We start from the raw sequence: 57671 nt of genomic DNA, 5'->3' as shown, positions 1-57671 counted from the left end.
AGGGCGGCGAAGACGAGGAGCATGCGCCGCCAGCCGAGGGCGTCGGTGAGGGCGCCGCCGACAAGTCGGCTGAGCAGGATGCCGGCCGACAGGCCGGCGGCGACGAGGGCGACGCCGGTTCCGGCGCGGCCCGGCCGGGCGTGCCGGCCGGCGATGTTGCCGGCCTGGGCGGCCACGCTCGCGGCGGCGCCGACGAGCAGGTAGGCGACCAGGAGCACGAACGCGTCGCGCGCGGTGGCGGCGAGTGCAAGGGCGGCGGCCAGGGCCGTGAGCTGTGCGGCGACCAGGCGGTTGGGGGCGAGGTGGTCGGTGAGCGGGAGCAGCAGGGCGAAGCCGGTCGTGCAGCCGGCGAGCGCGGCGGTCGGCACCAGCCCGATCACGGAGAGCGGCACGTCCAGATCGGTGGCGACCGCGGTGAGCGCGGGCTGCACGGCGTAGTTGTTCGCGATCGCCGTCCCGGCCATGGCCGCCAGCAGGAACGTGCCGCCGCGGGGCAGCGGCCGGCTCACGGCCGGGTGTCGCGGGTGAGGACGACGGCGTAGCGGCACTCGGCGTCGGTGGTGTTGGCGAAGATCCGCTCGACGGGTGCGCCGAGTTCGACGGTGTCGCCGGCGTCGAGCTCGTGGACCGTGTCGCCGTCGTGGAAGGTCAGCCGGCCGTCGAGGACCCAGACGAGCTGCCGTACGAAGGCGAAGGCCGCGGCCGGGTAGGGCACCCGGGCTCCGGCGGGCAGCCGGATCTCGGCGATCTCCGCCGGGAAGCGCGGGCCGGTGATCTGGCGGCGCCGGTAACCGGTGCCGGGGTCGCGCCACTCGGCGGCGTCGGCGCCGCGCCGCACGCCCGGGGTGTCGGCCTCGGGCTCCTGTGCGCCTTGCGCGCCTTCGGCGAGGGCCAGCAGCGAGGCGACGCTGAGCTGGAAGGCGGCGGACAGCTTGCCGAGCACGACCGCGGTGGGGCTGCTTTCGCCGCGTTCGATCCGGCTGATCATCGCCGCGGAGACACCGGACGCGTCCGCGAGCTGCGCCAGCGTCCAGCGGCGGCGCTCCCGCTCGGTGCGGACCCGGGCGGCGATCTGCCGCACCAACGGGTCCGCCGAAGGTTCTACTATGTTGGACATGAATCCAATATACGAGAGAAGCGTGGTGACGGTGCGCCCGGCCCGTCCCGGCGACGCGGAGGCCGTCCGCGCGATCCGCAATCACGCGATCGAGCACTCGACGGCCCTGTGGACCGAGACCCCGCAGTCCCCCGCCGAGGGCGCGGCCTGGTTCGCCGCCCACCTGGAACGCGGATCGGCGCTCGTGGCCGAGGCGGCCGACGCGCCGGGCGAGGTGGCCGGGTTCGCGGTCTACGGCCCGTGGCGCGCCCTGGACGGCTACCGGCACACGGTGGAGAACTCCGTCTACGTCCGCGAGGGCAGCCACGGGCTCGGCATCGGCTCCGCGCTCCTTGGCCCGCTCATCGCCTCGGCTCGCGATGCCGGCCACCATGTGATGATCGCCGGCATCGAGGCCCGGAATGCCGCGTCGGTCCGGCTGCACGACCGGTTCGGCTTCGAGCACGTCGGCACGGTCCGGGAGGTGGGCACCAAGTTCGGCCGCTGGCTGGATCTGACGATCATGCGGCTGCCGCTGGCCTGAGACGGCAACGCGGGCGGCGGGACGACCGATTAGGGTGACCGCGTGGCGAGAGTGCGGTTGAGTGTGGCCGAGCGGCGGGAGGAACTGCTGCGGGCCGCCATCGAGCAGATCGAGGCGCGGGGCGTGGCGGCGGTGCGGATCGCCGATGTGGCCTCGGCCCTCGGGGTGAGCAACGCGCTGGTGCTGTACCACTTCTCGACGAAGGAGAAGCTGGTCGCCGCCGCCTTCACCTATGCCGCCGAGGACGACCTGGCGCATCTGCGCAAGCTGCTGGGCCGCCGCACGTCGGCATTGCGCCGGCTGCGGGCGGCGGTGCGCTGGTACGCGCCGACCGGGCAGGCCAAGGGCTGGCGGCTGTGGATCGAGGGCTGGGCGGTGGCGTTGCGCGAACCCGCGCTGCGGGACGTCACCAAGGGCCTGGACCAGCAGTGGAAGGCGGCGATCGCCGAGGTCGTCGCCGAAGGGGTGGCCGCGGGCGAGTTCCGGTGCCCCGACCCCACGGCCGCGGCGCTGCGGCTGACCGCGCTGCTCGACGGGCTCGCCGTCCAGCTGACGTCGTACCCCGGATCCGTACCCCGGGCCCGGGCGCAGGAGTGGGTCGACGAGGCGCTGGCACGCGAACTGGGGCTGTCCGAGCAGCAGTAAGGGGCGGCCCGCAAGAAGGCCACCCCTTACCCGCCGGTGCCGCCTCAGGCCACGGAAGCGATCCGCATCTTGATGTCGTCCGGGGAGAGCGCCCCCTTGGCCGTCACGTGGTCGCCGGAGGACTCGCCGCGCAGCCGCCGCCCGATCCACGGGACGAGGTACTCGCGGGCCCAGTGCACGTCGTCGCGTCGGACCTCCAGGGTGCCGCGGGGCGGCAGCGGGGGCCACGGCTGGTCCGGGTCGGCCGGTACCTCGATGCCGAGCACCTGACCGGCGCGCAGCGCCACGCGCGTGTGTCCCTCGGGGGACAGGTGCAGGCGGTCACCGTCCCAGGCCCGCCGGTCCTGCACGGTCTTGAGGGACCACAGGTCCAGGACCGGGCAGCCGTACCGGTCGGCGATGGCCCGGACATGTCCGTTGTACGTGGCGATCTTGCCGCGCAGATGCTTGAGGACGGGCACGCCCCGGGTGTCGAACCCGGTGGTCACCAGCACCGTGCCGACGGCCTCGGTCAGCTGGGCCACGGCCCGCTCGAACCGCTCGGCCACCTCGTCGGGGTCGGTGCCGGGGCGGATGATGTCGTTGCCGCCCGCGCTGAAGGAGACCAGGTCCGGGGCGAGTTCCAGGGCCTGCGGCACCTGGTCCGCCACGATCTGGTCGAGCAGTTTCCCGCGCACGGCGAGGTTGGTGTAACTGAAGTCGCCCTCGGGCCGCCGGTCGGACAGCAGTACCGCGAACCGGTCGGCCCAGCCGACGAACGCCCCGTCGGGGCCGGGGTCTCCCACGCCCTCGGTGAAGCTGTCCCCCACCGCCGCGTACGACCCGATCACTGATGCATTGTCACTCTTCGCGTCGTCTCCCACATCGGACCATGATTCACCTTCGGCTGTGACCTACGCGACCGTAATAAGGGGTTGACTCTCGGTGAGATAAGACACTTTTAAATACTTTGCCAAACCTGGAATAAGGCTCTGATCAGCGACGTTGACGGGTTGATCGTGGATGTGCGCTCGCGCGGGGCGGCCCCGGAAACATCGAACGCGAAACACCGAAGGCCGGACCCGGGGATCGGGGTCCGGCCTTCGGAGTGCGTGTCAGACCAGTGTCAGACCAGTGGGGGCGCCGGGTCAGCCGACGGCGACGCCCTTGGAGCGGAGGTAGGCGACCGGGTCCACGTCCGAGCCGTAGTCGGGGGTGGTGCGGATCTCGAAGTGGAGGTGCGGGCCGGTCACGTTGCCGGTCGCGCCGGAGAGGCCGACCTGCTGGCCCACGGTCACGGTCTGGCCGACCGAGACCGAGAGGGCGGAGAGGTGGCCGTACTGCGCGTAGTAGCCGTCGGCGAGCCGGATGACGACCTGGTTGCCGTAGGCGCCGCCCCAGCCGGCCGTGACGACCGTACCGGCGCCGACGGCCTTGACCGGGGTGCCGGTCGGGACGACGAAGTCGACGCCCGTGTGGTAGCCGCTGGACCACATGCTGCCGGCCACGTGGTAGCCGGTGCCGACGGCGCCACCGGTGACCGGGAGGGCGAAGCCGGAGGCGGTCGTGACCGAACCGTCGGAGCCGTCCGAGGAGGCCGAGGACGAGGTGGACGACTGCGGGTTCGACTGCGGGTTCGACTGCGGGTTCGACTGCGCCTGCGAACGGGAGCCGGAGTCCGAGGAGTCCGCCGTCGCGGTGTGCCGGCCGCCGAGGGTGAGCTTGAGGCCGGGGTGGATCAGCGAGGGGTTGTCGCCGACGGCCTGCCGGTTGTCGGCGTAGAGCCGGTGCCAGCCGCCGCGGACGTTGTGGTCGCGGGCGATCTTCGAGAGATAGTCGCCGGGCACCACCGTGTAGACGCGGTGTGCGGAATGCGCGGCGCCGGAATTCTGCGCGACCGTCTCCTTTACCGCGGTCTTCTCGACCGCCGGAAGCGACTGCGTGGCCTTTTCGGAAACGGACTGCGTAGCGGCCGCGTGGGCGCCGGTGGCCCCCATCAGCGGCAGAGCCAGCGCGGCGCCACCGGTTCCGGCGACGGCCATCGAGCGGGTGAAACGCTGGGACTTGGGGCGGCGGTGCTTACCCTTCGCGGGCATGGCGCATTCCTCTCCTGCGCCTGCGAGGTGAGCTGTCGGGTTCGGGCTGGAGCTGCCCGGCCACGCGGGAAGACGTGGCTACACCCCTAGCCGTCCCGGGAACCGGAACAGGCGGTCATACCTGGCGGGTCCCCCGCTCCTGCCGGGCACGGGTGAGTGTGTGTGGGGACTCCGGGCGGCGGCAGGATTCGGCGTTCCGCCCGGATGTGTGGCGAACGTAAGCGAGTAGGACGGACGTGGACAAGCAGCCGGTTCCGGCCGTCCGGGTTTCACTTGATCCGTTGCCGGAAATAACGGTCACCCTCCGTAAATTCCGACCTATTCGATTTTCCAATCTTCTTGGAATGCGCCGGAATTACGTGAACATGACGCGCGACGGACGGTCACGAATATGACGCTCCTCACGCACGTCACACCACGTCCCCTTATTACGCAGCGAGTTGTAATGAAGGTGCTAATTCGGACAGATACGTCAGATCCGACGAAGCCGGATGACTGCCGCATCCAGGTCGCCCTTCAGGCCGGTGTGCAGCCCGTGATGCAACAGAACGGCACCCCCATACACTTCGCCCGTTTCGCGGCATTCGTACGACGCTGTCGGGTCGAGCCCCTGGAGCCGCAGCGCCGGCGCCGGCTCGCCGTAGCTCTGCGCCTGCAGCCAGGCGAGCACGACGGTCTCGTCGCCGAGCGTGTACTGCACGGCGCTGAGCCCGCCGGTCGGCGGCCGCAGCCGGAACTGGTCGCCGCGCTGCACCTGGGGCCGGATCTCCTTGTAGAGCTCCACCCAGCGGCCGGCCTCGGCGAGCTCCTCCTCGGTCCACTGCGAGAGGTCACCGCCGACACCGAGCGCCCCGGCCATGGAGCTGACGAACCGGAAACGCAGGCTGCTGACCCGGCCGTTGAGCTGGTGGTTCGGGCTGTCGGTGACCCAGGCCGACATCACCCGGGCGGGGTGGATCTGGCTGAAGCCGTGCTGGATGGCGAGCCGGTCCAGCGGGTCGGTGTTGTCGGATGTCCACACCTCGTCGGTGCGGCTCATGATCCCGAGGTCGATCCGCCCGCCACCGCCGGAGCAGGACTCGATGGCGACGTTCGGGTGGGCCGCCCGGATCCGGTCGAGCAGGGCGTACAGCCCGCGCACGTGGTCGACCCACAGGCGCTGCGGGTAGGGCTCGCCGGGCCAGCCCGCGTCCGTGAAGCAGCGGTTGAAGTCCCACTTGACGTAGTCGATCGGGGCGCTGGACAGCAGGGTGTCGAGCTGCTCCCAGAGGTACTCCTGAACGTCCTCGCGAGCGAGGTTGAGGACCAGCTGATTGCGGAGTTCTGTCCGCTTTCGTCCCTGCTGGTACTGCACCCAGTCGGGGTGCGCGCGGTACAGGTCGCTGTCCGCGTTGACCATCTCGGGCTCGACCCAGATGCCGAACTGCATGCCGAGGGCGTGCACGTATTCGGCGAGGGGCTTGAGGCCCTTGGGGAAGCGGTCGGGGTTGGGCGTCCAGTCGCCGAGGCCGGCGCGGTCGCTGGTGCGGGCGCCGAACCAGCCGTCGTCCACCACGAACAGCTCGACGCCGATCGCGGCGGCCCGGCGGGCGAGGGTGGCCTGCTGCTCCTCGGAGATGTCGAAGGTGGTGGCCTCCCAGGAGTTGAACAGCACCGGCCGGTCCTGGTCGGCGTCCGGGATGATGTACGCCCGCTGGTAGGCGTGCCAGGCGCGGCTGGCCCCGCCGAAGCCGCCGTCGGTCCACAGGCCCGCGAAGACGGGGCTGGTGTACGACTCGCCTTCGGCCAGCATCAGCAGGCCCGAGTCGTCGTAGCCGGCGCCACCGGTGATCTGCACGCGCGCGTCGGGGAGTTGGGCGACCGCGATCCGCCAGGAGCCGGACCAGCCGAGGGCGCAGCCCCAGACCTCGCCGCGCTCCTCGGTGGCGTCGGTGTCGAGGGCGACCCAGGGCAGGTGCTGGTGGCTGGTGTGGCCGCGGCGGCTGCCGATGACCTTCTCGCCGTAGGTGAGCGGGGCGCTGGTGAGCCGGGACTCGGCGGCCCAGCGGCCGTGCAGCTGGGAGAGCCGCCACCCCTCGCGGTCGGGGAGCGTCCAGGTGGCGGGGTCGGCGCGGAGCAGCTCCACGCGCGCGCGTGTCTCGTTGCCGACGGTCACCCAGCGCTCGACGACATCGCCGCGCATCCGGTAGTGCAGGGTGATGACGATGCCGTCGTCCGTGAAGCGCAGCCGGAGCTCGTCCTCCTCGACCGCGTAGGAGTCGAAGGTCCACTCGGTGCCCCGGCGCTCGTCGGTCCGCACGGACAGCGCGGGGCGGACGAAGCGGGGGCCGCCCTCGACGGGGTACTCCTCGCGGCCGTCCAGCGGGGACTCGAAGGCCCAGTAGCCGGGCAGTGCCCGGGTGCTGAGTTCTTCGGCGTCGGCGAGCCGGATCCTCGGCCCCCAGTGCAGGTGGAGCAGTTCGTCGGCCTCCGTCAGATGCAGCGCGTAGCTGCTGCCGGGGCCCGACAGGAGCCAGGTACGACCGTTTTCGGCGATGTCCAGCATCGAGAAACCTCACACAGGGGCCAACAGATCCGCTCAAGCACCAACATCATCAAGGGCCACGGGCTCCGGAGGCAAGGGTCACGGCCCTCGGAGGCGATGCCTGTGGACAACTCATTGCCTGTGGAAACCGATGTCGTATGGTCGGTCCAGTGCCCGTCGACGAGCAGCGCCGACGGGGCCCGACCTGGAGGAGCCCCCGTGACGCAGCAGGTCCCGTCGACCGAGCCCGAGCTGGCCGGTGTGCGCAACTTCCGTGACGTGGGCGGCCTGCCGACCGTGGACGGGCGCCGGGTGCGGCCGGGCGTGCTGTTCCGCAGCGGCCATCTGGCGCACGCGACGGAACCGGACGCGGAGTTCCTCGCCTCGCTCGGCCTGCACACGATCTTCGACTTCCGCAACGCGGCCGACCAGAAGCTGGAGGGCCCGGACGTCGAGCTGTCCGGCGTACGGAACGTGAATCTGCCGCTGACCGACCCGGCGCACGGCGCCGAGTTCTGGACGATGGTCCGCGACGGTGACATCGAGCAGTTGCGCGGGCTCCTGGGCGACGGCAGGGCCGCGGCGCGGATGGTCAACTCCTACCGCACGATCGTCAAGGACCGCACCGACGAGCACTCGCGCGTGCTGCACGCGCTCGCCGAGGACAGCGTCCCGGCGCTGATGCACTGCGCGGCCGGCAAGGACCGGGCAGGCATCTCCATAGCCGTCACCCTGCTCGCGGTGGGTGTGGAGCGGGACGCCATCCTCGCCGACTACCTGGAGTCCAACGCCAAGCACCGCCGCTACAAGGTGAAGCGCAACGGCAGCGGGGACAGTGTGTACAGCCCCGAGGTGATGGAGCTGCTGAGCCCGCTCTTCGATGCCCGCGCGGAGTACCTGACGGCGGCCTTCGAGAGCATCGAGGAGACGTGGGGCGACGTCGACACGTACCTGGAGCAGGGCCTGAAGCTGGCCCCGGAGACCCGGGGGCGGCTGCGCGAGCGCCTGCTCGACTGAGGCCGGACGGAGGGCGGTGGCTCAGCCCTTGCCGCCGAGGGCGAACAGCAGGTAGAGGAAGCCGGCCAGGACGTGCCCGACGGCGAGGTAGATGACCAGCCGGATCCACAGGGACCGGGGGAACTTCTCCTCGATATTGCTCACAGCAGCTCTCCAGTGATGCCGGTGCCGGGTCCCAGGCACAGCGCGGCCGTGGGACTCTGCAGCAGGGTGTGGACGAAAAGGAGCTCGACCCCGTCCTGATCCTCGGCGGCGAGCCGGTGCGGGGTCAGCGAGTCGAAGTGCGCGCTGTCGCCGGGCGCGAGCACATGGGTGGTGTCACCGAGGCGCAGCCGGAGCCGGCCCTGCAGGACGTACAGCCACTCCTCGCCGGGGTGCACCCGCACGATGTCGCCCTGGGTGCCGTACGGCACCCGGACGCGCAGCGCCTGCATGCCCCGGCCGGAGGCCCCGGCCTGCCAGTACGTCCAGCCGCCGGCGCGGGTCGGTTCCATGTCACCGGCGCGCACGATCGCGTCCCGGTCGGCGACGGTCTCCCCCAGCAGATCCGATACCGTCGTACCGTAGACACGCGCGAGCGCGAGCAGCATCGGCAACGAGGGCTGCCGCTGCCCGGTCTCCAGCCGGGACAGATGCGCGGGCGACAGCCCGGCGTCGCGGGCGGCGGACTCCAGGGTGAGGCCGGCGCGGCGGCGCAGGGAGCGCAGCTGCGGGGCGACGGCGGGCAGGTCGTCGACCGGCCCGCCCGCCCGCTCGTTGTCGGAGGGGCTCATGCCTCCATTCAGCCGCAGCTTTGTCTCCGAGGCAATTTTCTTGCCTCAGAGACAAAAAGCTAGCGGTTGGCCACCGCCTGCTTGATCAGTGTCTTGCCGAAGTCCCACATCAGGCCGCCGCCGCTGTGGGCGTCGTCCATGACGTCCGTGAAGGCGTCCACGAAGCGGTCCACGTCCGACTCGTCGACGACCAGCGGCGGGATGAGCTTGATGACCTCCAGGTGGTCGCCTGACACCTGGGTGAGGATCCGGTGCCGTTGCAGCAGCGGTACGACGACCATCTGGGCGAACAGGCCCTTGCGGGCGGCCTGCAGCATGGTCCAGCGGCTGCGCAGCTTCAGCGAGCTGGGCCGGCCGAACTCGATGCCGATCATCAGGCCCCGGCCGCGTACCTCGGCGAGCAGCTCGTACTTGTCGGTCAGCGCGGCCAGCCGGGACTTGAGCTGCTCACCCACGGCCCGGGAATGGGCGACGATCTGCTCGTTCTCCATGACGGAGAGGACGGCGAGCCCGGCCGCCATGGCCTGGGCGTTGGCGCCGAAGCTGGCCGAGTGGACCAGGACGCGGTCCATGGAGGAGTAGACCTTCTTGAAGATCCAGTCCTTGCCGAGGGTGGCGCCGACCGGGACGTACCCGCCGGACAGCGCCTTGGCCACGCACACCAGGTCGGGCTCGACGCCCTCCTCGTGCTGGTAGGCGTAGAAGTCGCCGGTGCGGCCGAGGCCGGTCTGCACCTCGTCGGCGATCAGCAGCGCCTTGTGCCGGTGCAGCAGCTCCTGTGCGGCGCGCAGGTAGCCGGGCGGTGCCTCGTGCACGCCCTTGCCCTGGATCGGCTCGACGATCAGGGCGGCCACGTCGCCCTTCTTCAGCTCGCGGGCGAGGGCGTCGAGATCGCCGAGGGGTACGGCGGTGTCGGGCAGCAGCGGGGCGAAGCCGTTCCGGAAGCCGTCCTCGCCGTTGACCGACAGCGAGCCGGTGGTCAGGCCGTGGAAGGCGTGGTCGCAGTAGAGGACGCGGGGCCTGCCGGTGGCGAAGCGGGCGAACTTCAGGGCCGTCTCCACCGCCTCGGTGCCGCTGTTGCCGAAGAACACCCGGTCCAGGTGCGGGCTGTGCGCGAGGAGGCGCTCGGCGAGCAGTCCGGGCAGCGGCTGGCAGTCGAAGCGGGTGAGGTCGGCCAGCTGCGCGTCCAGGACGTCGTGCAGGGCCTTGCGGACGACGGGGTGGTGACGGCCCAGGCCCATCACCCCGAACCCGGCGAGCATGTCCAGGTAGTCGTTGCCGTCCGCGTCCCAGAAGTGGGCGCCCTCGGCCCGCTCGTAGACCTTGTCGAAGCCGATGGTGTGCAGCATGCGGGGGAGCTGGTGGTTCAGGTACTTGGCGTGCAGCTCATACCGCTCGGCTCCACGCTCGGCCAGCAACGCGCCGAGGTCGAACTCCGTGCTCATTCCTTCTCCTTGTAAGCGCCATCCATGACAGCGCCCTCGGCTGAGGCGCCCCGAAGGGGCGCGGGGCGCATCGATTTGCGGCTACCGCCGCGGGGCGCGACCAGCCCGGACGGCGCCGCACTCGCCGAACGCCCCCCTGCGGCACCCCCCTTGGCGTCGGCCCCCCGCCCCGCGAGGCTCGCTCCGATCCGCCCCGCGATCTCCACCGGCGTCAGCCCGATGTCGGCCAGCACCTCCCCCCGCTTCGCATGCGCCAGGAACTGCTCCGGAATCCCGAACCTCCGCACCGGCACGTCCACGTCCGCGTCGCCCAGCGCCAGCGCGACCGCCGCGCCCACCCCGGCCGCCCTGCTGTTGTCCTCGACGACGGCCACCAGCTCGTGCTGGGCCGCCAGCACCGGCAGCGCGGGATCCACGGGCTTGACCCAACGGGGGTCGACGACCGTGCAGTCGATGCCTCGCGCGGCCAGCAGCTCCGCGGCCTGGAGGCACACCGGCGCCATCACGCCGACCGCCACCAGCAGCACCCGCGCGTCCTCCCCGCGGTGCAGGACGTCGATCCCGCCGACCCGGTCGACCGCCGGGATCTCCGGGCCCACCGACTCCTTCGGGAACCGCACCAGGGTGGGCGCGTCGTCCACGGCGACCGCCTCGCGCAGCTGGAGCCGCAGCTGTTCGGCGTCGCGCGGGGCGGCGATCCGCAGGCCCGGCACCACCTGGAGGACGGACATGTCCCACATGCCGTTGTGCGAGGCGCCGTCGACCCCGGTCACGCCCGCCCGGTCCAGCACGAACGTCACCCCGCAGCGGTGCAGCGCCACGTCCATCAGCAACTGGTCGAAGGCACGGTTCAGGAACGTGGCGTAGACGGCGACCACCGGGTGCAGTCCGCCGGTCGCGAGGCCGGCCGCCGAGACCGCCGCGTGCTGCTCGGCGATGCCGACGTCCCAGACCCGGCCGGGGAAGCGCTCGGCGAACTTGCCGAGGCCGACCGGGTGCAGCATGGCCGCGGTGATGGCCACGACGTCGTCCCGTTCCTCGCCGATCCGGACGATCTCCTCGCCGAACACCGAGGTCCAGGAAGGGCCGTTGGACGGCGCGAGCGGCTCGCAGGTGAGCGGGTCCATCACGCCGACGGTGTGGAAGTGGTCCTCCTCGTGGGCGAGCGCGGGCTCGTAGCCGCGCCCCTTCTCCGTGAGGCAGTGCACGAGCACCGGCCCGTGGAAACGTTTCGCGCGCCGGAGCGCCGACTCGACGGCCTTGATGTCGTGGCCGTCGATCGGACCCACGTACTTGAGGCCCAGGTCCTCGAACATGCCCTGCGGGGCGAAGGCGTCCTTGAAGCCCTTCTTGGCGCCGTGCAGGGACTCGTAGATGGTGTTGCCCACGACCGGGGTGCGCAGGAGTACGTCCTTGCCCCAGGCCAGCACCCTCTCGTAGCTGTCGGTCGTCCGCAGCGTGGCGAGGTGGTTGGCGAGGCCGCCGATGGTGGGGGCGTACGACCGCTCGTTGTCGTTGACGACGATGATCAGCGGCCGGTCCTTGGCGGCCGCGATGTTGTTCAGCGCCTCCCAGGCCATCCCGCCGGTCAGCGCGCCGTCGCCGATGACCGCGACGACATGGCCCTTCTCCCCCTGCACCTGGCGGGCCTTGGCGAGGCCGTCGGCCCAGCCGAGCGCGGTGGAGGCGTGGCTGTTCTCGATGACGTCGTGCTCGGACTCCTCGCGCGAGGGATATCCGGACAGGCCGCCCTTGCCGCGCAGCTTGGAGAAGTCCTGACGGCCGGTCAGCAGCTTGTGGACGTAACTCTGGTGGCCGGTGTCCCAGAGGATGCGGTCGGCCGGGGACTCGAAGACCCGGTGCAGCGCGACGGTCAGCTCCACGACGCCCAGGTTGGGCCCGAGGTGGCCGCCGGTCCTGGCGACCGCGTGCACCAGGAACTCGCGTATTTCTTCGGACAGTTCGCCGAGTTCCGCCTCGGACAGCGCCTTCAGGTCGCGTGGTCCCCGGATGGTCTCCAGAATCGTCACGCTCGGCCCCCTCTCGGTCCGTGCTGTTCAGCTCACCGTGACGGCGGGTGCTCCGGACCCGGCGCCGTCCTGCTCCATCTGCTCGGCGATCTTCATCGCTTCCTCGATCAGGGTCTCCACGATCTTCGACTCGGGCACGGTCTTGACGACCTCGCCCTTGACGAAGATCTGCCCCTTGCCATTGCCGGAGGCGACCCCCAGATCGGCCTCCCGTGCCTCGCCGGGGCCGTTGACCACGCATCCCATGACGGCGACGCGCAGCGGCACCTCCATGCCCTCCAGGCCTGCCGTCACCTCGTCCGCCAGCTTGTAGACGTCGACCTGGGCGCGTCCGCAGGACGGGCAGGAGACGATCTCCAGGCGCCGCTGCCGCAGGTTCAGCGACTCCAGGATCTGGATGCCGACCTTGACCTCCTCCGCGGGCGGGGCGGACAGCGAGACGCGGATCGTGTCACCGATGCCCTGCGAGAGCAACGCCCCGAAGGCGACCGCGGACTTGATGGTGCCCTGGAACGCCGGGCCCGCCTCCGTGACCCCGAGGTGCAGCGGGTAGTCGCACTGGGCGGCGAGCTGCCGGTACGCCTCGATCATCACGACCGGGTCGTTGTGCTTGACCGAGATCTTGATGTCCCGGAAGTCGTGCTCCTCGAAGAGCGAGGCCTCCCAGAGAGCGCTCTCCACGAGCGCCTCGGGGGTCGCCCTGCCGTACTTCTCAAGGAGCCGGCGGTCGAGCGAGCCCGCGTTGACCCCGATGCGGATCGGGGTGCCGTGGTCCTTGGCGGTCCGCGCGATCTCCCGCACCTGGTCGTCGAACTTCTTGATGTTGCCGGGGTTCACGCGGACCGCCGCGCAGCCGGCCTCGATGGCCGCGAAGACGTACTTCGGCTGGAAGTGGATGTCCGCGATCACCGGGATCTGGGACTTCTTCGCGATCGTCGCCAGGGCGTCCGCGTCGTCCTGCGTGGGGCAGGCGACGCGGACGATCTGGCAGCCGGACGCGGTGAGTTCGGCGATCTGCTGAAGGGTGGCGCCGATGTCCGAGGTGCGGGTCGTGGTCATCGACTGCACGGACACCGGGGCGCCGCCGCCGACCGCCACCGGCCCGACATGGATCTGCCGGGACACGCGGCGCTCGGCGACGGGCCGGGCCGGGACCTCGGGGAGGCCCAGGGAAATGGCGGTCATGCGGTCACTCCCGGTTCCCGGAGACCGTCTCGCGCATCGCGCGGAGCGACTCCTTGAGGGATCCCATGGTGGCGAGGACGGCGGTGGGCTCGTAGCCGCAGTGCGCCATGCAGTTGGCGCAGCGCGGGTCCTTGCCGCGGCCGTACTTGTCCCAGTCGGTCTTCTCGATGAGTTCGCGGTACGTCGGCACGTACCCGTCGCTCATCAGGTAGCAGGGGCGCTGCCAGCCGAAGAGCGAGTAGTTCGGGATCGCCCAGGCCGTGCACGGGAAGTCGACCTTGCCCTCCAGGAAGTCCAGGAAGAGCGGGGAGTGGTTGAGCCGCCACTTCTTGCGGTTGCCGCCCGCGAAGGCCTTCTTGAAGAGCTCGCGGGTCTGCTCCACGCCGAGGAAGTGCTCCTGGTCGGGGGCCTTCTCGTAGGCGTAGGCGGGCGAGATCATCATCTCGTCGACCTTGAGGTCGTCGTTGAGGAAGTTGAGCACCTCGATGATGGTCTGCGGGGTGTCCGTGTTGAAGAAGGTCGAGTTGGTGGTCACCCGGAAGCCGCGCCGCTTGGCCTCCTTGATGGCCTCCACCGCCTCGTCGAACACACCTTCCTTCGCAACGGACTCGTCGTGCCGCTCGCGCAGCCCGTCGATGTGCACCGCGAAGGCGAAGTAGGGCGAGGGCGTGAACTTGTCCATCTTCTTGCGCAGCAGCATCGCGTTGGTGCACAGGAAGACGTACTTCCGCTTCGCCACCAACTGCCGCACGATCTCGTCGATCTGAGGGTGCATCAGGGGTTCGCCGCCCGCGATGGACACCATCGGCGCACCGGACTCCAGCACCGCGCCGACCGCCTGCGCGACCGGCATGCGCTGCTTCAGCACCCCCGCCGGGTGCTGGATCTTTCCGCAGCCCTCACATTTCAGGTTGCACGCGAAGAGGGGTTCCAGCTCCACGATCAACGGGAACTTGTCCCGCTTGCGGAGCTTCTGTTCAGCCAAGTAAGTAGCGACCTTGATCGACTGACGCAGCGGCATGGCCATCTGGCTCACCTCCGGGGGAGCAGCAAAGAACGGTGCCATTCGAAGAAAGCTGGAAGAACGGATCGAAGAACGCGGAAAGCAGATATTCCACCGCGCACCGTGCCGATCCGGACGAGTTCATGTTCAGGAGCGTCCACGACCACCCTGACGGCCGCAACCGGGCGCTCGCCCGCGTGCACGGCGCTCAGGAGCGTGGCCGCCGACTCCATGTCGACCGCGATTGCGCCGGTCGCGAGCAGATCCGATCGCTCGTGACCGCGAACGACATGGTCGGAGCCGGTGACGGGTCCGGTGTGGACGGTACGGCCGGGCAGGGTCCGTACGAGTTCCTTCACGAGGAGTTCCGTGCCCACGCACGGGACGCTGCCGCGGGGGTCCCGGGTCTCCTCGGCGACGACCAGGTCGCCGGGGTGCATGCCGGGGGCGAGCCCCGCGCAGAAGCCCGTCGCCAGGACCGCGGCACCGGCGAGCGCGGGGTCGGCCAGGACCCGGGTGACGGACCGTTCCGCCGCCCTGGGGCCCATACCGGTGCGCAGCACGGTGACGGGTCCGCCCGAGCCGCCCCTTTCGCCGGCGCGCAGGGCGAGGTGCTCGATGCCGAGTGCGCAGGCGATCAGCAGCGGGGCCGGCGCGGGCGTGGCGCTCATCAGTCCCCCTCTGCCTCGGGGGTGGGCTCGCCGTGGACATAGCGGCCGAGCGCGGTGAGCGGGAAGACCTGCCGGTAGAGGTGGTAGTTGATGGAGAAGTCCCACGGGAAGCCCGTGCCGGTGAAGTACGGCTCGTCCCAGGAGCCGTCCTCGCGCTGGGTCTCGGCGAGCCACCGGATGCCCCGCTCGACGGCCTTGGCGTCCTTCTCCCCCGCCGCGAGCAGCGCCATCAGCGCCCACGCGGTCTGGGAGGCGGTGGAGGCGCCGCGGCCGCTCCAGTCGTCGGCGTACTTGTAGGAGCGCAGGTCCTCGCCCCACCCTCCGTCCTCGTTCTGGACCTGCTCCAGCCAGGTCACCGCGCGCCGGATGGCCGGGTGCGAGGCGGGCAGCCCGGCGGCGGTGAGCGCGGGTACCACGGACCCGGTGCCGTAGACGTAGTTGACGCCCCAGCGCCCGAACCAGGCGCCGTTCGACTCCTGTTCGGCGAGCAGCCACTCGATGCCGCGCCGGGTGCGCGGGTCGTGGGACATGCCCTCGAAGGCGAGCATCTCCACGACGTGCGCGGTGACGTCGGCCGACGGCGGGTCGATGACCTCGCCGAAGTCGCAGAACGGCAGCCGGTTGGGGAACGGGCTGGTGTTGTCGACGTCGAAGGCGCCCCAGGCGCCGTTCTTCGACTGCATGCCGAGGTTCCAGCGCACCCCGCGCCCGATGGCCTTCTCCATCCGCTCCGGGTCGTGGTGCCTGACCCGGCGCAGCGCGAGGACGACCTCGGCGGTGTCGTCGATGTCGGGGTAGTTGTCGTTGTGGAACTCGAACGCCCAGCCGCCCGGCGGGAGCTGGGGCCGTTTGACCGCCCAGTCGCCGGGGCGGACGATCTGCTCGCCGAGCATCCAGTCGGCTGCCTTGACGAGTTGCGGGTGGTCGGCGGGGAGTCCCGCGTCGGCGAGCGCAATGGTCGCCAGACAGGTGTCCCACACCGGCGACTGGCAGGCCTCGATCATCCGGCCGCCGTCCTCGCGCCACAAGGCGTAACGATCCAGCGACTCCAGTCCCGCACGCAGCACGGGGTGTTCGAGGTCGTAGCCGAGCAGGTACAGGGCGATCACCGAGTACACGGCCGGGGGCTGGATGCCGCCCCACGCACCGTCGTTCTCCTGGCGCTCGACGATCCAGCGGCCGGCGGACTTGAGCGCGGAGCCGCGCAGCCGGCCCAGCGCGACCTTGCGGTAGCCGCGGACAACCTTGTCGAGCCGCTGGAAGACGCCCTCCCAGCTCGCCACCGGGGCAAGCGGCTGGGGCGGGTTCGGGTCGGCCGGGTCGGTGTGGAGCTCGTCCAGCGGGAAGGGGGCCGGGCGCACCGGGCGCTTGGCCGAGACCACGGTGAGCGGCACGATGGTCTGGCGGGCCCACTGGCCGAAGTTGTAGATGCTGAGCGGGAACCACTTGGGGAAGTACAGGAGCTCCGGCGGGAGTTCGGGCAGGTCCTCCCACTTCCACCAGCCGAACAGGGCCAGCCAGATCCGGGTGAAGACCCGGGCGGCGGCGATCCCGCCGCGCTCGCGGATCCACGCCGACGCCTTCGCCATGTGGGGGGCGTCCGGCGCGTCCCCGGCCAGCCGCAGGGCGACGTACGCCTCGATGGTGGTGGAGAGTTCGCCGGGGCCGCCGTAGAAGGTGGCCCAGGTGCCGTCCTCGCGCTGCTCGCCGCGGATGAAGAGCGCGGCGGCGGCCGTCGTGGACTCGTCGCGGATGCCCAGGAACTGACGGAGCAGCAGGTCCTCGGCGTCCATGGTGACGTTGGTCTCCAGGTCGCCCTTCCACCAGCCCTGCGCGTCCTGCTGGGCGAGCAGATGGTCGGTGGCACGCCGTACCGCGCGTTCGGCGGCTTCTTGTACCCCGGCCGCCACGGGGGCGGTGAGTTCGGTGCTGGCCGAGTCGGCCCGGGGCGGCAGGGTGGCCCCGGTGCTTCCGTCGGTCGTCGCTGTCATGGCTTCCCCTTCGTGCAGTCGTGCGAAATCGTTCTGCTGTGGGTCCGCCGTCGGCCGGTGCTGGCTGCGCGTTCGCACCGGCCGGCGACTACGCGAGGACTATTCGACCGATAATGATCATCTCTTTCGTACGACGACGAAGTCGGCGAGCGCCGTGAACTGCGCCCGTACCCGGTCGGGCATGTCGACGGCGTGCAGGGCTTCGATGGCGATGGTGTGCTGACGGCGCGCCTCTCCGGCGGTCCACTCGCGGCCGCCGGCCTCCTCGATGAGGGCGGCGCGGGCGGCGAACTCCTCCTCGGAGAAGTTCTCGAAGTCGCTGCTCTTGGCGTCCGCGGCGAGGATCTCGCCGAGCCGCTCGGAGGCGGGCCCGCCCGCGGCGAGCGCGGCGACGACCGGCAGGGACTTCTTGCGCTGGCGCAGGTCGCTCCAGGTCTGCTTGCCGGTGGCCTCCGGGTCGCCCCAGATGCCCAGCAGGTCGTCGACGGCCTGGAAGGCGAGGCCGAGGTGGTAGCCGTACTTCTCCAGGGTGTCGGCGGTGCGGTCGTCGGCGCCGCCGAGCACCGCGCCGATGGAGCTGGAGGCGGCGAGCAGGGCGCCGGTCTTGTTGCCCTCCATCTCCAGGCACTCCTCGACGCTGACCCGGTCGCGGTGCTCGTAGGAGATGTCCTGGGCCTGGCCGTCGATCAGGGCGCGGGTGGCGGTGGTGATCCGGCGGGTGGCACGGCCGGCCTCCACGGTGCCGAGTTCGAGCAGCACCTCGTTGGCGAGGGCGAACAGGGCGTCGCCGACCAGGATGGCCTGGGCGGGGCCGTGCACCTTCCAGACGGTGTCGCGGTGCCGGCGCTGTTCGTCGCCGTCCATCAGGTCGTCGTGCAGCAGGGAGAAGTTGTGGACGAGTTCCACGGCGACGGCGCCCGGGATGCCGACCTCGGGTGCGGCGCCGGTGACCTCGGCGGAGAGCACGGCGAGCGCGGGCCGTACGGCCTTGCCGCCGTCGCCGTCGGCGGGGTTGCCCTCGGCGTCGATCCAGCCGAAGTGGTAGGCGGCTACGGTGTCCATGGGGGAGGCCAGGCGGTCGACAGCCGCCCGCAGTACCGGTGTGGCAAGGGTCCGGCCGCGCTCCAGGAGCGCGGTCACGTCCACTGCGTTCTCTCGAGCGGCCTTCGAGGCCGGGGGCACAGTGGGCACAGTTTCTCCTCTTGTTGCGGTACCGGGGGTGCGGGGGCCTGCCACCTGCTGATCGAGCGTCACGCCGCCTCCTCGAACGCGAAGAGGTGACGGGGGCGGGGCCGGCCCAGGGTGCCCAACGCGGCGTCGGCCGCGTTCACACCGCTGCGGACCGCACTCTCCATGGTCGCGGGCCACCCGGTGGCGGTCCACGCTCCGGCCAGGTAGAGGCCGGGTGCCTTGGTGCGGGCGCCGGGCCGCAGCCGCCCGACGCCGGGGGTGGGGGCGAACGTCGCGGTACGCTCCCGGGTCACGAAGAAGTCCTGCACCCCGGCGCCGCGCGCACCGGGCAACAGCCTTTCCAGCTCGGGCAGATAGCGCTCGCGCAGATCGGCCACGGGCATGTCGATCTCGTCCTGGGCGGCCGACTGGGACAGCGCGAGGTACTGCCCCGTGCGCAGCCCGGAGGCGTGGGTGCGGTCGAACACCCACTGGACCGGGGTGCCGAGGGCCGCGAAGAACGGCTTGGTGAGCACCGTACGGTCGTAGACCACATGGACGTTGAGGATCGGCGCGGTGCCGATCTCCAGCAGGTGCTCCGGGGCGTCGAGGGCACCGGACGGGAGCAGGTCGTAGGCCTCGCGCTGGGCGACGGCGAGCACGACGGCGTCGGCTGTGAGCGTCTCGCCGGGAACCTGAACGCTCCAGGTTCCGTTCTCGTTAGTGGAGACGGAGGTGACGCGTGAACGGACCTCGGTACGCACGCCCGCGGAGTCGAGCGCCTTGCGGGCCAGCCGGTCGTGCAGTTCGCCCAGCGGCACATGGGCCCAGCCGATGTCGGCCGCGCCCGGGGCGGACAGCAGACCGGTCTTGAACACCATCGCGGCGAGCCCCAGCGAGGCGTCGCCCGCGACCGCGTTGAGGGTGGCGACCCCGACCAGGTCCCACAGGGCCTCGACGGCACGCGCCGACTGGCCGTGGGCGGCCAGCCAGCTGCCGAAGTCCTGTGCGTCCAGGCTCGGATCGGCGAGGTCGAGCCCCTTGAGCGCGAGCGCGGCACGCCCCACCCTGGCCCGTTCGGCGAGCGAGAGGTGCGGATAGGCGGCCAGGCTGCGCCCCAGGTGAAGGGGTACCGGCAGCGGGTCGCGCTTCAGCCTGCCCAGGCGCCGCCCCTCCGGCTTGGCGAGGTCCAGGACGGGTACGTCGAGGCGGTCCTGCAGCGGTGCCAGCGCCGTGCCCTCGATGCGGTCGAGGAACCAGCGGTAGGCGGTGCAGCAACGCAGGTACACGTGCTGGCCGTTGTCCACGGTCAGGTCGCCGCGCTGGAAGGAGAAGGCGAGCCCGCCGAGCCTCGGCCTGCCTTCGAGAAGGGTGACGCGCACTCCCGCGTCGGCCAGCGCGAGCGCGGCCGTGATGCCCGCGAGGCCACCGCCGACCACGACGGCGGTGCGCCCGGACGGGATGTCGTCGTGCGTCCGCTCGGATCGCGTGCCGTCGGTCATCGTGCTTCCTCCCCTGCCCGCCCGCCGTGCCGGTGGAACGGGGCAGGTCGGGCCGTCGCAGTCAGGGACGCCACGCCGTGCCGGAGGGTTGCCTGCCGTTTCTCTCCGGTGGAGTCACCTTGACCCACTTTGTCCATCAGGCGCGCCTCCTGACGGTCAGGCGGGAGGTGTGGCGCCGGGTGTCGAGCCCGGACAGGCCGCGCACGGCGACGTACGCCTTCTCGCGTCCGGGCAGCGAGACCCGGCCGCGCAGCACCGCCTCCGGTTCGCGCTCGATGCGGTCGAGCAGTCGGCGGTAGATGCCGGCCATGGCGGCGACACAGGCGCCGCTGCGCCGGTCGAGCATGGGCAGCAGCCGGTAGCCCTCGGCGAAAAGGGCACGGGCGCGGCGTACTTCGAAGTGCACGAGACCGGCGAAGTCGGAACCCTCCGGCGGGGTCGGCCCGTGGAACCCGGCCGAGCAGCCGAACTTGGCGAGGTCGTCGGAGGGCAGGTAGGTACGGCCGTTGCCGGCGTCCTCACGGACGTCTCTGAGGATGTTGGTGAGCTGCAGCGCGAGCCCGAGCGTGTCGGCATACTCCGACGCGCGCTCGGCGCCGCGCGCCCCCGGTTCCGTACCGAACACGCCGAGCGAGAGCCGGCCGATGGCGCCGGCCACACAGCGGCAGTAGACCTTGAGGTCGTCCCAGGTCTCGTAGGTCTCGCCGCGGACGTCCATCAGGACGCCGTCGATCAGCTCGTCCAGGCCGCCCAGCGGGATCGGGAAGGCCTGGGCGGCATGGGCGAGAGCGACCGCGACCGGGTCGGTGTCGTCCTCGGCGACCGCGCCGTCCTGGACCCGGGCCAGCAGCGCCCGGGTGTCCTCCAGACGGGCCGCCTTCACGTCGTCCGCCAGCTCGCCGTCGCCGATGTCGTCGACACGCCGGGAGAAGGCGTAGAGCGCCGACATGGCCCGCCGCTTGGGCGTCGGGAGCAGCCGGATGCCGTAGGCGAAGTTCCGTGCCTGCTGTCCGGTGACCGTCTCGCAGTAGCTGTAGGCGGCGAGTACCGGTGCGGACACGTGTGTGGGAGAGTCCACGGTCCGGATCACCCCTCTCCTCGCAGAGTCACGCCCACCTCACGCAGCAACCGGCCCTTGCCGGGCTTGGGCGGGCCGGGAAGTACGTCGTATTCGGCGGCGGCGATCGCGTGGACCGCCGCCCTTCCCCCCGCCACGAACCCCGCAAGCAGCAGCTTCAACCTGCCGTGGACGCTACCCACAAGGGGGGCGCCTTCATTCAGGAGATCGCGGGCGCGTTGTGCTTCGTATGCAACCAGTGCACGCACCGATGCGCCCGCGGTTTTCCTGGCGAGATCCGCCTCCTGGACGTGAAAGCGCTTCATGTCCTCGGCGGGCAGATAGATCCGGTCGCGGCCGAGGTCCTCGGCCACGTCCTGGAGGTGTTCGACGATCTGGAGTGCGGTGCAGATCGAGTCGGAGAGCCGGATCCGCGCGGGGGTCGAGGTGCCGGTGACGGCAAGGACCAGGCGGCCGACGGGGTTGGCGGACAGCTCGCAGTAGGCGACGAGGTCGTCGTAGGTCTCGTAGCGCTTGACGAGCTGGTCCTGACGGTTGGCGGCGATCAGCCCGAGGAAGGGGTCGGGGGACAGCGCGCGGCGGCGGACCGTGGGCTGCAGGCGGCGCAGCAGGGGGTGGTACGGGGTGGCGTCGAAGACGCGGCGCAGGTCGGCCTCGAAGGCGTCGAGCAGGACCAGGCGGTCCTCGGCGTCCTCGGGGGACACTCCGAGGAGGCGGGCGTCGGCGCCGCCGGGGGCCAGGTCGCCGTCGCCGATGTCGTCGACGAGGCGGGCGAAGCCGTACACCGCCATCAGGTCGTCACGCCAGGCTTTCGGCAGGAAGAACGGGGCCACGGGGAAGTTCTCGTCCGCGGCCTTGTCCAGGGTGCCGCGCTCCGGGTCTCCGGTGCGCGCCGGGCCGGTTGCCGTCACCGTTCGCTGCCCGGGGCGGGGACGGCGCGGCCTGCGTTGAGCTGGGGAGTTTCCGTAGCCATTGCCGTCACATCTCCCGTTCTACACTGCCGACCCAATACACACTATTTCGGACACGCCGCCCAGCAGTCCGCAGGGCGGCCCGGCGGAGGGTGTCGCGCATTATCGCCCCACTTGCCGCTTTCCGGGACCGGTACAGCTTACGTTGTACAACGCATCGAGGTTCGTCGGGGTGTCCCGCAGATCACAACAACACACCGATTGGCGTCAAGATTCCTAAGGCGAGCCCGAGTTGACGTTTCCTTTGCAGACGCGGGCCCCACCGGAAAGGTTCCGGCGGGGCCTGAGCCGGACGGGTCTACTTGCCCGTGAACTTCTCGTACTCCTTGAGCACCTCTTCGGTCGGGCCGTCCATGCGCAGCTCACCGCGCTCCAGCCACAGGACGCGGTCGCAGGTGTCGCGGATCGACTTGTTGTTGTGACTGACCAGGAACACCGTGCCGGCGTGCTCTCGGAGTTCGCGGATCCGGTCCTCGGAGCGCTTGCGGAAGGCCGCGTCACCGGTGGCCAGCGCCTCGTCGATCATGAGGACGTCGTGGTCCTTGGCGGCGGCGATGGAGAAGCGGAGCCGGGCCGCCATGCCGGAGGAGTAGGTGCGCATCGGCAGGGTGATGAAGTCGCCCTTGTCGTTGATGCCGGAGAACTCGACGATCTCCTGGTAGCGGGCCCTGACGTCCTCACGGGACATGCCCATGGCGAGGCCGCCCAGGATGACGTTGCGCTCACCTGTGAGGTCGTTCATCAGGGCCGCGTTGACGCCGAGCAGCGAGGGCTGGCCGTTGGTGTAGACCCTGCCCTTCTCGGCGGGCAGCAGGCCGGCGATGGCGCGCAGCAGGGTGGACTTGCCGGAGCCGTTGGAGCCGATCAGGCCGATGGCCTCGCCGCGGTAGGCGACGAAGGAGACGCCGCGGACCGCGTGCACCTTGCGGACGCCCCGGTCGTCGCCGCGCTTGATGATCCGGCTGAGGGCGGACGTCGCGCTGCCCTTGCCGGACTTGGCGCCGTTGACACGGTAGACGATGTGCACGTCCTCCGCGATGACGGTGGGGATCCGCTCCCCTATGGTCTGCTCAGCCACGGCCGTACCGCTCCTCCGCCTTCCAGAAATACACGAAACCGCCGGCGAACACGACCACGGCCCAGGACAGCGCGACGGCCCAGACGTGCGGCGGCAGGTTCGAGGCGCCGTAGCCGTCGATGAGGGCGAAGCGCATCAGGTCCATGAAGACGGTGGCGGGGTTCACCTGGAACAGCGTGCGCGCCCACTCCGGCCGGCCCTCCATCATCTTCGTGATCGAGAACATCACACCGGACATGTACATCCAGGTGCGCAGCACGAACGGCAGCAGCTGGGCGAGGTCCGGCGTCTTGGCGCCCAGCCGGGCCACGATCAGGGCCAGGCCGGTGTTGAAGAGGAACAGCAGGAACAGGATCGGGACGACCAGCACCCAGGACAGGCCCGGGCGGCTGCCGAACCCGACCACCACGGCGACCATCACGATCATCGAGAACAGCAGCTGCTGGAGCTGCTGGAGCGCGAAGGAGATCGGCAGCGAGGCGCGCGGGAAGTGCAGCGCCCGCACCAGACCGAGGTTGCCCGAGATCGCCCGCACGCCCGTCATGATCGAGCTCTGGGTGAACGTGAAGGTGAACACCCCGGTGACCAGGAACGGGATGTAGACGTCCTGTGACATGCCGCGGCTGGCGTGCAGGATGACGCCGAAGATGAAGTAGTACACGGCGGCGTTCAGCAGCGGCGTGGCCACCTGCCAGAGCTGGCCGAGCTTGGCCTGGCTGTACTGGGCCGTGAGCTTCGCCTGCGAGAAGGCCAGGATGAAGTGGCGCCGCCCCCAGAGCTGGCGTACGTACTCGGGCAGCGAGGGGCGTGCGCCGCTCACCGCGAGCCCGTACCTGGCGGCGAGCTGCGCCGCCGTGAGGCCCTCGTCGGGGGACGGCACCGCGGTCACCGCGATCCCGCCGTCATGCGTTGTCTCACTCAAGGATGGAAGCCTTCGTCTTCGGATCCGTCATCGCACCCGTCGCCGGATCCGCCTTCGGATTCGCTTTCGGATGCGTCTTACGTTCGTCTTACGGAATTGTGCTATTAGGCGCGACACGTCTCCGCCATCAGACACATTCCCGGGGGCGTCCGCGCGCCATGCGCGGCCGTTCCCGTGGCGTGTCCGCACGCCGTACGCGCGGACACGCACCTTCGAGCTTGTCAGATCACCGGGGGACGGCCCAGTCGCGTGAGTTTCCACACGGTCCGCCAGCGCATCGGGCGGCGGGGTCCGCACGGGGTGGTCCAGCCCTCCCGGAAGCCGGCGAACCAGGCGTGCAGGGCCGGGCGGGAGGGGCGGCGCACCAGGGTCAGCAGCAGCCACACCCCGAGGTAGACCGGGACCAGGGGGGCGGGCAGGTTGCGGCGGGCCAGCCAGACCCGGTTGCGGGCGACCATCCGGTGGTAGACCGCATGCCGGGAAGGGGCGGTGGTGGGGTGGTTGAGGACCATGTCGGAGCGGTAGTCGATCATCCAGCCGGCGTCCAGGGCCCGCCAGGCCAGGTCGGTCTCCTCATGGGCGTAGAAGAACTCGTCCGGCAGGCCGCCGACCTCGGCGAGGACCTGGGTGCGGACGGCGTTGGCGCCGCCGAGGAAGGTGGTGACCCGGGAGGAGCGCATCGGGTCGGAGGCCCGGAGCCTCGGCACGTGCCGGCGCTGGGTCTGCCCGGTGTCCGGGTCGGCGATGCGGAAGCTGATGATGCCGAGCCGCTGGTCGGCGGCGAAGGCCTGGCGGCACAGCTCGGCGGTGTCGTGCTCGGCGAGCAGGCCGTCGTCGTCGAGGAAGAGCAGTATGTCGACATCGCGGCCGCTCGGGCCGAAGGCCTCTATGCCGACGTTGCGCCCGCCGGGGATCCCGAGGTTCTCGGGCAGCTCCAGGGTGCGGACACCGTCCGGAACGTCCGGGACGGGCGAGCCGTTGCCGACGACGACCACCTCGACCCGGTCGCCGTCCTGCTTGGCGACCGAGTCGAGGAGGGCACGCAGTTCGTCGGGGCGGTTGCCCATGGTGATCACGACCGCGCCGACCTTCAGCCCGGCGCTCACCGCAGCCTGCTCGACGCCAGGACCGAGACCAGGTGCAGCAGGGTCTGCAGCAGCGCGATGCCGGCCAGCACGGCGGTGCCGAGCCGGGTCCAGAAGAGATCGCCGTGGAAGTGGTCGGCGACGGCCAGCAGCAGGATCAGCAGAGAGGCCTCGATGCCGAGGATCAGCCGGTGGAACCGGAACAGGGCGGCGGCCCGGCGGGCCAGCGCCATCCCGGAGGACCGCATCTCGGCGGCGGCCTCCTTGACCACCGGAAGCCCGGCCTGGTGCCGGGCCACGCCGACCAGGTCGGTCTCGGCCTTGATCAGGATCGCGCCGAGCGCGGCCAGGGTGCCGAGGAAGGCCCACAGCCAGTCGATACGGCCGCTGCCGAACAGGTCGGCGGCGCGCAGCCCGAGCCCGACCAGGACGGCGGCGTCGGTGAGGTAGGCACCGACCCGGTCCAGGTAGACGCCGCCCAGCGAGTACTGCTGCTTCCAGCGGGCGACCTCGCCGTCGACGCAGTCGAGCAGCAGGTACATCTGGACGCAGACCACGCCGAGCACCGCGCCCCAGATGCCCGGCACCAGCAGGGCCGGGCAGGCGAGCACGCCGAAGACGGTCATCAGGTACGTGAGCTGGTTGGGCGTGACCCTGGTGTTCACCAGGTAGCGGTCGACCCGCAGGGACACCTCACGCATGTAGAGGCGCCCCATCCAGTGCTCACCGCTGCGCCGGTCCTTGACCCCCACGGGGTGCACGACCGGACGGAGTTCAGCTACCGATGGCCTTGACATAGTCGACGTAGAAGTCCTTGATCTGGTGGGTCTTGAGGTCGAGGTGTTCGAGGATGGTGTAGCGGCCGGGCCGGGTCTCCGGGGCGAACTCGACGACCCGGACGAACTCGTCCACAGTGAAGCCGATCTCCTCCGGCAGCACCGGCAGTCCGTGCCGGCGCAGCACATCGGCCATGTACACGGACTCCTCGTGGGCTCCGCGCAGGTACATCGCGAAGGCCGCGCCGAGCCCGCACTGCTCGCCGTGGCTGGCGGCACGCCTCGGGAAGAGCAGGTCGAAGGCGTGGTTGATCTCGTGGCAGGCGCCGGAGGACGGGCGGGAGTCGCCCGACACCGACATGGCGATGCCGCTGAGCACCAGCGCCTCGGCGAGCACCTGGAGAAAGTCGTTCTCGCCGATGCCGCCGGGGTGGCGCAGCACCGCCTCGCCGGCCTGGCGCGCCATGGCGGCCGCCAGACCGTCGATCTTCTCGCCGGTGACGCGGTGGGACAGCTCCCAGTCCGCGATCGCCGAGATGTTGGAGACGGCGTCGCCGATGCCGGAGCGCACGAAGCGCGCCGGGGCCTCCCGGACGACGTCGAGGTCGATGACGACCGCGATCGGGTTCGGCACGCCGTACGACCCGCGGCCCGCGTCGTTGTCGAGGGTGGCGACGGGCGAGCACAGGCCGTCGTGCGCGAGGTTCGTCGGTACGGCGACCAGCGGCAGGCCCACCCGGGCCGCCGCGAACTTGGCGCAGTCGATGATCTTGCCGCCGCCGAGGCCGACGACCGCGTCGTAGCGGCCGGCCTTGATCTCGCCGGCCAGCCGGATCGCGTCGTCGAGAGTGCCGCCGCCGACCTCGTACCAAGTGGCGCCGGGCAGGCTGGGCGAGACGCGGTCACGCAGCTTGGAGCCGGAGCCGCCACTGACGGCGACGGCGAGCCGGCCGGAGTGCGAGATGCGTTCGTCGGCGAGCACCCCGGCCAGGTCGTCGAGGGCACCCGGGCGGATGTCGACGACGACCGGCGAGGGGATCAGCCGGGTCAGTACTGGCACGCGATCTCCCGTCCCCGGGCGAGGTCGTCGTGGTTGTCGATCTCGACCCACCGGACGTCGCCGATCGGCGCGACGTCGATGCGGAAGCCGCGGTTGACCAGCTCCTGGTAGCCGTGCTCGTAGAACTGCTGCGGGTCGGTCTCCCAGACCGCCTTCAGCGCCTCGGCCAGCTCGGGCGCGGCGTCGCCCTCGATGAGGGTGACGCCGATGTACTCGCCGGTGGCCTCGGCGGGGTCCATCAGCTTGGTGATCTTCGTCATGCCCTTGTCGGCGTCGACGACGACCTTCATCTCCTCGTCCGCGAGGGACTTCACGGTGTCCAGGGCGAGAATGATCCGCCGGCCGTCGCCGCGGGCGGCGAGCAGCGTCTCCTCGACGGAGACCGGGTGCACGGTGTCGCCGTTGGCGAGGATCACGCCGTCCTTGAGGGCGTCACGGCCGCACCACAGGGAGTAGGCGTTGTTCCACTCCTCGGCCTTGTCGTTGTCGATGAGGGTGAGCTTGAGCCCGTACTTGGCCTCAAGGGCCGCCTTGCGCTCGTAGACGGCCTCCTTGCGGTAGCCGACGATGATCGCGACCTCGGTCAGGCCGATCTCGGCGAAGTTGCCCAGGGTCAGGTCGAGCACCGTGATCGAGTCCTCTATCCCGGCAGGCCCCACCGGCACCAGCGCCTTGGGCAGGCTGTCGGTGTAGGGGCGCAGACGCCGTCCGGCGCCGGCCGCCAGCACGAGGCCGATCATGCGGGTTCTCCTTCGTCGTGTACGGCGGGCGCCCCTGCGGACACCCAGAAGCGGATGCTCTCGACGAGCACCAGCCCGGCCACGACCACGGCGAGGACCGTGAGCGCGGCCTTGAACTGCGCGGCGGTGAGCACCGCGGCCAGGACGGTGACGAGCAGCGTCCGCCCCTCCTGCCCCCCGACGGCACGTACCAGCCAGGCCGGCGGCGCCCCGGCGTCGCCGCGGATGCGGTACACCGTGTCGTAGTGATGGTAGGCGACGGCGGCCACCAGACCGAAAGCCGCAGGAAGGGCTCCGTTCACCCCGGATTTGCTTGCGAGGACGAGCACGGTGCCGTATTCGGCGGCCCGGAAGAGGGGCGGGACCAGCCAGTCGAGGGCGCCCTTGAGCGGGCCGGCCAGGGCCCGGCCGGAGGCGACGGCGTAGACGAACGCGCCCACGACCGGCGCCCAGGTCACCCCGGAGAAGAGGGAGGCGGTGAGAACCGCCACTCCGGCGAGCGCCAGCACGAGCGGGTGGCCGAGCGGGGTAGGCCCGCCGGTGCGGGACACGAATCCCGCGAGGGGGCCGTTGTCCGCCAGGTCCGCCAGCGCCTGCGCCGCCCGGTCCGTCCGCTTCGCCTTCCGGGTCAGCGACCGCAGCACCCGCCCGGCCGTGGTGTACGTGGCGGCGAAGGCGCAGCCGACCAGCAGCACGTAGAAAGTGATCCGCGGGGTGGTGGCGGCCGTGAGGACGGCTATCAGTGCCCATCGTTCGCCGATGGGCAGCACTATCATCCGGCGCACCCAGACCGTCCAGCCGACGCTGTCGAGCCGGCCGGAGAGCGCGGCGGTGGGGCTGGTGTTGGCGGTGGCGTCGTGGTTGGCCTCGTTGAAGGAGAAGTCGACCACGTGCCGGCAGGTCTGCAGGATCATGGCGCCGAGGGCGAGGGCCCATACGTCGTCGCCACCGCGGGCGGCGCCCAGGGCGAGGCCGGCGTAGTAGGCGTACTCCTTGGCCCGGTCGAAGGTGGCGTCCAGCCAGGCGCCGAGGGTGGAGTACTGCAGGGAGTACCGGGCGAGCTGGCCGTCGGTGCAGTCCAGGACGAACGAGCAGAGCAGCAGGACGCCCGCGGCGACGAAGCCGATCCGGGTGCCCGTGGCCGCGCAGGCCGCCGCGATCAGGGCGGTGAGTAGCGAGGCGGTGGTGACCTGGTTGGGGGTCAGTCCGCGGCGGGCGCACCAGCGGGCGAGGTACCGGGAGTACGGGCTGACGAAGAAGGTGGTGAAGAAGCCGTCCCGGGACTTCACGGCCGACTTCAGGCGTACGGCCTCGTCGTCGACGGCGGCGACGGCCTGCCGTGCCTCGTTGCGGGCCTGCGGGTCGGCGGGGACGGCGGCGACCAGGCTGCCCAGCTCGGGGCGGTGGACGTCGGCGTCCAGGGCGGTGACCAGGCCGTCGACGGCGAGGGCGGTGCCGCCGCCCGCGGCGGCCTCCCGGGCCAGCGCCCGGGCCAGGGCCGGCCGGGCGCCCGGCTGGGCGGTGACGGCGCCGGGGATCGCGGCGAGCGGGAAACGGGGGTCGGTGAGGCCGAGGCGCAGGGCGTGCACATGGCCGACGAAGCGGGCGTCGACGACGGCGACGCGCCGGTCGGCGGGTACGGCCGTGAGCAGGGCCTCGGCCTCCGCGGTGTCCGACGCCGCCCGCACCTCGAAGCCGAGCGCCCGCAGATCGCTCTCCAGTGACGATCCGGGCACCGGCGGACCGGTGACGATGGCGGTCGACAACCGAACTCACTCCCTGGGTGCCGGCGTATGTGCGCCGGTCTGCTGCGTGGTGGGGCGCGGTGTGCCTGGTGGCCCCCGGACGGCATTCGGCAGAGGTTATCGGATGGTGAGGACTGCTTGTTCACCGGCCGTTAACGGCACGGTCGACCCGCTCTGCCCCTGCCTTTGCCGAGATCATCATCCGCGATCCGGGCCCCGGCCCACAAATGGCGCTCACAGAACGGGCATTGGGGACACCGGTCCGCGGCCTCGCGACCGGCCACGCGGGGGGTCCGGTCCGGCACGGCGGGTAACTGAGGCTGCCCTGACCTGGGGTTCGTTTCCGCAGGTCAGGGCACATGACAACGGTGTTCAGTGCCGCGTTGCCGGATACCCCCCACCCGTAGTTCACTGTGATCCCGGGCGAACACAGGAGGCGTATCTCATGGGGGCAGGGCACGACCACGGCCACGGGCACAGCCACGCGCCGCCCACCGGCACGGCCGCGGCGGCGTACCGCGGGCGGCTCAGGGTGGCGCTCGCCATCACCCTCGGGGTGATGGTGGTCGAGATCGCCGGCGGTCTGCTGGCCGACTCGCTCGCGCTGATCGCGGACGCGGCCCACATGGCGACCGACGCGCTGGGCCTCGGCATGGCCCTGCTGGCGATCCACTTCGCCAACCGCCCGGCGAGCACCAACCGCACCTTCGGCCTCGCCCGCGCCGAGATCCTCGCCGCCCTGGCGAACTGCCTGCTGCTGCTCGTGGTCGGCGGCTACGTGCTGTACGAGGCGGTCCAGCGGTTCCTCACGCCCGCGGACACGCACGGCGGCCAGATGATCGTGTTCGGTCTGATCGGCCTCGTCGCGAACATGATCTCGCTCACGCTGCTGGTGCGCGGCCAGCAGGAGAGCCTGAACGTGCGCGGCGCCTTCCTGGAGGTGGCGACCGACGCGCTGGGCTCGCTGGCGGTGCTGATCTCGGCCGTGGTGATCCTGACCACCGGCTGGCAGGCGGCCGACCCGATCGCCTCGCTGGTCATCGGCCTGATGATCGTGCCGAGGACGCTGAAGCTGATGCGCGAGACCCTGGACGTCCTGCTGGAGGCGGCGCCGCGGGACGTCGACATGGCGGAGGTACGGTCGCACATCCTGGCCCTTGACGGCGTGGAGGACGTCCACGACCTGCACGCCTGGACGATCACCTCGGGGATGCCAGTGCTGTCGGCGCACGTGGTGGTCCGCTCGGACGTGCTGAGCGCCATCGGCCACGAGAAGATGCTGCACGAGCTGCAGGGCTGTCTGGGCCACCACTTCGACGTGGAGCACTGCACCTTCCAGCTGGAGCCGGGCGGGCACGCGGAGCACGAGGCCCGGCTCTGCCACTGACCCCGGCACGGCCGGACACCGGAACGCAGCCCTCCGCACTCCCCCGGCGTCCTTGTGTTCGAGACCCCCGGACGGTTCCCTCCGGCACCGGTAGGGCACGATCAACTACCGGGTCCCTCTTCCGGCGTGCCCGTGCCGGGAAGTGCCGGGAGTGTCGGATTCGTACGGCAGACTTGGTGCGAAGACCGAGGCGAAGGATGGGTATGCCGATCACACCTGCCACCGCGACGCACAGCACGTCGGAAGGGACCGCAGACGCGATTTTCCTCGAACTCGTCGACGAGAAGGGTGTGACCATCGGCACCGCGGAGAAGCTGGCCGCGCACCAGCCGCCCGGGCAGCTGCACCGGGCGTTCTCCGTCTTCCTCTTCGACGAGCACGGCAGACTGCTGCTCCAGCAGCGGGCCCTGGGCAAGTACCACTCCCCCGGCGTGTGGTCCAACACCTGCTGCGGCCACCCCTACCCCGGTGAGGCGCCCTTCGCGGCGGCCGCCCGGCGGACCTTCGAGGAGCTGGGGGTCTCCCCGTCGCTGCTCGCCGAGGCGGGCACGGTCCGTTACAACCACCCGGACCCGGCCTCCGGCCTCGTCGAGCAGGAGTTCAACCACCTGTTCGTCGGCATGGTCCAGGCGCCGCTCGCGCCGGACCCGGAGGAGGTCGAGGCGACCGTCTTCGTGACGGCCGCCGAGCTGACCGAGCGGCACGCCCAGGACCCCTTCTCGTCGTGGTTCATGACCGTGCTGGACGCGGCCCGCCCGGCGATCAGGGAACTGACGGGCCCGTCCGCCGGCTGGTGAGAATCCTCACCAGGCCTTCGCGAGGCCTCACGGCAGCGTCGCGGGTTTGAGCGGCAGGGCGGCCCAGATCACCTTGCCGCCGCTCGACGTGTGCTCCACGTCCACGACCCCGCCCGCCTCCCGGGCCACCTCCCGCACCAGCAGCAGCCCCCGGCCGCCGGTCTGGCCGTGGTCGGCCTCCAGGGCGGTCGGGCGGTAGGGGTGGTTGTCCTCCACCGACACCCGCACCCACTCGGCGCCGACGGCGACCTCGACGGCGAGCACCGGCGACAGCAGCGCCGCGTGCTTGACCGCGTTGGTGACCAGCTCGGAGACGATCAGCAACAGCCCGTACACCAGGTCCTCCGAGACCGGGACGCCCTGGCGCTGGAGCAGGTCCCGGACGGCGCGGCGCGCCTGCGGGACCGAGGCGTCCACGGCGGCGGCGGTGAACCGCCAGACTCCTTCGTACGGCAGCGGATCCGGCGGCGCAGCGCCGCCTCCCTCTGGACGCGGGTCGTGCCCACGCCCGTGGTTCTCCATCGTCCGGTCGCCACCCTCGCGCTCGATTGTCACCACACGTCGAGTGTTGGTAACGACCCGCTCCGGCCCGGATGACTGAACACAAGTCAGCGAATATCGAGCGGATCTGACCGTTGGCGTATGACAAGGTCAGTTGAGCGGCGACTCTTGCCCTCCCCGATGCCGATTTCGCGAACTATTCGGGTTGTACGGGTATGAGAACTTTCCGCGGGATACGACGGCAGCCCCCTGGGGGCACGGCAGCCGCGCGCCTATAGCATCCCGCCCATGGAGCCCCGCCTCACCCACCGGGTCGAAGAAGCCGTTGCCACGGTAGTCATGGGCAACGCGGCCAAACGCAACGCGATGACCGCGGAGATGTGGCGCGCCCTCCCGCCGCTCCTCGACGGCCTCGCCGCCGACCCCGCCGTGCGGGCCCTGGTCCTCACCGGCGAGGGCGGCACCTTCTGCGCCGGCGCCGACATTTCCACCCTCCAGGGCTCCCCCGCCGAGGCACAGTCCCTCGCCGTCGCCGCCGAGGAGGCACTCGCCGCGTTCCCCAAGCCGACCCTGGCCGCGGTGCGCGGCCACTGCGTCGGCGGCGGCTCGCAACTCGCCGCCGCCTGCGACCTGCGGTTCGCCGAGGAGGGCGCGCTGTTCGGGGTGACACCGGCCAAGCTCGGCATCGTCTACCCGGCCGCCTCCACCCGCCGCCTGGTGTCCCTCGTCGGCCCTGCCACCACCAAGTACCTGCTCTTCTCCGGCGAGCTGATCGACGCGGAGCGGGCGCTGCGCACCGGTCTGGTCGACGAGGTGCTGCCGGAGGGCGGGCTGGACAAGCGGGTGGCCGAGTTCACCCGGATCCTGGCCGCCCGCTCGCAGCTGACGCAGGCCGCGGCGAAGGAGTTCGCGAACGGCCGCACGGACCGGGACGCGCACTGGGCGGAGCAGGCACGCGGCAGCGGCGACACCGCCGAGGGCGTCGCCGCGTTCCTGGAGCGCCGTCAGCCGCGGTTCACGTGGGCAGTTCCGCCCCGAGGATGAACCGGCTCATCGAGCGGAGCAGGTCGACGACCTCGGCGGGCGCCTTCTGCGGGGAGCCCGCGTCGTAGGGCGGCTGGGGGTCGTACTCGATCCCGAGCTGTACGGCCTGGGCGACGGCGTCTCCGGAGATCCGGCCGAGCAGGGTGAGGCCCATGTCGATGCCGGCGGAGACGCCGGCCGCGGTGACGTACTTGCCGTCGACGACGACCCGCTCCCCCGTCGGCTCGGCGCCGTACTTGCGCAGTTCGTCGAGGGCCAGCCAGTGCGAGGTGGCGCGGCGCCCTTCGAGGAGGCCGGCGGCGGCGAGCAGCAGGGAGCCGGTGCACACGGAGGTCGTCCAGGTGCTGGTGGCGTCGGCGGTGCGGATCCAGTCGAGGAGGACCTCGTTCGTCATCTGCGGGGTCTGGCCGGGGCCGCCGGGGACAACCACGACATCGGGGTGCGGCACCTCGGCGAAGGTCTTCTCGGCGATCAGCGCGAGGTTCCCGTTGTCGGTGCGGACGGGGCCGGCCTCCTCGGCGACGAAGACGACCTCGGAGTCCGGGAGCCGGCCCAGGGTCTCGTACGGCCCCACGGCGTCGAGGGCGGTGAAGCGGTCGTAGAGGACGATCGCGAACTGCATGGCTCTCCTAACGGGGTTGGCTGACGGGCGCTGGGCTGAACCTGCGCCGGTATTCGGCGGGGGTCGTGCCGAGGGCCTTGAGGAAGGCGCGGCGCATCGCCTCGGGCGTGCCGTAGCCGCTGGCGCGGGAGACCTCCTCGACGCCGTCGCCGGTGTCCTCCAGGAGCCGGCGGGCGTGTTCCACCCGGACCCGGTCGACGTAGCGGCCGGGCGTCGTCCCGGTCTCGGTCTGGAAGGCGCGGGCGAAGTGGCGGGGCGAGAGCGCGGCCCGGGCGGCCAGGGCCTCGACGCTCAGGTCGTCGTCCGGGTGCTCGGTGATCCTCCCCCACTGCCTTAAGGGCGTGGGAGGTGCCCCCAGCTGGACCTCCCGCAGCGGTGCGCGCTGTGCGGTCTGGGCGGCGAGCTGGGCGCTGAACTGGGCCTGGTTGCCGGGTCTGCGCAGGAACACCACCAGGTGCCGGGCGACGGTGAGCGCCACGTCCCGGCCGAGGTCCTCCTCGACCAGCGCGAGCGCGAGGTCGATGCCGGAGGTGACACCCGCCGAGGTGGCGACGTGACCGTCCCGGACGTAGATCGGGTCGGGGGCGACGTCGACGGCGGGATGGTCGCGGGCCAGCTTCTCGCAGTACGCCCAGTGGGTGGTCGCCCGGTGTCCGTCCAGGAGCCCGGCGGCGGCGAGCAGGATGGCGCCGGTGCAGACGGAGACCAGCCGCCCGGCGCGCGGCCCGTGCGCCCGCAGCCACGCCACCAGCTCCGGGTCGGGCCGCCGGGTGCCCTGACCGCCGGGGACGAGCAGGGTGTGCGGGTCGGACGCGTCCGCCAGCGCCTGGTCCGGTACGACGGTCAGCCCGCTGGAGGTGCGCACGGCAGCGCCGTCCAGGGAGGCCGTACGGATCAGGTAGCTGCCCGGCGTGTGGGTCTCGGCGCCCGTGAAGACCTCCACGGGGCCGGTGACGTCGAGGCTCTGGACGCCGTCGAAGAGGACCACGAGAACGGTTCGCTGCGCCATGTCATCGATTGTTGGCCGGTCCGCAGATGGCCGCAATGACGAGCAGCCCACCTTTCCTGCCATGCCGGACGGAGTACGGGCCCGGCATCGGTCCGGACACTGGAAGTCCGTACCAACCAGTAAGTAGCGTGCCGCCATGACAACCCCCGTCCTGGAGCCGCGCGCCGGCCGCCGCTGCCACACCCTGCTCAACTCCCTGCACGCGACCCACTTCTTCAGCCCCGAGCTGGCCGAGGAACTGGCCGCGCTCGGGGTGACCCATCCGCGGGCCGTCAACTTCGCGGTGCGGGCGGCCGCGTTGGGGCCGGTCGGGGCCGGCACGGTGACGGCGACGTTCTACAACTACAAGTACGAGCTGGTGGCCCGGCACGTGCCGGCCGTCTGGGAGACCGCGTCCCCGAAGGACGTCCTCGCCGCACGCGCGCGTGCCGTCGACGCGTCGATGCGGCGGCTGCTCGGCGCGGACGCGGTGGGCTCCGACGGGATGGCCGAGGCCGCGCGGCTCGCGCTGCGCGCCACCGAGGCCTGCTCGCGCTCCGGCCGCCCGCTGTACGCCGCCAACGCGGACCTGCCGGTGCCCCGGGAGCCCCACCTCGCCTACTGGTACGCGGGCACGCTGCTGCGCGAGCACCGCGGCGACGGACACCTCGCGGCGCTGCTGGCGGCCGGTCTCGACGGGCTGGAGGCGGTGGTGACGCACACGGCGACCGGCAAGGGCATGACCCCGAAGTGGGTGTTCGCCACGCGTGGCTGGAGCCAGGACGACTGGGACGCGGCGGTGGACCGGCTGCGGGAGCGCGGCCTGCTCGACGCGGCGGGCGAGCTGACCGAGGCGGGGGTGGCCCTGCGGGCGGACATCGAGACGGAGACGGACCGCCTGGACCGGGCACCGTACGAGCACCTGGGGGCCGACGGGGTGGCCCGGCTGACGGAACTGGCGGCGGGCTTCGCGAGGGCGGCGGTGGCCGCGGGGGCGTTTCCCGCGGATCTTCTCGGCAAGGGCTGACGCAGCCGGGGGCCGGGGCGGGGGTCCTCTCGGGGGCGTCTCGGGGGGCGCGGCCGGTACGGCACCGCTGGACGGCGCCGTCGGGGCTGAGCTCCGTTGCGGCGGATCGGGTGAGGCGGACGGATCGTAGGGAGCGGGTGATCGAGGGGGCGGGGATCCGTTCGCCTGATTCATTCAGGTGTGCGGGTGGTTTTTCGGGTGTGCGGGGGAATCGGGCAGAGTCCGTGTCGCGGAACGGCGCCCTGGGGCCCGGTTGTCGGTGTCACCTGCCACAATTGCGGCGCAACCTCAGTGGAGAAGGCGGTACGGGATCGTGACGACACCCGGGTCCCTGGTTCCAGGGTCCATCGAAGGCAGGATCGCCGAGGAGCTCGGCGTACGGGAGCGGCAGGTCAAGGCTGCCGTGGAGCTGCTCGACGGCGGTTCGACGGTGCCCTTCATCGCCCGCTACCGCAAGGAAGCGACCGAGATGCTCGACGACGCGCAGCTGCGCACGCTCGAGGAGCGGCTGCGCTATCTGCGGGAGCTTGAAGAGCGGCGGACGGCGATCCTGGAGTCGGTGCGGGAGCAGGGCAAGCTCACCGACGAGCTGGCGGCGCAGATCCGGAGCGCCGAGACCAAGGCGCGGCTGGAGGACATCTACCTGCCGTACAAGCCGAAGCGGCGGACCAAGGCGCAGATCGCACGGGAGGCCGGCCTGGAGCCGCTGGCCGAGGGGCTGCTCGGGGATCCCGGGGTGGACCCGCTGGCGGCGGCCGCCGCCTTCGTCGACGCCGACAAGGGTGTCGCCGATCCGCAGGCAGCCCTGGACGGTGCCCGGGCGATCCTCACCGAGCGGTTCTCGGAGGACGCGGACCTCGTCGGCGAGCTGCGCGAGCGCATGTGGGTGCGCGGCCGGCTCGCCGCGAAGGTGCGGGACGGCAAGGAGGAGGCGGGCGCGAAGTTCGCCGACTACTTCGAGTTCGCCGAGCCGTTCACCGAGCTGCCCTCGCACCGCATCCTGGCGATGCTGCGCGGCGAGAAGGAGGAGGTCCTCGACCTCGTCCTGGAGCCGGAGGAGCCGACCGAGGGCCCGTCCTCGTTCGAGGGGATCGTCGCCCACAGGTTCGGGATCGCCGACCGGGGCCGGCCGGCCGACAAGTGGCTGTCGGACACGGTCCGCTGGGCCTGGCGCACCCGCCTCCTCGTGCACCTCGGCATCGACCTGCGGCTGCGGCTGCGTACGGCGGCCGAGGACGAGGCGGTCGACGTCTTCGCGGCGAACCTGCGCGACCTGCTGCTCGCCGCCCCGGCCGGCACCCGGGCGACGCTGGGCCTGGACCCCGGTTTCCGGACCGGCGTGAAGGTCGCCGTCGTCGACGCCACCGGCAAGGTGGTCGCCACCGACGTCATCTACCCGCACGTCCCGGCCAACAAGTGGGACGAGGCGATCGCCAAGCTGGCCCGGCTCGCCAAGGAGCACACGGTCGACCTGATCGCGATCGGCAACGGCACGGCGTCCCGCGAGACCGACAAGCTCGCCGGTGAGCTCATCACCAAGCACCCGGACCTGAAGCTCACCAAGGTGATGGTGTCCGAGGCCGGCGCGTCCGTGTACTCGGCCTCCGCCTTCGCCTCCCAGGAGCTGCCCGACATGGACGTGTCGCTGCGCGGCGCCGTGTCCATCGCCCGCCGGCTCCAGGACCCCCTCGCGGAGCTGGTGAAGATCGACCCCAAGTCGATCGGCGTCGGCCAGTACCAGCACGACCTGTCCGAGGTGAAGCTGTCGCGCTCGCTGGACGCGGTGGTCGAGGACTGTGTGAACGGCGTGGGCGTGGACGTCAACACGGCGTCGGCCCCGCTCCTCTCCCGGGTCTCCGGCATCACCTCCGGGCTCGCCGAGAACATCGTCGCCCACCGCGACACCAACGGCCCGTTCACCTCCCGCGGCCAGCTGAAGAACGTGGCCCGGCTCGGCCCGAAGGCGTACGAGCAGTGCGCGGGCTTCCTGCGCATCCGCGGCGGCGACGACCCGCTGGACGCGTCGAGCGTCCACCCCGAGGCGTACCCCGTCGTACGGCGGATGGTGAAGACGTCGGGCCAGGAGGTGGCCGCGCTCATCGGCAACACGGGGGCGCTGCGCTCGCTGCGGCCGACGGACTTCGTGGACGAGACGTTCGGTCTGCCGACCGTCACCGACATCCTCAAGGAGCTGGAGAAGCCGGGGCGCGACCCGCGTCCGGCCTTCAAGACGGCCACCTTCAAGGAGGGCGTCGAGAAGATCTCCGACCTGTCCTCCGGGATGGTCCTGGAGGGGGTTGTCACGAACGTGGCGGCCTTCGGCGCGTTCGTCGACGTCGGTGTGCACCAGGACGGTCTGGTCCATGTCTCCGCGATGTCCAAGACGTTCGTCAAGGACCCGCGGGACGTGGTGAAGCCCGGTGACATCGTCAAGGTGAAGGTCCTCGACGTGGACATCCCGCGCAAGCGGATCTCGCTGACGCTGCGGCTGGACGACGAGGCGGCGGCCTCCGGCGGTGAGCGCCGCCAGCAACAGCAGCGGGGTGGCGGTGGGCGTCCGCCGCAGCAGCGGCAACAGCAGCAGCGTCAGGGCGGCGGTGCCCGTCAGGCGTCGGCGACGCCGCCGGCGAACAGTGCGATGGCCGATGCGCTGCGCCGGGCCGGGTTGCTGGGCGGGAAGGACGGGAAGCGCTAGCCGCACCTGCCGGGGGGCGTGGGTCGCTGCGGGTCCGTTGTGGCCGGTCGCGCAGTTCCCGCGCCCCTGAAGGGGCGCGTTCCGCCTGCCGGTGTGTTCTCGTGCGCCACATTCGGTGGATGAAGATCCGTCGTTCCGGAGACTGGTGCCATGACTGGATCAGACTTCAAGGCCGATCTTCAGACGTATCTCCAGGACGCCCGTGACGTGCTGTTGTGGAAGCTGGAGGGGCTGTCCGAGTACGACATTCGGCGGCCGCTGACTCCCACGGGTACGAATCTGCTGGGGCTGGTCAAGCATCTCGCCGGTGCCGAGGCCTGGTACTTCGGGGCGACGTTCGGGCGGCCCTTCGACGGGGCACCGCAGTTGTGGTTCACCGGAGACACGGAACCCAACGGAGATCTGTGGGCGCGGGCCGACGAGACGCGTGAGGAGACAGTCGGCGTGTACCGGCGGGTCTGGGCCCACTCGGACGAGACGATCGCCGCTCTGGCCCTCGACGCGGTCGGGCAGCTGCCCGTCGACCCGCCCAAGGAGATCACCCTCCACCGCGTCCTCACACACATGGTCGCCGAGAGCCAGCGGCACGCCGGTCACGCCGACATCGTGCGTGAGCTCGTCGACGGCGCGACGGGGCAGCGGGCGGACGGCGCCAACATGGCGCCCGGCGACACGGCGGCCTGGGCCGAGCACCGGGACCGGGTCGAGCGGGCGGCGGAGGAGGCTGGGCGGGGCGGCCGGTGAACGGGAGACGACGGGCCGCGGCCCCGTCACACATACCCGCGCCGCTGCACGAACCCCAACGCGGCCGCGCCCAACGGGACGTTCAGCCAGAACGTGAGCAGCCGGTAGACCAGGACCGCGGAGGTGGCCGGGCCTGCCGGTACGCCGAGGGCGGTCAGGCCCGCGATGAGGCCCGCTTCGAGGGCGCCGAGGCCGCCGGGGACCGGCGCCGCGTTGGCGAGCAGGCGGGCTGCCATGAACGCGGCGCCGAGCTGGACGAAGGGGAGGTCGCCGCCGAGCGCGTGGAGGCTGAGAGCGAGCCCGACGATCTGGACGAGGGGCAGGCCGAGCATGCCGACGACCCCGAGGGCCAGCTTGGCGGGGTCGGCGGCGATCCCGGTGAGCGTCGTGCCCGCCGCGCGCAGGAACGGCCACACCTTCTCGTGCAGGAAGCGCCGTCCGGGCGGGGTCAGCCCGAGCAGCCCTCCGGCGGCCAGCACGAGGACGATCGCGGGCAGGGTGTACTTGCCGACGGGCAGGTCCAGGTGCACGCCGCCGTGGCGCTGTCCGGCCGCGGCGAAGAACACGGTGGCGACCACCACGTTGGAGACCGCGCCGGCCAGGCTCTGCAGCCCGACGGAGGCCGTCGCCGCGCCGGTCTCGACCCCCGTCTTCTGCAGATAGCGCAGGTTCAGCGCCATCCCGCCGACGTTGCCCGGGGTGATCCGGTTCAGGAAGGAGCTGGCGAACTGCACCTGGTAGGTGGCCCGGAAGGGCAGACGCCCTGGGATGGTGCCCAGTTGCAGACAGGTCGAGAAGCCCTGCGAGACGAAGGTGACGGGCACGACCGCGAGCAGCCACCACCAGTTGGCGTCGCGCAGCGCACGGAGTGCGGCCGGGGCGTTGGCGAGCTGCGGCAGCACGAGGTGGAGCACCAGGAAGGCGCCGGCCAGGCCCAGGACGCTCTTCCAGGTGAACCGGGCGAGTGGGGCTGCCTTGGCGGCCGGCACGTCACAGGCGCGGCGCACCTCTGCGGCCAGGTCGTGCATGAGGTTCGGCCGGCCGCCGGGGCGCAGCGTGCGGCGCCGGGTGCCCGCCGTGACCTCCCGGGCGCGGGCCTGGTCGTAGCGGGCCACCGCGCGGCGGGCGGGGCCCAGCAGGGCGAGCGGTTGGAGGTACGGCAGGGCGGTCGCGAGCCGTTCGGGGCCGAGGCCGGTCAGGGCGCAGGCGGTGGCGCGGGCCGGTCCGACGCGTACGGCGGTGGTGGCGAGCAGTTCGGCGAGGTCGCTGCCCAGCGTCTCGGGCGGGGCGTTGAGCTGGGCCCGCGCGAACGCCGTGAGGCGGGTGTCGCCGCCCGGTGTGACCAGGATGTGCTCGGGGCGCAACGCCCGGTGGGCGAGGCGGTGTTCGTGGATGCGGGCCACGGCCGTCCACGCCGCGCCGAGCAGGGTGTCGGTCAGCTCCTCGTCGGAGAGCGCGGACAGCGGGCGGGCGCCGTGCCCGACCGTCACCAGGACCGCGCCGCCCCCGGTCACCGGGTAGGCGATGACGGGGTCGGCGACCCTGGCGCCGGTGCGGGCGGCGAAGACCAGCATGAGCAGTTCGTGTTCGGCGGCGCCGAGCGGCGTCTGCTCACCGGGGTCGGCCGGGTGGCGGAGCAGGACGCGCCGGGCGAGCCGGTGGAACAGGTCGCGGCCCCGGTCCTCGGCGGCGAGGGCGCGTACGGTCAGCTGCGCGCCCTCGGCGGTCTCGGCGTCGTAGAGGACGCCCTCGCCGGGGAGTTGGCGGTCCGGCGGCAGTTCGCGGAGGGTGGCGAGGGGGATCCCGCAGGCGACGAGGGCGTCGGCGACGGCCTGGGCCGGCGGGCGGTCGGGCGGGCCGCCGGCCATGAGGAGGACGGCCGATCCCGCGGCGCCGCCGACGACGAGGGCGCCGAACGCGTCCAGCGGGACGAGCGAGGCGGCCAGCGCGCCGAGCGCGGCGCAGCCGGCGGTCAGGGCCCACAGCGCCCGCCGCCACGGCCGGGCCAGCCAGGGGCCCGCGGCGACGACCGCGGACGCGCAGGCCGCCAGGTACACCGCCGACGGCCAGCCCGCGTGCACCAGTCCGCCACGGCCGACGAGGACCTCCGGCCACAGCTCGGGTCTGCTCTCGGCCAGCGCGAGACGGGTGAGCGTCCAGCCGACGGCCGCGCCCAGGGCCGCGGCGGGCAGCACCCTCGACACCGCGTCGAACCGGCGCCGTACGACGAGGACGACCAGGGCGGCCAGCGGTGCGAGCATGGCGACCGCCTGCACCGTGCCGACGAGTGCGTCGCGCAGGGCCGGTGGCAGCGCGGTGGCCGCGGTGAGCAGGCCCTGCTGCGCCCTGCGGGCGAAGTCCCGGGTGGCGACCGCCACCAGCACCGTCAGCGCGAGGGCGGCCAGGGAGACCAGCAGCCGCAGCAGGTCGGCCGCGCGCCGCACGTCCCGGGGCGGCGGGGCGTCGACGGTGGGCGCCGCCCCGCCCGTCCCGGCTTCGCCCACGAGGTCGGAGGAGAGCAACATGCCGTGCCGGTCGGTCATGCCCCGCCTCCGGCGAGGCTGCGAGGACGGCCCATGCGCGCGCTCCTTCGGGCACAGGTCCGGCTCGCCCGGACGTCGGCCCATGGTTCCATGCAGTCGGTGTTCCGCGCCTCCGTCGAATGACTGTCCGCAGACGCAGACGCAGACGCGGTCGGCCGACGGATCATGTCTCCTTCGGAGGCTGGGCGGTGCCGTTCATCCGGGCGCGGTTCTCCGCGAGCAGTTCCTGGACGCGCCGCTCGACCTCCACGGGGTCGACGCCGAGGGCCCGGCCCATGTGGATGGACCACACCTCCGAGCGCACGTTGGTCTCGAAGTCCAGGTCGGCGCGGACGTTCTCGCGGGCGGCCTGGCGGTTCTGGCTCACCATCACGAACGTGGACAGGAAGATCGCCTCCAGGCTGACGATCATGGTGAGCAGGCCGAAGGGGAACGGGTCCCAGATCGCGCCCTCACCGAACACGCCCTCGTTGCAGACGATCCAGACCGCGAACCACAGGGCGTGCAGGTAGACGAACATCATGGTGCCGGCGAAGGCGGTGATCGCGTCCGCGATGCGGTCCTGGGTGCCGCGCAGCTGGACGAGGACGTCCTGCTCGTTCACGATCCGAAGGGCCGACCGCTTCGGCGATGTGCTCATGGCCACTCTCCTGCCAGGTGTCCAACGATGATCGCAGCGTACGGGGGCCGCTGGCGCTGTAGGGGGTGCCGCGAAAGCTCGTTCGGCGGCTGCGGGTGCGTTGTGGTTGCTCGCGCAGTTCCCCGCGCCCCTTCGGGGGCGCCGACAACTGGGGCGTTTCTAACGTTCCGTCACCTTGCCCGCCGCCACCTCCAGGCGGCGGGTGACGCGGACCGCGTCCAGCATGCGGCGGTCGTGGGTGACCAGGAGGAGGGTGCCCTCGTAGGTGTCGAGGGCGGACTCCAGCTGCTCGATGGCCGGCAGGTCCAGGTGGTTCGTCGGCTCGTCCAGGATCAGGAGGTTGACGCCCCGGCCCTGGAGGAGGGCCAGGGCGGCGCGGGTGCGTTCACCCGGGGAGAGCGTGGCCGCCGACCGGAGTACGTGGTCATGTTTGAGGCCGAACTTGGCCAGCAGGGTGCGGACTTCGACCGGTTCGGTGTCCGGTACGGCCGCGCAGAAGGCGTCCAGCAGGGACTCGGTGCCGTGGAAGAGCTTGCGGGCCTGGTCGACCTCGCCGACCAGGACGCCCGGACCGAGGGCCGCCTGTCCGGCGTCCAGCTCCACCCGGCCCAGCAGCGCGGCGAGCAGTGTCGACTTGCCCGCGCCGTTCGCCCCGGTCACCGCGACCCGGTCCGCCCAGTCGATCTGGAGGGAGACCGGGCCGAAGGTGAAGTCGCCGCGCCGTACCTCCGCGTCCCGCAGGGTGGCGACGACGGCGCCGGAGCGCGGGGCGGCCGCGATCTCCATGCGCAGGTCCCACTCCTTGCGGGGCTCCTCGACGACGTCCAGGCGTTCGATCATGCGCTGGGTCTGGCGGGCCTTGGCGGCCTGCTTCTCACTGGCCTCGCTGCGGAATTTGCGGCCGATCTTGTCGTTGTCGTTGGACGCCTTGCGCCGGGCGTTCTTGACGCCCTTGTCCATCCAGGAACGCTGCATCTGGGCCCGGTCCTGAAGGGCGGCCCTCTTGTCGGCGAACTCCTCGTAGTCCTCGCGGGCATGCCGGCGGGCCACGTCGCGTTCCTCCAGGTAGGCGTCGTAGCCGCCGCCGTAGAGGTGGATCTGCTGCTGGGCGAGGTCGAGTTCGAGGATCTTGGTGACCGTGCGGGTGAGGAACTCGCGGTCGTGGCTGACGACGACCGTGCCGGCGCGCAGGCCGGTCACGAACCGTTCGAGGCGCTCCAGGCCGTCCAGGTCGAGGTCGTTGGTGGGCTCGTCGAGGAGGAAGACGTCGTACCGGGAGAGGAGGAGGGAGGCGAGGCCCGCGCGGGCGGCCTGGCCGCCGGAGAGGGCGGTCATCGGCTGGTCGAGGTCGACGGCCAGGCCGAGGGAGTCGGCGACCTCCTCGGCACGCTCCTCCAGGTCGGCGCCGCCCAGGTCGAGCCAGCGCTCCAGGCTCACGGCATAGGCGTCGTCGGCGCCCGGTGCCCCGTCGACCAGGGCCTGGGTCGCCTCGTCCATCACGCGCTGTGCCTCGGCGACCCCGGTGCGCCGGGCGAGGAAGGCGCGGACGGTCTCGCCCGGCCGCCGCTCCGGCTCCTGGGGCAGGTGGCCGACGGTCGCCGTCGGCGGGGAGAGGCGCAGTTCGCCCTGTTCGGGGGCGGTGAGCCCGGCGAGCAGCCGGAGCAGGGTGGACTTGCCCGCGCCGTTGGCACCGACCAGACCGATCACGTCACCGGGCGCGACCACGAGGTCGAGCCCGGAGAAGAGCGAGCGGTCGCCGTGCCCGGCGGCGAGGTTCTTGGCGACGAGGGTGGCAGTCATCAGAACGCCGATCCTAATGTGCCGGGCAGCCGGTCCTCGGCCCGGTCTTCCCCCGGTCAGCGCTCCGGCGCCGCCACCAGCACGCTCCCGGAGGTGCGGGCCACGACGAAGGAGCCGCCCTTGGCCGCCGTGCCGTCCAGGGGGATGCGGTGGCGGCCGGGTTCCAGGACTCCGTCGAAGAGTTCCTGGCTGCGGGGGCGGGAGAGGCGGTCGAGGCGGTACGACGTGAGCCGCACCCGGCAGGGCGAGGTGACCTCGACGCCGGCGGTGCCGTCGGCGGCGACCAGGCGGGTCAGCCGGCGTTGCGGGAGCGGGCTGCGGTCGAGGGCGTGTTCGATCTGGGCGACGAGGAGCGGGACGATCGGGGCGAGTCCGTCGACGTAGGGCACCTCCAAGCCCGCCCGCTCGAACGCCTGGCGTACGGCGGTCCGCTCGGCCTCGCCGACCGCGGGGCCGAAGGCGACGGCTGCGTAGCCGCGGAGTTCCTCGGCGGGGACGCCGTCGGCGTCGCGGGTGATGTCGGCGCCGATGCCGATGGAGCGCAGCGCTGCGGCCAGCTTGGCGAGGAGGGCGACGCGGGCGCCGATCAGCAGCACCCGGCGGCCGGGCGGCGGGCCGGCGTCTTCGAGGAGGGCGCCGAGGGCCTCGCGGTACTCGGGGCCGTGGAAGCGGAACGGGCCGATGCCGTGGTAGCCGTTGAGCTCCAGGTCGGCGTGTTCGGAGGTCTGCCAGGCGAAGTCCCGCCAGATGAAGTCGTCGCCGTCGTGCTCGATGACCGCGGTGACCGCGCCGCAGGCCAGGTCCTCGCACTCGGGGCAGCCGTAGACGACGTACCGGCCGTCGGGCAGCGGGGCCTCGGACTCCAGTAAGAGGCTGCGGACCTGGGCGGTGAAGATGGCGGGCGGGACGTCGGAGGCGAGCGGGGAGACGGCGTCCAGGTCGGAGAGCTGGAACAGCAGCGGGTGACCGTCGACGACGAAGTCCACGAAGTCCCGGTGGAGCTGGTAGCCGCCGTCGGCGAGGACACCGCCGGCGCGCATCGCCGGGGCCAGGCCGAAGGTCGCGTATGCGGCAGACATGCTGTGAGTATCCCCAGAGCGGGACGATCTGAGCGCGGCATGACATATTCCGCTAACGTCACCGTGTGCAGCCTGAGCTGAGTGACGAAGTGATCGTGGTCGGCGGCGGGGTCGTCGGACTGACCACGGCGGTGGTGCTGGCCGAGGGCGGGCGCCGGGTGCGGGTGTGGGCCCGGGAGACCGGCGGGCGTACGACCTCGGCGGTCGCCGGCGCGCTGTGGTGGCCGTACCGCATCGAGCCGGAGGCGCTGGTCGGGGAATGGTCACTCGCCTCACTTGTCGTGTACGAGGCGTTGGCGGCCCGGCCCGAGGAGACGGGCGTACGCCTGGTCGAGGGCGTACACGACGGCCTGCGGCTGGACGGGCTGGGTGCGTGGGCGGCGGAGGTGCCGGGGCTGGCCGAGACCGCTGAAGGTCTGACGGCCCGGCTGCCGTTGATCGACATGCCGGTCCACCTGGCGTGGCTGCGTCGGCGGTTGGAGCGGGCGGGCGGGACGGTGGAGGAGCTGACGGTGGGCGCGCTGGGCGAGGTGCCCGCGCCGGTCGTGGTCAACTGCACGGGGCTCGGGGCCCGTTCGCTCGTCCCGGATCCGGCGGTGCGTCCGGTGCGCGGGCAGCTGGTCGTGGTGGAGAACCCCGGGATCACCACCTGGTACACGTCCGACGAGGTGGCGGGGGGCGCGTCCGCCTACTTCTTCCCGCAACCCGGCGGGCTGCTGCTCGGGGGTACGGCGGAGGAGGACGCCTGGTCGCTGGAGCCGGATCCGGAGGTCGCGGCCGGGATCGTGGCGCGCTGTGCGGCGGTCCGGCCGGAGATCGCCGGGGCGCGGGTGCTGGCGCACCGGGTGGGGCTGCGGCCGTACCGGGCGGCGGTCCGGCTGGAGCGTGAACTCCGGCCGGACGGACGAGTATTGATCCACAACTACGGGCACGGCGGGGCCGGCGTCACGGTCGCCTGGGGATGTGCGCGGGAGGCGGCCGGGCTGGCGGATGCCGGCCCGGCCGCCTGAGCGGTCAGCTCGCGGGGACGCGCTGGACGGTGCGCGGGGCGCGGAGGCCGTGCAGGGCGGTCTTCTCGGGTGCGGTCCACCGTGCGGAGGTCGCGCGGGTGAACGCGGCCGAGCCGCCGACCAGCGGGACCCTGGCCGTCGTACGGGACAGGTCCACGGTGAGCGTCGGGGTGGTGGACGGCGGATCGATGAGGTCCTTGTCCGTGCCCGCGACGATCAGCGCCAGGCGGTGGCCCTTGGGTACGACGTGGTCGGTGGCCGCCAGGTCGAGCGTGATCGTGTAGGCCTTGCCCGGGGTGAGCGGGACGCCCTTGCCGGGGTCGGCGTAGGTGCCGAGGTCGGCCCAGCCGCGGCTGAAGACGGTGTAGTCGACGGCCTTGGTCCTGGCCGCTGTCTTCAGGAAGCAGGCGCTGTCGCCTGCCGTGCTCTCGCCCCAGCAGGTGCGGTCGGTGAGGGTGGTGATGCCCTCGGCGGCGTCGGCGTAGTCCCGGACGGTGTCCGGGCCGAGGTCGACCAGGACGGCGGTCAGGTGGGCCGTCGAGGTGGTCGGGGTGGCGGTGACGGTCACCTTCGACGAGCCGGACAACCGCAGGTCGCGGGTGAGCGGCGCGGTGAGGAAGCCGGCCTTGTCGGAGGTGGGGGTGGCGAGCCGGGCGGCCCAGTCGGTCTCGCTCTGCTGCGGGTCGTCGGTGAACGTCTCGGTGCCGGAGCCCCGGTGCAGGCCGAGGGTGCCGACGCCCGCCTGGGTGCCGGTGGCGGGGCGCAGGGTGGTGGTCTGCGTGCCGCGCGGCGGCCAGACGGAGGAGGTCACCCACTGGTCGGGGTGGCGCTCGATGTCGGCCATCGGCTGACGGTCGATGCCGTTGTCGTAGCCGAGGAGTTCGTGGTCGAACCAGCGGTGCAGGGTGTCGACCCAGGCGCCGCGCCGGTAGTCGAAGGGGTCGACGTGCCCGGTCTGGGAGAGCCAGATCTTGCGCTCGACGCCGTTCTTGGCGAGGGCGTCCCACCACTGGCCGAAGTGCTTGGTGCGGACGTTGAGGTCCTGCATGCCGTGCACGAGGAAGACGCTGGCCTTCACCTTGGACGCGTCCTTGACGTAGTCGCGCTCGGTCCACAGGTCGGTCCAGTCGCCGCTGCGCGGGGCGCCGTCGACCAGCTTCTGCTGGACGGCACCGCACTTGGCGTAGGCGTCGTCGCTCTCCACCGCGCCCGCCAGCCAGTCGGGGCCCGAGTCGTAGAGCGGGGCGCCCTGGGCGAAGTAGTAGTCGTACCAGGAGGAGATGGCGCTGATCGGGACGATCGTCTTGAGACCCTTGACGCCGGTGGCGGCCACGCCGTTGGCGATGGTGCCGTCCCAGCTCTTGCCGATCATGCCGGTCTTCCCGTTGGTCCAGGTCGCCTTGACCGTGGTGGTTCCGGTGCGGCTGCTGTAGGCCTTCGCTCGGCCGTTCAGCCAGTCGACGACGGCCTTCGCGGACTGGATGTCGGACCGGCCGCCGACGTCGACGCAGCCGTCGGAGCGGTTGGTGCCGGCCAGGTCGACGCCGACGAAGGCGTAGCCGCGGGGCACGAAGTAGTTGTCGTAGAAGAGCGGCATCTGGACGACGTTCCCGTTGGCGTCGTACGTCTTCAGCTGGCTCTCGTTGCCGCGTCCGCAGCAGGAGTAGTAGGGGCTGGCGTCCATGATGACCGGCACCTTGCGGCCCTGGGCGGCTGGTTCGGACGGCCGGACGATGTCGGCGGCGACCCGGTCGGTCTTCCCGTCGCCGTCGGAGTCGAGACCGGTGTCCACCCAGACGGCCTCGCGGATGGCGTTCGCGTACGAGTAGACCGGTTGGCTCTCGCGCGGGGCGCCGGAAGCCTGGGCCGCGGCCGGGGTGAGGAAGGCGGCGATCAGGGCTGCGACGGCCGCGACGGCGAGCGGTCTCCAGATCGTGAAGCGCGTGCGTTTCGGCATGGGGCGGACGCTACCCGGGTCAACTCCCGTGCAGAAGGGGGCATCTGGGGGACCGTCAGGGCGGATTGCGGCCGAATGGCGATCGTGTGACAGCAGGTGCCATGGACAGGCCAGGGGCCACAGGGACTGAATAGGCTCCGAACAGTTTCGTGCTCCATCGACTTGGCGCTGCCCGCCGCGGTGTGGCGGGGGCGCCTCGGCCCCCTACCGACCTGGAGTTCTCGTGCACCGCAGAATCCTCGCGCCGGGCGCCCTCGCGGCGGCCTCCCTGCTGCTGGCGATCCCGGCATCGGCCGCGAGCTACAGCCCCGGCGCGCCGGGCATCGGCGACCCCTACTACCCGTACTACGGCAACGGCGGTTACGACGTCTCCCACTACGACCTCCGCTTGCAGTACCAGCCGGCCACCGACGAGCTGGCCGGGACGGCGACGATCCTGGCGCGCACCACGCAGGACCTGTCCAGCTTCGACCTGGACTTCCTGCTGGACGTCAGCGAGGTACGGGTCAACGGGGTGAAGGCGGACTTCGCCACGTCCGGTCAGCACGAACTGGTCGTCACCCCCAAGTCGCCGCTGGCGAAGGGCACACAGGTCACCGTCGTCGTCCGCTACAGCGGGGTGCCGTCGACGAAGAGCGCGTACGGCTTCAACACGTGGCACCGCACCCCGGACGGGGCGGTCGCGGCGGACGAGCCCGAGGCCGCCTGGTGGTGGTACCCGAGCAACGACCACCCGCTGGACAAGGCGACCTACGACGTGTCGGTGGCCGTCCCGGACGGAACCCAGGTCATCTCCAACGGCCTGCTCCAGTCGACGAGTTCGAAGCTCGGCTGGACCCGGTACAACTGGCGGCAGAACAAGCCGCAGGCGACCTATCTGACCACGCTGGCCGTCGGAAAGTTCGACATCACGACGAGCACCTCCGAGGGCGGGGTGCCGGTCGTCAACGCCTACAGCAAGGACCTCGGCGACAACGACGGGGCGGCGCGGGCGAGCGTGGAGCGCACCGGGGAGCTCGTCGACTGGCTCTCCGGCTACTTCGGGCCGTATCCCTTCAGCTCGGCCGGCGGGTACGTGCCGAACACCACCACCGGGTACGCGCTGGAGACGCAGACCCGGGTCTACTACAGCCCGAAGCAGTTCGCGAACGGCTCCAACACGTCGGTGGTCGTGCATGAGCTGGCCCACCAGTGGTACGGCGACGACGTCTCCCTCAAGGGCTGGAAGGACATCTGGATCAACGAGGGGTTCGCCCGGTACGCGCAGTGGCTGTGGTCCGAGCACGAGGGCGAGGGCACGACGCAGGAGCTCGCCGACTACGTGTACGCGTCGCATCCGGCCGACGACGCGTTCTGGACGGTGAAGCCGGGGGATCCCGGTCCCGACGACCAGTTCGACATCGCTGTCTACGACCGCGGGGCACTGGCCGTGCAGGCGCTGCGGAACGCGGTCGGGGACGACGCGTTCTTCGCGATTCTGAAGGGGTGGCCGAAGGAGCACGCGTACGGGAACGCTTCGGTGGGGGACTTCGAGGAGTACGCCGAGAAGGTGTCGGGGAAGTCGCTGTCGGCGTTGTTCGACGCGTACCTGTTCGAGCCGACGAAGCCGGTGGCTCCGGCGGTGAAGGCCGTGGGGGCCGTGGGGGCCGTTGCGCAGCCGAAGTCGTGGAAGCAGATCGAGGCTACGAACGACGTGCACTAAGCGGTTGCCGGGTGCGGTGGGGTGGGGAGCTGCGGGTCCGTTGTGGCTGGTCGCGCAGTTCCCCGCGCCCCTAAAGGGGCGCTGTCTCTCCGTGGTCATAGACCGTGACCGCTACTCCCCGCCCCACCAGCCGCTCCCTTATCAGCGGCTCGACGCGGGACCACTTCCCGCCCGCCAGGCCGCAGCCTATGCGGGGCATGTGCACGGACGCGCCGCGTTCGGTCGCCTCGTCGGCAAGTCTGCCCAGAGCCGTGTCGATCGCCTCGTAGCGGACCGGGACGCCCTTGCTGCCGGTTCTGGTCCCCCGTTGGCCGATCATGTTGGCCACCCAGATGTACCGCTCGACGCGGACCAGCTGGACCGCTCCGAGGCCGAAGTCGTTGTTCGCCCGGTCGCGGTGCCAGGTGCGGTATGCCTTCTCCGGCTCCGGCCAGCGGCGGGAGAGGGCCAGCACGAAGCCCTTTCCCCAGCCCCCCAGGTCGTTGCAGACGTGGGCGATCACCTTGACGCCCTTGCCCGTCGGCGTGGTGGCGTCCCCCCGGATGTATGTGATCTCCGACATGACGCCACCGTAGGCGATGCCACTGACAATGGCGCTGACCTGCTACTTCGTGAGCTGGGACAGCTCCTTGTCGGCCGTCTGGGAGACCCGGCGGCGGACGCCGAACCAGCCGGCCACCAGCAGGGCGGCGATCACCGGGATGAGCAGGAGGGTCTTGCGGCCGACCTCGGGGTCGTTCCCCATCATGCCGAGGCAGACCAGCAGGAAGGCGATCGTGGTGATCTCGGTCGCCGGGCTGAAGCGGAGGCGGAACGCGGGGCGCTCGACCAGGCCGGCCTTCGCGCGGCGGACGAAGATCAGGTGGCAGAGCATGATGATCACCCAGGTGCTGATGATGCCGAGGGAGGCGACGTTGAGCACGATCTCGAAGGCCTGGCTGGGCATGAGGTAGTTCAGGCCGACGCCGAGCACGCAGACCGCGCAGGTCAGCAGGATGCCGCCGTAGGGCACCTGGCTGCGGTTCATGCGGGCGGTGAACTTCGGGGCCGAGCCGGCCACCGCCATGGAGCGCAGGATGCGGCCCGTGGAGTACAGGCCGGAGTTGAGGGAGGACATCGCCGCGGTGAGGACCACCAGGTTCATCACGTCGCCGGCGCCCGAGACGCCGATCTTGGAGAGGACGGTGACGAAGGGGCTCTCGTCGGCCGAGTAGACCGAGCCGGGGAGGAGCAGGGCGAGCAGGACGACCGAGCCGACGTAGAAGAGGCCGACGCGCCACATGATCGAGTTCACCGCGCGCGGGACGACCTTCTCCGGCTCGGCGGTCTCGCCCGCCGCGACGCCGACCAGTTCCAGGGCCGCGTACGCGAAGATCACGCCCTGCATGACCAGGACGACCGGCATCAGGCCGTGCGGGAGGACGCCGCCGTGGTCGCCGACGACACTCAGGCCCGGGGTCTGGCCGTCGACCTTGTGCTGGGTGGCGAGCAGGAAGATGCCGATCAGCATGAAGCCGACGAGGGTGGCGACCTTGATGATCGCGAACCAGAACTCCATCTCGCCGAAGATCTTCACCGAGATCAGGTTCACCGCCAGGACCACGGCCAGGGCGATCAGCGCGAGCGTCCACTGGGGGATGCTCGTGAACATGCTCCAGTAGTGGGTGTAGAGCGCGATCGCGGTGATGTCGGCGATGCCGGTGGTCGACCAGTTCAGGAAGTACATCCAGCCGGCGACGTACGCGCCCTTCTCGCCGAGGAACTCGCGCGCGTACGACACGAAGGAACCGGAGGAGGGGCGGTACAGGACCAGCTCGCCGAGGGCCCTGACCACGAAGAAGGCGAAGATTCCGCAGACCAGGTAGGCGAGGGCGAGAGCCGGGCCCGCGGTGTGGAGGCGGCCGCCGGCGCCCAGGAAGAGGCCGGTGCCGATCGCGCCGCCGATGGCGATCATGTTGACGTGGCGGGCCTTGAGGTCCTTGCTGTAGCCGGCGTCGCCCGCGTCCGCGGGCGCCTGGGCCGCGTCGGTCCGGGTGGCGGCGGCCTGTGCCGTGTCCACGGCATCCTTGCTCACAGGTGGTTCCACTCTCTGGTGCGCCCGAGCGGGTCGCGCTCGGGTGTCCGGACGTAGTCGGTCGGCGCGCTCGGTGGTGGGCACAGACCAAGGCGCCACCTTCCCCCGGACACCAGGGCGTATGCGATGGCACACATCACAGAGCGGAACTTCTCACAAGGTCAAGAACCTGTCGTGAAGATGAACATCAGTCGAACACATCCCGGTCACCGCCCGGTGTCACAGTGTCGGTGTGACAGCGATACTGGTGCACATGACGACCGACACCGACGGCGACTCCGGGGACCCGGCGCTCACGATCGACGAGCTGGCCGCGCGGGCCGGCACCACGGTCCGCACGGTCCGCTTCTACGGCACCAAGGGGCTGCTGCCGCCGCCGGTGATCGGTCCGCGCCGGGTGGGCCACTACGGGCGCGACCACCTGGCGCGGCTGGCGCTCATCGAGGAGTTGCAGCACCAGGGCATGACGCTGGCGGCCATCGAGCGCTACCTGCGGCGGCTGCCGCCCGGACTGAGCCACCACGACCTGGCCATCCACCGGGCCGTGGTGGCCTCCTGGGCCCCGGACACCGAGGAGACCGTGACGGCCGGGGAGCTGCGGCGGCGGGCCGGACGGCCGCTGGACGAGGAGGACGTCGAACGGCTCGTCGCCATGGACGTCGTACGGCCCGACGGGGACGGCTACCGCATCGACCCCGGCCTGCTCCGGCTCGCCGTGCAGCTCCTCGACGTACCGCTGTCCGAGAAGGCGATCCTGGCCGCGCGCACGGTCCTGACCGAGCATGCGCGGGCGGCCGCGCGGGAGCTGTCCCTGCTCTTCCGGGCCGAGGTGGCGGAGCGGACCGAGGCGGACGTGAAATCCCTGTCCGCGCACATGCAGCCGCTGGTGGTCCAGGCGCTGCTGACCGCCTTCCAGCGGTCGCTCAGCGCGGAGGTGCACCAGTGGCTCGACGGCTCCTGAGGAGGATCCGCTCCGCGCACCCGGCTCGGTGTCGGCTCAGCGGCCGTCCGTGAAGGTCTCCCCCTTCTCCGCCTTGTCGACCAGCAGCGCGGGCGGGGTGAACCGCTCGCCGTAGGTCTCGGCGAGTTCACGCGCGCGTGCCACGAAGCCGGGGAGGCCGGCACCCGCCCCGCCGTAGGCGTCGTAGCCGTTGATGTACTGGAGGACGCCGCCGGTCCAGCCGGGGAAACCGATGCCGAAGAGCGAGCCGATGTTGGCGTCGGCGACCGAGGTGAGGACGCCCTCCTCCACGAGGCGGACGGTGTCGATGGCCTCGGAGAAGAGCATCCGCTCCTGCATGTCCCGGAACGGGATCTCGTGGCCGGGCTTGGTGAAGTGCTCGCGCAGGCCGGGCCAGAGGGCGGCGCGGCTGCCGTCCTCGGCGTAGTCGTAGAAGCCCGCTCCCCCGCTGCGGCCGGGGCGGCCGAACTCGTCGACCATGCGGTCGATGACCGCCTCGGCGGGGTGCGCGGTCCAGGTGCCGCCGGCCTCCTCGACGGCCAGCCGGGACTCGCGGCGGATCTTCTGCGGCAGGGTGAGTGTCAGCTCGTCCATCAGGGAGAGCACCTTGGCCGGGTAGCCGGCCTGGGCCGCCGCCTGCTCGACCGACGCGGGCTCGATGCCCTCGCCGACCATGGCGACGCCCTCGTTGATGAAGTGGCCGATGACGCGGGAGGTGAAGAAGCCGCGCGAGTCGTTGACGACGATCGGCGTCTTGTTGATCTGCCGGACCAGGTCGAAGGCGCGGGCCAGGGCCTCGTCGCCGGTGCGCTCGCCCTTGATGATCTCGACGAGCGGCATCTTGTCGACGGGCGAGAAGAAGTGCAGGCCGATGAAGTCGGTCTGGCGCTCGACGCCCTCGGCGAGGGCGGTGATGGGCAGCGTGGAGGTGTTGGAGCAGAGCAGGGCGTCGGGGGCGACGACGGACTCGATCTCCTGGAAGACCTTGTGCTTGAGGGCGGTGTCCTCGAAGACGGCCTCGATGACCGCGTCGCAGTCGGCGAGGTCCTGCGGGTCGGCGGTGGGCGTGATCCGGGCGAGCAGCGCGTCCGCCTTCTCCTGGCTGGTACGGCCCTTGGCGACGGCTTTGGCGCACAGCTTCTCGGAGTAGCCCTTGCCCTTCCGGGCGGCCTCGGCGGAGACGTCCTTGAGGACGACGTCGATGCCCGCGCGGGCGCACGAGTAGGCGATGCCGGCGCCCATCATGCCCGCGCCCAGGACGGCCACCTTGGTGACCTTGCGGGGCTCGATGCCCTGCGGCCGGTTGGCGCCGGAGTTGACGGCCTGCAGGTCGAAGAAGAACGCCTGGATCATGTTCTTGGAGGTCTGCCCGGCGGCCAGCTCCACGAAGTAGCGGGCCTCGATGACCTGGGCGGTCTCGAAGTCGACCTGGCTGCCCTCGACGGCGGCGGCGAGGATGCGGCGCGGCGCCGGGTAGGGGGCGTTGTTGGTCTGCTTGCGCAGGGTCGCCGGGAAGGCCGGCAGGTTGGCGGCGAACTTGGGGTTGGCGGGCGTGCCGCCGGGGATCCGGTAGCCCGGCTTGTCCCAGGGCTGCTGCGACTCGGGGTTGGCGTCGATGAACGCGCGGGCCTTGGCCAGCAGTTCGTCCGGGGTGGCGGCCACCTCGTGGACGAGGCCGTTCTGCTGCGCGCGGGTGGCGTTGTACTGGGTGCCCTGGAGGAGGACCTTCAGCAGGGCGTCGGCGATGCCGAGGAGACGGACGGTGCGGACGACTCCGCCGCCGCCCGGGAGCAGGCCGAGGGTGACCTCGGGGCAGCCGATCTTGGTGCCGGGGGTGTCGAGGGCGACGCGGTGGTGGCAGGCGAGGGTGAGTTCGAAACCGCCGCCGAGGGCCGCGCCGTTGATGGCGGCGACGACCGGCTTGCCGAGGGTCTCGATGCGGCGCAGGTTGCGCTTGACGCCGAGGCCGCCGTCGAAGAGGTCCTGGGCGGTCTCGGGGGTGACCCGGATGAGGTCGCGCAGGTCGCCGCCGGCGAAGAAGGTCTTCTTGGCGGAGGTGAAGATGACGCCCCGGATGGAGTCCTGCTCGGCCTCCAGACGGTCGGTGACCGCGGCGAGGGACTCGGCGAAGGCCGCGTTCATGGTGTTGGCGGACTGGTTGGGGTCGTCCAGGACGAGGGTGACGACGCCGGTGTCGTCCTGTTCCCAGCGGATGGTGGTGCTCTCGGTCATGTGAGGGTCTCCGTGAAGTCTCTTGGTTCCGGTTCCGCCGGGGTTTCAGACGCGCTCGACGATGGTGGCGATGCCCATGCCGCCGCCCACGCACAGGGTGGCGAGGCCGTAGCGCTTGTCCTGGCGCTCCAGTTCGTCGACGAGCGAGCCGAGGATCATCGCGCCGGTCGCGCCGAGAGGGTGGCCGAGGGCGATGGCGCCGCCGTTGACGTTGACCTTGTCCAGGGACAGGCCCATGTCCTTCACGAAGCGCAGCACGACCGCCGCGAACGCCTCGTTGATCTCGACCAGGTCGATGTCGTCGATGGTGAGGCCGGCCTTGGCGAGGGCCTTGCGGGTGGCGGGGGCGGGGCCGGTGAGCATGATGGTCGGCTCGGAGCCGGAGACGGCGGCCGAGACGATCCGCGCGCGCGGGGTGAGGCCGTAGCGCTCGCCGATCTCCTTGGTGCCGATGGCGACCAGGGAGGCGCCGTCGACGATGCCGGAGGAGTTGCCCGCGTGGTGGACGTGGTCGATCTTCTCGACCCAGTGGTACTTCTGCAGGGCGACCGCGTCGAAACCGCCCAGCTCGCCGATGTCGGCGAAGGAGGGCTTGAGCTTGGCGAGGGAGTCGGCGGTGGTGCCGGGGCGCAGGTGCTCGTCGTGGTCGAGGACGACGAGGCCCGCGCGGTCCTTCACGGGGACCACGGAACGCTCGAAGCGGCCCTCCTTGACGGCCGTCGCCGCGCGCTCCTGGGAGAGCGCCGCGTACTCGTCGACGTCCCGGCGGGAGAAACCCTCGATGGTGGCGATCAGGTCGGCGCCGATGCCCTGCGGCACGAAGTTGACGGCCAGGTTGGTCATCGGGTCGTTGAACCAGGCGCCGCCGTCCGAGGCCATCGGCACCCGGGACATCGACTCGACGCCGCCCGCGAGGACGAGGTCCTCGAAGCCCGAGCGGACCTTGGCGGCGGCCATGTTGACGGCCTCCAGGCCGGACGCACAGAAGCGGTTCTCCTGCACGCCGGCGACCGTGTCCGGCAGTCCGGCGGCGATCGCGGCGATCCGCGCGATGTCGGAGCCCTGGTCGCCGACCGGGCCGACGACTCCGAGCACGACGTCGTCGATGGCGGCCGGGTCGAGGTCCGGGAAGCGGCCGCGGATCTCGTGGATGAGTCCGACGACCAGGTCGATGGGCTTCGTGCCGTGCAAGGCGCCGTTCGCCTTGCCGCGGCCGCGCGGGGTGCGGATCGCGTCGTACACGTACGCTTCGGTGCTCACTGACAGGCCTTTCAACGAGGGTTTTTGCGCGGTGGGGTCAGCGGGGCTCAGAGCCAGTTCTTGACGGTCTCGACCAGGCGGGCCGGGTCCGGGCCGACGGGGGTGATGTCCAGCATGGTCACGCCCGCCTCGCGGAAGGCGGCGATACGGTCGCGGACGTAACCCTCCGGGCCGCACAGGGATATGAGCTCGCAGAACTCGTCCGGTACGGCCGCCGCAGCGTCCCGCTGCCGGCCGTCGAGGTACAGCTCCTGGACGAGCCGGGCCTCCTTCTCGTAGCCGTAGGCGACGGCGAGGTCGTTGTAGAAGTTCTTGCCGGGGGCGCCCATGCCGCCGACGTACAGGGCGATGCGGGGGCGGACCAGGTCGCGCGCGGCGGCCGCGTCCTCGCCGATGGCGAGCAGTCCGCCCGCGACGATCTGCAGCGGTCCGAGGGCCGGATCGCGGCGGGCGGCGCCCTCCGCCAGGGGCGTGCCCCAGACCTGGTGGGCCTTCTCGGGGATGAACAGGGTGGGCAGCCAGCCGTCGGCGATCTCGGCGGTCATCCGGACGTTGGCGGGGCCCAGCGAGGCCACGTAGAGCGGGACGTCGGGGCGGACCGGCTTGGTGAGGATCTTCAGGGGCTTGCCGAGGCCGCCGGGACGGGGCATGTCGGTGATGCCGTGGTGGTCGATGGTCTCGCGGCGCAGGATCCGCCGGGTCAGCTCGATCGTCTCGCGGGTCCGGCCGAGGGGCTTGTCGTACGCCTTCCCGTGCCAGCCCTCGACGACCTGGGGGCCGGAGGCGCCGAGTCCGATGATCGCGCGGCCGCCGGAGACCGCGTCGAGGCCGGCGGCCGTCTGGGCGATGAGGGCGGGGGTGCGGGAGTACACGTTGAGGATCGCGGAGCCGATCTTCATCCGTTCGGTGCGGGCGGCCAGGTAGCCCATGATCGTGGGCGAGTCGAAGCCGTAGGCCTCCGCGACCCAGACCGCGTCGAGGCCCGCGGACTCCAGCGCGGCCGCCCGGTCCGCCGCCGCGCGCGGGTCGCCCGCGTAGTCGAGGAAGGTCGAGAGCTCCATCAGGTGCCGTCCTTGTCGTGGTCGTCGAGGAGTGCCGGTACGTCCCAGTCGCCCGCCACCGCACCGGTGTCGGCGCCGGGGCGGGCGGGCGGGGTGCGCACGGTCGTGGGGGTCGCGGAGAAGCGCGGGGCGGGGGCCGGCTGGGTGATGCCGCCGTGGTCGGTGAAGGTGCCGCGGGCGGCCAGATGGGGGTGGTGCGGGGCCTCGCGGAGGGAGAGGACGGGGGCCACGCAGGCGTCGGAGCCCTCGAAGACCGCCGTCCACTCGTCCCGGGTGCGGGCCTTGAAGCGGGCGGCGACGCGCTCGCGCAGCTCGCCCCAGCGGGTCCAGTCCTTGCGGGCGTCGGCCAGGTCGTCCAGGTCGCCGAGGAGCCGGAGGAACTCGGCGTAGAACTGGGGTTCCAGGGCGCCGACCGCCATGT

At 71.6% G+C, this 57671-nt stretch carries 49 protein-coding genes, 2 pseudogenes and 1 riboswitch (2 of these 52 only partly in view); of the genes and pseudogenes, 12 read left to right on the top strand and 39 right to left on the bottom strand.

Going from position 1 to position 57671, the window contains the following annotated elements; genetic code table 11:
* Together ABT137_RS30685 and ABT137_RS30680 are read right to left on the bottom strand one after the other, a co-directional pair.
* A protein-coding gene (locus ABT137_RS30685; protein ID WP_351714355.1) for an MFS transporter crosses the window boundary here: on the bottom strand, window positions 1-509 show its 5' end (the start). The gene continues 640 nt to the left of window position 1, outside the view; 509 of the gene's 1149 nt are visible here — the first part of the coding sequence; it begins with the start codon at window positions 507-509; its stop codon lies beyond the left edge, outside the window.
* Window positions 506-1117, bottom strand: coding sequence for a helix-turn-helix domain-containing protein (locus ABT137_RS30680; protein ID WP_351714354.1), 612 nt, complete (start codon window positions 1115-1117; stop codon window positions 506-508). The genes ABT137_RS30685 and ABT137_RS30680 overlap by 4 nt, the downstream gene beginning before the upstream one ends.
* Here ABT137_RS30680 and ABT137_RS30675 point away from each other — a divergent pair.
* Window positions 1116-1640 carry a GNAT family N-acetyltransferase gene (locus tag ABT137_RS30675; protein ID WP_351714353.1) on the top strand — a complete coding sequence of 175 codons (525 nt, stop codon included), beginning with the start codon at window positions 1116-1118 and terminating at the stop codon, window positions 1638-1640. The genes ABT137_RS30680 and ABT137_RS30675 overlap by 2 nt on opposite strands.
* Before the next feature lie 42 nt (window positions 1641-1682).
* Window positions 1683-2285, top strand: a complete 603-nt coding sequence (locus ABT137_RS30670; protein ID WP_351714352.1) for a TetR/AcrR family transcriptional regulator — start codon at window positions 1683-1685, stop codon at window positions 2283-2285.
* A 44-nt stretch (window positions 2286-2329) separates the two neighbouring features.
* Here the strand turns inward: ABT137_RS30670 and ABT137_RS30665 are convergent, their stop codons facing one another.
* From ABT137_RS30665 to ABT137_RS30655, 3 genes are all read right to left on the bottom strand, one after another.
* The gene (locus ABT137_RS30665) at window positions 2330-3115 is read right to left on the bottom strand and encodes an SGNH/GDSL hydrolase family protein (protein ID WP_351714351.1); all 786 of its coding nucleotides are present in this window, start codon (window positions 3113-3115) and stop codon (window positions 2330-2332) included.
* A gap of 297 nt (window positions 3116-3412) precedes the next feature.
* Window positions 3413-4360: a M23 family metallopeptidase gene (locus ABT137_RS30660; RefSeq protein ID WP_351714350.1), complete on the bottom strand. Its 948-nt coding sequence runs from the start codon at window positions 4358-4360 to the stop codon at window positions 3413-3415.
* A gap of 4 nt (window positions 4361-4364) precedes the next feature.
* Window positions 4365-4525: riboswitch (cyclic di-AMP (ydaO/yuaA leader) on the bottom strand.
* A gap of 307 nt (window positions 4526-4832) precedes the next feature.
* Window positions 4833-6905, bottom strand: a complete 2073-nt coding sequence (locus tag ABT137_RS30655) for an alpha-galactosidase (protein WP_351714349.1) — start codon at window positions 6903-6905, stop codon at window positions 4833-4835.
* Window positions 6906-7103: 198 nt separating this feature from the next.
* Here ABT137_RS30655 and ABT137_RS30650 point away from each other — a divergent pair, with 198 nt between their 5' ends.
* Complete coding sequence (locus tag ABT137_RS30650) at window positions 7104-7901, top strand: tyrosine-protein phosphatase (RefSeq protein WP_351714348.1); 798 nt, start codon at window positions 7104-7106, stop codon at window positions 7899-7901.
* A 21-nt stretch (window positions 7902-7922) separates the two neighbouring features.
* Here the strand turns inward: ABT137_RS30650 and ABT137_RS30645 are convergent, their stop codons facing one another.
* From ABT137_RS30645 to ABT137_RS30550, 20 genes and pseudogenes are all read right to left on the bottom strand, one after another.
* A complete protein-coding gene (locus ABT137_RS30645) occupies window positions 7923-8045 on the bottom strand; it encodes a DUF6126 family protein (protein ID WP_093497780.1) in 123 nt (40 codons plus the stop codon).
* On the bottom strand, window positions 8042-8674 hold the full coding sequence (locus tag ABT137_RS30640) for a helix-turn-helix domain-containing protein (RefSeq protein ID WP_351714347.1): 633 nt from the start codon (window positions 8672-8674) through the stop codon (window positions 8042-8044). The genes ABT137_RS30645 and ABT137_RS30640 overlap by 4 nt, the downstream gene beginning before the upstream one ends.
* Window positions 8675-8733: 59 nt before the next feature.
* Window positions 8734-10119: an aspartate aminotransferase family protein gene (locus tag ABT137_RS30635; protein ID WP_351714346.1), complete on the bottom strand. Its 1386-nt coding sequence runs from the start codon at window positions 10117-10119 to the stop codon at window positions 8734-8736.
* On the bottom strand, window positions 10116-12149 hold the full coding sequence (gene dxs, locus ABT137_RS30630) for a 1-deoxy-D-xylulose-5-phosphate synthase (protein WP_351714345.1): 2034 nt from the start codon (window positions 12147-12149) through the stop codon (window positions 10116-10118). Before dxs ends, ABT137_RS30635 begins: the two co-directional genes overlap by 4 nt.
* Window positions 12150-12176: 27 nt before the next feature.
* Complete coding sequence (ispG, locus tag ABT137_RS30625; protein ID WP_351714344.1) at window positions 12177-13334, bottom strand: flavodoxin-dependent (E)-4-hydroxy-3-methylbut-2-enyl-diphosphate synthase; 1158 nt, start codon at window positions 13332-13334, stop codon at window positions 12177-12179.
* Between the two features lie 4 nt (window positions 13335-13338).
* Entirely contained in the window at window positions 13339-14361 is a 1023-nt protein-coding gene (hpnH, locus tag ABT137_RS30620; RefSeq protein ID WP_181803030.1) for an adenosyl-hopene transferase HpnH, read from the bottom strand.
* A 5-nt stretch (window positions 14362-14366) separates the two neighbouring features.
* Window positions 14367-15008, bottom strand: coding sequence for a phosphorylase family protein (locus ABT137_RS30615; protein ID WP_293992181.1), 642 nt, complete (start codon window positions 15006-15008; stop codon window positions 14367-14369).
* A complete protein-coding gene (gene shc, locus ABT137_RS30610; protein ID WP_351714343.1) occupies window positions 15008-16999 on the bottom strand; it encodes a squalene--hopene cyclase in 1992 nt (663 codons plus the stop codon). The genes ABT137_RS30615 and shc overlap by 1 nt, the downstream gene beginning before the upstream one ends.
* A gap of 117 nt (window positions 17000-17116) precedes the next feature.
* The gene (locus tag ABT137_RS30605; protein ID WP_351714342.1) at window positions 17117-18190 is read right to left on the bottom strand and encodes a polyprenyl synthetase family protein; all 1074 of its coding nucleotides are present in this window, start codon (window positions 18188-18190) and stop codon (window positions 17117-17119) included.
* A gap of 59 nt (window positions 18191-18249) precedes the next feature.
* Window positions 18250-19740, bottom strand: a pseudogene (gene hpnE, locus ABT137_RS30600) (hydroxysqualene dehydroxylase HpnE); the annotation flags it as partial.
* A pseudogene (locus tag ABT137_RS51070) lies at window positions 19731-19808 on the bottom strand (DUF6380 family protein); the annotation flags it as partial. The pseudogenes hpnE and ABT137_RS51070, both read right to left, overlap by 10 nt.
* Window positions 19808-20761: a presqualene diphosphate synthase HpnD gene (gene hpnD, locus ABT137_RS30590; protein ID WP_351714340.1), complete on the bottom strand. Its 954-nt coding sequence runs from the start codon at window positions 20759-20761 to the stop codon at window positions 19808-19810. The gene hpnD and the pseudogene ABT137_RS51070, both read right to left, overlap by 1 nt.
* A complete protein-coding gene (gene hpnC / locus ABT137_RS30585; protein WP_351714339.1) occupies window positions 20758-21660 on the bottom strand; it encodes a squalene synthase HpnC in 903 nt (300 codons plus the stop codon). The genes hpnD and hpnC overlap by 4 nt, the downstream gene beginning before the upstream one ends.
* Window positions 21661-22018: 358 nt before the next feature.
* The gene (locus ABT137_RS30580; RefSeq protein WP_351714338.1) at window positions 22019-22798 is read right to left on the bottom strand and encodes an ABC transporter ATP-binding protein; all 780 of its coding nucleotides are present in this window, start codon (window positions 22796-22798) and stop codon (window positions 22019-22021) included.
* Complete coding sequence (locus tag ABT137_RS30575; protein ID WP_351714337.1) at window positions 22791-23720, bottom strand: ABC transporter permease; 930 nt, start codon at window positions 23718-23720, stop codon at window positions 22791-22793. The genes ABT137_RS30580 and ABT137_RS30575 overlap by 8 nt, the downstream gene beginning before the upstream one ends.
* A gap of 221 nt (window positions 23721-23941) precedes the next feature.
* Window positions 23942-24814: a glycosyltransferase family 2 protein gene (locus tag ABT137_RS30570; protein ID WP_351714403.1), complete on the bottom strand. Its 873-nt coding sequence runs from the start codon at window positions 24812-24814 to the stop codon at window positions 23942-23944.
* A gap of 8 nt (window positions 24815-24822) precedes the next feature.
* Window positions 24823-25566 (bottom strand): CDP-alcohol phosphatidyltransferase family protein, encoded by a 744-nt coding sequence (locus ABT137_RS30565; RefSeq protein ID WP_351714336.1) that lies wholly within the window; start codon window positions 25564-25566, stop codon window positions 24823-24825.
* A gap of 13 nt (window positions 25567-25579) precedes the next feature.
* Window positions 25580-26641: an iron-containing alcohol dehydrogenase family protein gene (locus ABT137_RS30560; protein ID WP_351714335.1), complete on the bottom strand. Its 1062-nt coding sequence runs from the start codon at window positions 26639-26641 to the stop codon at window positions 25580-25582.
* Window positions 26629-27381: a phosphocholine cytidylyltransferase family protein gene (locus tag ABT137_RS30555; protein ID WP_351714334.1), complete on the bottom strand. Its 753-nt coding sequence runs from the start codon at window positions 27379-27381 to the stop codon at window positions 26629-26631. Before ABT137_RS30555 ends, ABT137_RS30560 begins: the two co-directional genes overlap by 13 nt.
* Window positions 27378-29147 (bottom strand): DUF5941 domain-containing protein, encoded by a 1770-nt coding sequence (locus tag ABT137_RS30550; protein ID WP_351714333.1) that lies wholly within the window; start codon window positions 29145-29147, stop codon window positions 27378-27380. The genes ABT137_RS30555 and ABT137_RS30550 overlap by 4 nt, the downstream gene beginning before the upstream one ends.
* Before the next feature lie 424 nt (window positions 29148-29571).
* On the opposite strand from ABT137_RS30550, the gene ABT137_RS30545 reads away from it, so the two are divergent.
* Both ABT137_RS30545 and idi read left to right on the top strand, forming a co-directional pair.
* Complete coding sequence (locus ABT137_RS30545) at window positions 29572-30513, top strand: cation diffusion facilitator family transporter (RefSeq protein WP_351714332.1); 942 nt, start codon at window positions 29572-29574, stop codon at window positions 30511-30513.
* 203 nt (window positions 30514-30716) lie between these two features.
* Window positions 30717-31310 carry an isopentenyl-diphosphate Delta-isomerase gene (gene idi / locus ABT137_RS30540; protein WP_351714331.1) on the top strand — a complete coding sequence of 198 codons (594 nt, stop codon included), beginning with the start codon at window positions 30717-30719 and terminating at the stop codon, window positions 31308-31310.
* Window positions 31311-31337: 27 nt separating this feature from the next.
* Here the strand turns inward: idi and ABT137_RS30535 are convergent, their stop codons facing one another.
* A complete protein-coding gene (locus ABT137_RS30535) occupies window positions 31338-31832 on the bottom strand; it encodes an ATP-binding protein (protein WP_351714402.1) in 495 nt (164 codons plus the stop codon).
* A gap of 267 nt (window positions 31833-32099) precedes the next feature.
* Here ABT137_RS30535 and ABT137_RS30530 point away from each other — a divergent pair, with 267 nt between their 5' ends.
* Window positions 32100-32855 (top strand): enoyl-CoA hydratase/isomerase family protein, encoded by a 756-nt coding sequence (locus tag ABT137_RS30530; RefSeq protein WP_351714330.1) that lies wholly within the window; start codon window positions 32100-32102, stop codon window positions 32853-32855.
* On the opposite strand, the gene ABT137_RS30525 is transcribed toward ABT137_RS30530, so the two are convergent.
* A complete protein-coding gene (locus ABT137_RS30525; protein WP_351714329.1) occupies window positions 32827-33477 on the bottom strand; it encodes a DJ-1/PfpI family protein in 651 nt (216 codons plus the stop codon). The two genes, ABT137_RS30530 and ABT137_RS30525, sit on opposite strands and share 29 nt — an antisense overlap.
* 7 nt (window positions 33478-33484) lie before the next feature.
* A complete protein-coding gene (locus ABT137_RS30520; RefSeq protein WP_351714328.1) occupies window positions 33485-34486 on the bottom strand; it encodes a GlxA family transcriptional regulator in 1002 nt (333 codons plus the stop codon).
* 136 nt (window positions 34487-34622) lie between these two features.
* On the opposite strand from ABT137_RS30520, the gene ABT137_RS30515 reads away from it, so the two are divergent.
* From ABT137_RS30515 to ABT137_RS30505, 3 genes are all read left to right on the top strand, one after another.
* Entirely contained in the window at window positions 34623-35492 is an 870-nt protein-coding gene (locus ABT137_RS30515; RefSeq protein ID WP_351714327.1) for an SCO6745 family protein, read from the top strand.
* 313 nt (window positions 35493-35805) lie between these two features.
* Window positions 35806-38187 carry a Tex family protein gene (locus tag ABT137_RS30510; protein WP_351714326.1) on the top strand — a complete coding sequence of 794 codons (2382 nt, stop codon included), beginning with the start codon at window positions 35806-35808 and terminating at the stop codon, window positions 38185-38187.
* 150 nt (window positions 38188-38337) lie between these two features.
* Window positions 38338-38931: a DinB family protein gene (locus ABT137_RS30505; protein WP_351714325.1), complete on the top strand. Its 594-nt coding sequence runs from the start codon at window positions 38338-38340 to the stop codon at window positions 38929-38931.
* Window positions 38932-38957: 26 nt separating this feature from the next.
* Here ABT137_RS30505 and ABT137_RS30500 read toward each other — a convergent pair whose 3' ends face one another.
* The 4 genes from ABT137_RS30500 to ABT137_RS30485 all read right to left on the bottom strand — a co-directional run bounded on the left by ABT137_RS30500 (window position 38958) and on the right by ABT137_RS30485 (window position 44993).
* A complete protein-coding gene (locus ABT137_RS30500) occupies window positions 38958-41474 on the bottom strand; it encodes a flippase-like domain-containing protein (RefSeq protein WP_351714324.1) in 2517 nt (838 codons plus the stop codon).
* A 163-nt stretch (window positions 41475-41637) separates the two neighbouring features.
* Window positions 41638-42114, bottom strand: coding sequence for a DUF1003 domain-containing protein (locus tag ABT137_RS30495; protein ID WP_351714323.1), 477 nt, complete (start codon window positions 42112-42114; stop codon window positions 41638-41640).
* 159 nt (window positions 42115-42273) lie between these two features.
* Window positions 42274-43914 carry an ABC-F family ATP-binding cassette domain-containing protein gene (locus ABT137_RS30490; protein ID WP_351714322.1) on the bottom strand — a complete coding sequence of 547 codons (1641 nt, stop codon included), beginning with the start codon at window positions 43912-43914 and terminating at the stop codon, window positions 42274-42276.
* 56 nt (window positions 43915-43970) lie between these two features.
* On the bottom strand, window positions 43971-44993 hold the full coding sequence (locus ABT137_RS30485) for an oxidoreductase (protein WP_351714321.1): 1023 nt from the start codon (window positions 44991-44993) through the stop codon (window positions 43971-43973).
* An 89-nt stretch (window positions 44994-45082) separates the two neighbouring features.
* Between ABT137_RS30485 and ABT137_RS30480 the strand changes: the two genes are divergently transcribed.
* Window positions 45083-46003, top strand: coding sequence for an FAD-dependent oxidoreductase (locus ABT137_RS30480; RefSeq protein ID WP_502984598.1), 921 nt, complete (start codon window positions 45083-45085; stop codon window positions 46001-46003).
* Between the two features lie 4 nt (window positions 46004-46007).
* Here ABT137_RS30480 and ABT137_RS30475 read toward each other — a convergent pair whose 3' ends face one another.
* Window positions 46008-47960 carry a Xaa-Pro dipeptidyl-peptidase gene (locus ABT137_RS30475; RefSeq protein WP_351714319.1) on the bottom strand — a complete coding sequence of 651 codons (1953 nt, stop codon included), beginning with the start codon at window positions 47958-47960 and terminating at the stop codon, window positions 46008-46010.
* Window positions 47961-48183: 223 nt separating this feature from the next.
* Between ABT137_RS30475 and ABT137_RS30470 the strand changes: the two genes are divergently transcribed.
* Window positions 48184-49662, top strand: a complete 1479-nt coding sequence (locus ABT137_RS30470; protein ID WP_351714318.1) for a M1 family metallopeptidase — start codon at window positions 48184-48186, stop codon at window positions 49660-49662.
* 70 nt (window positions 49663-49732) lie between these two features.
* Here the strand turns inward: ABT137_RS30470 and ABT137_RS30465 are convergent, their stop codons facing one another.
* Both ABT137_RS30465 and ABT137_RS30460 read right to left on the bottom strand, forming a co-directional pair.
* Entirely contained in the window at window positions 49733-50224 is a 492-nt protein-coding gene (locus ABT137_RS30465) for a macro domain-containing protein (RefSeq protein ID WP_351714317.1), read from the bottom strand.
* Window positions 50225-50266: 42 nt separating this feature from the next.
* Complete coding sequence (locus ABT137_RS30460; protein ID WP_351714316.1) at window positions 50267-51736, bottom strand: amino acid permease; 1470 nt, start codon at window positions 51734-51736, stop codon at window positions 50267-50269.
* 253 nt (window positions 51737-51989) lie between these two features.
* Between ABT137_RS30460 and ABT137_RS30455 the strand changes: the two genes are divergently transcribed.
* Entirely contained in the window at window positions 51990-52697 is a 708-nt protein-coding gene (locus ABT137_RS30455) for a MerR family transcriptional regulator (protein WP_351714315.1), read from the top strand.
* A gap of 36 nt (window positions 52698-52733) precedes the next feature.
* On the opposite strand, the gene ABT137_RS30450 is transcribed toward ABT137_RS30455, so the two are convergent.
* The 4 genes in view from ABT137_RS30450 to ABT137_RS30435 are tightly spaced (at most 47 nt apart) and all read right to left on the bottom strand, a layout consistent with a single transcriptional unit that may run on beyond the window.
* Window positions 52734-54929, bottom strand: coding sequence for a 3-hydroxyacyl-CoA dehydrogenase NAD-binding domain-containing protein (locus ABT137_RS30450; protein WP_351714314.1), 2196 nt, complete (start codon window positions 54927-54929; stop codon window positions 52734-52736).
* Between the two features lie 45 nt (window positions 54930-54974).
* A complete protein-coding gene (locus tag ABT137_RS30445) occupies window positions 54975-56189 on the bottom strand; it encodes an acetyl-CoA C-acetyltransferase (protein WP_351714313.1) in 1215 nt (404 codons plus the stop codon).
* Window positions 56190-56236: 47 nt separating this feature from the next.
* A complete protein-coding gene (locus ABT137_RS30440; RefSeq protein ID WP_351714312.1) occupies window positions 56237-57250 on the bottom strand; it encodes an LLM class F420-dependent oxidoreductase in 1014 nt (337 codons plus the stop codon).
* On the bottom strand, window positions 57250-57671 hold the final stretch of the coding sequence (locus ABT137_RS30435) for a CaiB/BaiF CoA transferase family protein (protein ID WP_351714311.1). It continues 730 nt past the right edge of the window; the window shows 422 of its 1152 coding nt (coding positions 731-1152); its start codon lies off the right edge, out of view — the gene reads right to left on this strand; its stop codon occupies window positions 57250-57252. The genes ABT137_RS30440 and ABT137_RS30435 overlap by 1 nt, the downstream gene beginning before the upstream one ends.

Origin of the sequence: Streptomyces sp. NPDC001980, assembly GCF_040296885.1 — a bacterium.
In the GTDB taxonomy this organism is placed as follows: Bacteria; Actinomycetota; Actinomycetes; order Streptomycetales; family Streptomycetaceae; genus Streptomyces.
The sequence above is the reverse complement of the archived record's forward strand: the minus strand, read 5'-3'. Positions and strand labels throughout refer to the sequence as shown.

Coding starts and splice junctions, on each gene's coding strand:
- ABT137_RS30675 (WP_351714353.1), top strand. CDS start 1,116: ATGAATCCAATATACGAGAGAAGCGTGGTGACGGTGCGCCCGGCCCGT.
- ABT137_RS30680 (WP_351714354.1), bottom strand. CDS start 1,117: ATGTCCAACATAGTAGAACCTTCGGCGGACCCGTTGGTGCGGCAGATC.
- ABT137_RS30660 (WP_351714350.1), bottom strand. CDS start 4,360: ATGCCCGCGAAGGGTAAGCACCGCCGCCCCAAGTCCCAGCGTTTCACC.
- ABT137_RS30655 (WP_351714349.1), bottom strand. CDS start 6,905: ATGCTGGACATCGCCGAAAACGGTCGTACCTGGCTCCTGTCGGGCCCC.
- ABT137_RS30640 (WP_351714347.1), bottom strand. CDS start 8,674: ATGAGCCCCTCCGACAACGAGCGGGCGGGCGGGCCGGTCGACGACCTG.
- ABT137_RS30635 (WP_351714346.1), bottom strand. CDS start 10,119: ATGAGCACGGAGTTCGACCTCGGCGCGTTGCTGGCCGAGCGTGGAGCC.
- ispG (WP_351714344.1), bottom strand. CDS start 13,334: ATGACCGCCATTTCCCTGGGCCTCCCCGAGGTCCCGGCCCGGCCCGTC.
- hpnH (WP_181803030.1), bottom strand. CDS start 14,361: ATGGCCATGCCGCTGCGTCAGTCGATCAAGGTCGCTACTTACTTGGCT.
- ABT137_RS30615 (WP_293992181.1), bottom strand. CDS start 15,008: ATGAGCGCCACGCCCGCGCCGGCCCCGCTGCTGATCGCCTGCGCACTC.
- shc (WP_351714343.1), bottom strand. CDS start 16,999: ATGACAGCGACGACCGACGGAAGCACCGGGGCCACCCTGCCGCCCCGG.
- ABT137_RS30555 (WP_351714334.1), bottom strand. CDS start 27,381: ATGATCGGCCTCGTGCTGGCGGCCGGCGCCGGACGGCGTCTGCGCCCC.
- ABT137_RS30545 (WP_351714332.1), top strand. CDS start 29,572: ATGGGGGCAGGGCACGACCACGGCCACGGGCACAGCCACGCGCCGCCC.
- idi (WP_351714331.1), top strand. CDS start 30,717: ATGCCGATCACACCTGCCACCGCGACGCACAGCACGTCGGAAGGGACC.
- ABT137_RS30535 (WP_351714402.1), bottom strand. CDS start 31,832: ATGGAGAACCACGGGCGTGGGCACGACCCGCGTCCAGAGGGAGGCGGC.
- ABT137_RS30530 (WP_351714330.1), top strand. CDS start 32,100: ATGGAGCCCCGCCTCACCCACCGGGTCGAAGAAGCCGTTGCCACGGTA.
- ABT137_RS30525 (WP_351714329.1), bottom strand. CDS start 33,477: ATGCAGTTCGCGATCGTCCTCTACGACCGCTTCACCGCCCTCGACGCC.
- ABT137_RS30520 (WP_351714328.1), bottom strand. CDS start 34,486: ATGGCGCAGCGAACCGTTCTCGTGGTCCTCTTCGACGGCGTCCAGAGC.
- ABT137_RS30515 (WP_351714327.1), top strand. CDS start 34,623: ATGACAACCCCCGTCCTGGAGCCGCGCGCCGGCCGCCGCTGCCACACC.
- ABT137_RS30505 (WP_351714325.1), top strand. CDS start 38,338: ATGACTGGATCAGACTTCAAGGCCGATCTTCAGACGTATCTCCAGGAC.
- ABT137_RS30500 (WP_351714324.1), bottom strand. CDS start 41,474: ATGACCGACCGGCACGGCATGTTGCTCTCCTCCGACCTCGTGGGCGAA.
- ABT137_RS30495 (WP_351714323.1), bottom strand. CDS start 42,114: ATGAGCACATCGCCGAAGCGGTCGGCCCTTCGGATCGTGAACGAGCAG.
- ABT137_RS30490 (WP_351714322.1), bottom strand. CDS start 43,914: ATGACTGCCACCCTCGTCGCCAAGAACCTCGCCGCCGGGCACGGCGAC.
- ABT137_RS30485 (WP_351714321.1), bottom strand. CDS start 44,993: ATGTCTGCCGCATACGCGACCTTCGGCCTGGCCCCGGCGATGCGCGCC.
- ABT137_RS30475 (WP_351714319.1), bottom strand. CDS start 47,960: ATGCCGAAACGCACGCGCTTCACGATCTGGAGACCGCTCGCCGTCGCG.
- ABT137_RS30465 (WP_351714317.1), bottom strand. CDS start 50,224: ATGTCGGAGATCACATACATCCGGGGGGACGCCACCACGCCGACGGGC.
- ABT137_RS30455 (WP_351714315.1), top strand. CDS start 51,990: ATGACGACCGACACCGACGGCGACTCCGGGGACCCGGCGCTCACGATC.
- ABT137_RS30450 (WP_351714314.1), bottom strand. CDS start 54,929: ATGACCGAGAGCACCACCATCCGCTGGGAACAGGACGACACCGGCGTC.
- ABT137_RS30440 (WP_351714312.1), bottom strand. CDS start 57,250: ATGGAGCTCTCGACCTTCCTCGACTACGCGGGCGACCCGCGCGCGGCG.